41 protein-coding genes and 2 pseudogenes (1 of these 43 cut by a window edge) are annotated in these 57,671 nt (G+C 69.0%); 29 read left to right on the top strand and 14 right to left on the bottom strand.

Going from position 1 to position 57,671, the window contains the following annotated elements:
* Positions 1 to 15: 15 nt before the first annotated feature.
* Positions 16 to 1,884 (top strand): Xaa-Pro dipeptidyl-peptidase, encoded by a 1,869-nt coding sequence (locus tag H074_RS38540; protein WP_007035527.1) that lies wholly within the window; start codon positions 16 to 18, stop codon positions 1,882 to 1,884.
* Positions 1,885 to 1,942: 58 nt separating this feature from the next.
* On the opposite strand, the gene H074_RS38535 is transcribed toward H074_RS38540, so the two are convergent.
* On the bottom strand, positions 1,943 to 2,776 hold the full coding sequence (locus tag H074_RS38535) for a class I SAM-dependent methyltransferase (RefSeq protein WP_007035526.1): 834 nt from the start codon (positions 2,774 to 2,776) through the stop codon (positions 1,943 to 1,945).
* A 69-nt stretch (positions 2,777 to 2,845) separates the two neighbouring features.
* On the opposite strand from H074_RS38535, the gene H074_RS38530 reads away from it, so the two are divergent.
* The gene (locus H074_RS38530; RefSeq protein WP_007035525.1) at positions 2,846 to 3,475 is read left to right on the top strand and encodes a TetR/AcrR family transcriptional regulator; all 630 of its coding nucleotides are present in this window, start codon (positions 2,846 to 2,848) and stop codon (positions 3,473 to 3,475) included.
* Positions 3,476 to 3,972: 497 nt separating this feature from the next.
* On the opposite strand, the gene H074_RS38525 is transcribed toward H074_RS38530, so the two are convergent.
* From H074_RS38525 to H074_RS38515, 3 genes are read right to left on the bottom strand one after another with little or no spacing between them, the layout of a single operon-like run.
* On the bottom strand, positions 3,973 to 5,169 hold the full coding sequence (locus tag H074_RS38525) for a cation:proton antiporter (protein WP_007035524.1): 1,197 nt from the start codon (positions 5,167 to 5,169) through the stop codon (positions 3,973 to 3,975).
* Positions 5,170 to 5,175: 6 nt separating this feature from the next.
* Positions 5,176 to 5,658 carry a cation:proton antiporter regulatory subunit gene (locus H074_RS38520; protein ID WP_007035523.1) on the bottom strand — a complete coding sequence of 161 codons (483 nt, stop codon included), beginning with the start codon at positions 5,656 to 5,658 and terminating at the stop codon, positions 5,176 to 5,178.
* A 15-nt stretch (positions 5,659 to 5,673) separates the two neighbouring features.
* Positions 5,674 to 6,066: a DUF4267 domain-containing protein gene (locus H074_RS38515; RefSeq protein WP_007035522.1), complete on the bottom strand. Its 393-nt coding sequence runs from the start codon at positions 6,064 to 6,066 to the stop codon at positions 5,674 to 5,676.
* A 91-nt stretch (positions 6,067 to 6,157) separates the two neighbouring features.
* On the opposite strand from H074_RS38515, the gene H074_RS38510 reads away from it, so the two are divergent.
* The 10 genes from H074_RS38510 to H074_RS38465 all read left to right on the top strand — a co-directional run bounded on the left by H074_RS38510 (position 6,158) and on the right by H074_RS38465 (position 22,249).
* Complete coding sequence (locus tag H074_RS38510) at positions 6,158 to 6,736, top strand: TetR/AcrR family transcriptional regulator (RefSeq protein WP_007035521.1); 579 nt, start codon at positions 6,158 to 6,160, stop codon at positions 6,734 to 6,736.
* A gap of 92 nt (positions 6,737 to 6,828) precedes the next feature.
* Complete coding sequence (cmk, locus tag H074_RS38505; RefSeq protein ID WP_039924579.1) at positions 6,829 to 7,533, top strand: (d)CMP kinase; 705 nt, start codon at positions 6,829 to 6,831, stop codon at positions 7,531 to 7,533.
* Positions 7,530 to 8,198, top strand: coding sequence for a lysophospholipid acyltransferase family protein (locus H074_RS38500; RefSeq protein ID WP_007035519.1), 669 nt, complete (start codon positions 7,530 to 7,532; stop codon positions 8,196 to 8,198). Before cmk ends, H074_RS38500 begins: the two co-directional genes overlap by 4 nt.
* A gap of 4 nt (positions 8,199 to 8,202) precedes the next feature.
* Positions 8,203 to 9,672 (top strand): ribosome biogenesis GTPase Der, encoded by a 1,470-nt coding sequence (der, locus tag H074_RS38495; RefSeq protein WP_007035518.1) that lies wholly within the window; start codon positions 8,203 to 8,205, stop codon positions 9,670 to 9,672.
* 262 nt (positions 9,673 to 9,934) lie between these two features.
* Positions 9,935 to 13,876, top strand: a complete 3,942-nt coding sequence (locus tag H074_RS38490) for a Pls/PosA family non-ribosomal peptide synthetase (protein WP_007035517.1) — start codon at positions 9,935 to 9,937, stop codon at positions 13,874 to 13,876.
* Between the two features lie 165 nt (positions 13,877 to 14,041).
* Entirely contained in the window at positions 14,042 to 15,376 is a 1,335-nt protein-coding gene (locus H074_RS38485; protein ID WP_007035516.1) for a M1 family metallopeptidase, read from the top strand.
* 161 nt (positions 15,377 to 15,537) lie between these two features.
* Positions 15,538 to 16,494, top strand: coding sequence for a hypothetical protein (locus H074_RS38480; RefSeq protein ID WP_007035515.1), 957 nt, complete (start codon positions 15,538 to 15,540; stop codon positions 16,492 to 16,494).
* Between the two features lie 151 nt (positions 16,495 to 16,645).
* A complete protein-coding gene (locus H074_RS38475; protein WP_007035514.1) occupies positions 16,646 to 18,937 on the top strand; it encodes a glycosyl hydrolase family 95 catalytic domain-containing protein in 2,292 nt (763 codons plus the stop codon).
* Between the two features lie 3 nt (positions 18,938 to 18,940).
* The gene (locus H074_RS38470; RefSeq protein WP_007035513.1) at positions 18,941 to 21,232 is read left to right on the top strand and encodes a glycosyl hydrolase family 95 catalytic domain-containing protein; all 2,292 of its coding nucleotides are present in this window, start codon (positions 18,941 to 18,943) and stop codon (positions 21,230 to 21,232) included.
* 60 nt (positions 21,233 to 21,292) lie between these two features.
* The gene (locus tag H074_RS38465) at positions 21,293 to 22,249 is read left to right on the top strand and encodes a peptidylprolyl isomerase (protein WP_007035512.1); all 957 of its coding nucleotides are present in this window, start codon (positions 21,293 to 21,295) and stop codon (positions 22,247 to 22,249) included.
* A 12-nt stretch (positions 22,250 to 22,261) separates the two neighbouring features.
* On the opposite strand, the gene H074_RS38460 is transcribed toward H074_RS38465, so the two are convergent.
* The 4 genes from H074_RS38460 to H074_RS38445 form a co-directional block, all read right to left on the bottom strand.
* Entirely contained in the window at positions 22,262 to 23,173 is a 912-nt protein-coding gene (locus H074_RS38460; RefSeq protein ID WP_235096998.1) for an aminoglycoside phosphotransferase family protein, read from the bottom strand.
* A 318-nt stretch (positions 23,174 to 23,491) separates the two neighbouring features.
* Positions 23,492 to 23,791 carry a hypothetical protein gene (locus H074_RS38455; protein ID WP_007035510.1) on the bottom strand — a complete coding sequence of 100 codons (300 nt, stop codon included), beginning with the start codon at positions 23,789 to 23,791 and terminating at the stop codon, positions 23,492 to 23,494.
* A 12-nt stretch (positions 23,792 to 23,803) separates the two neighbouring features.
* Positions 23,804 to 24,628: an NAD-dependent epimerase/dehydratase family protein gene (locus tag H074_RS38450; protein ID WP_007035509.1), complete on the bottom strand. Its 825-nt coding sequence runs from the start codon at positions 24,626 to 24,628 to the stop codon at positions 23,804 to 23,806.
* A 36-nt stretch (positions 24,629 to 24,664) separates the two neighbouring features.
* Positions 24,665 to 25,480: an IclR family transcriptional regulator gene (locus H074_RS38445; protein WP_007035508.1), complete on the bottom strand. Its 816-nt coding sequence runs from the start codon at positions 25,478 to 25,480 to the stop codon at positions 24,665 to 24,667.
* 154 nt (positions 25,481 to 25,634) lie between these two features.
* Between H074_RS38445 and H074_RS38440 the strand changes: the two genes are divergently transcribed.
* The 7 genes from H074_RS38440 (at position 25,635) to H074_RS38410 (ending at position 35,394) form a co-directional block, all read left to right on the top strand.
* Entirely contained in the window at positions 25,635 to 27,146 is a 1,512-nt protein-coding gene (locus H074_RS38440) for a sodium:solute symporter family protein (protein ID WP_007035507.1), read from the top strand.
* A gap of 46 nt (positions 27,147 to 27,192) precedes the next feature.
* On the top strand, positions 27,193 to 28,137 hold the full coding sequence (locus tag H074_RS38435) for a 5-dehydro-4-deoxyglucarate dehydratase (protein ID WP_007035506.1): 945 nt from the start codon (positions 27,193 to 27,195) through the stop codon (positions 28,135 to 28,137).
* 2 nt (positions 28,138 to 28,139) lie between these two features.
* Complete coding sequence (locus H074_RS38430) at positions 28,140 to 29,396, top strand: glucarate dehydratase family protein (RefSeq protein ID WP_007035505.1); 1,257 nt, start codon at positions 28,140 to 28,142, stop codon at positions 29,394 to 29,396.
* Positions 29,397 to 29,400: 4 nt separating this feature from the next.
* Positions 29,401 to 30,546, top strand: coding sequence for a hypothetical protein (locus H074_RS38425; RefSeq protein ID WP_007035504.1), 1,146 nt, complete (start codon positions 29,401 to 29,403; stop codon positions 30,544 to 30,546).
* A gap of 15 nt (positions 30,547 to 30,561) precedes the next feature.
* Entirely contained in the window at positions 30,562 to 32,019 is a 1,458-nt protein-coding gene (locus H074_RS38420) for an aldehyde dehydrogenase (NADP(+)) (protein WP_007035503.1), read from the top strand.
* A 75-nt stretch (positions 32,020 to 32,094) separates the two neighbouring features.
* Positions 32,095 to 34,446: a polysaccharide lyase 8 family protein gene (locus H074_RS38415; protein WP_007035502.1), complete on the top strand. Its 2,352-nt coding sequence runs from the start codon at positions 32,095 to 32,097 to the stop codon at positions 34,444 to 34,446.
* 138 nt (positions 34,447 to 34,584) lie between these two features.
* Entirely contained in the window at positions 34,585 to 35,394 is an 810-nt protein-coding gene (locus H074_RS38410; protein WP_007035501.1) for an alpha/beta fold hydrolase, read from the top strand.
* Here the strand turns inward: H074_RS38410 and H074_RS38405 are convergent.
* Positions 35,387 to 36,325 (bottom strand): LysR family transcriptional regulator, encoded by a 939-nt coding sequence (locus H074_RS38405; protein WP_007035500.1) that lies wholly within the window; start codon positions 36,323 to 36,325, stop codon positions 35,387 to 35,389. The two genes, H074_RS38410 and H074_RS38405, sit on opposite strands and share 8 nt — an antisense overlap.
* A 44-nt stretch (positions 36,326 to 36,369) precedes the next feature.
* Here H074_RS38405 and H074_RS39900 point away from each other — a divergent pair.
* Positions 36,370 to 37,443 (top strand): annotated as a pseudogene (locus tag H074_RS39900) (MFS transporter); the annotation flags it as partial.
* A gap of 20 nt (positions 37,444 to 37,463) precedes the next feature.
* Here the strand turns inward: H074_RS39900 and H074_RS38395 are convergent.
* Entirely contained in the window at positions 37,464 to 40,283 is a 2,820-nt protein-coding gene (locus tag H074_RS38395; RefSeq protein WP_007035498.1) for an AfsR/SARP family transcriptional regulator, read from the bottom strand.
* 124 nt (positions 40,284 to 40,407) lie between these two features.
* Between H074_RS38395 and H074_RS38390 the strand changes: the two genes are divergently transcribed.
* Positions 40,408 to 40,896, top strand: coding sequence for a hypothetical protein (locus tag H074_RS38390; RefSeq protein WP_007035497.1), 489 nt, complete (start codon positions 40,408 to 40,410; stop codon positions 40,894 to 40,896).
* Between the two features lie 58 nt (positions 40,897 to 40,954).
* On the opposite strand, the gene H074_RS38385 is transcribed toward H074_RS38390, so the two are convergent.
* On the bottom strand, positions 40,955 to 41,767 hold the full coding sequence (locus H074_RS38385; protein ID WP_007035496.1) for an SAM-dependent methyltransferase: 813 nt from the start codon (positions 41,765 to 41,767) through the stop codon (positions 40,955 to 40,957).
* Between the two features lie 171 nt (positions 41,768 to 41,938).
* On the opposite strand from H074_RS38385, the gene H074_RS38380 reads away from it, so the two are divergent.
* From H074_RS38380 to H074_RS38360, 5 genes are all read left to right on the top strand, one after another.
* Positions 41,939 to 43,282: a cytochrome P450 gene (locus H074_RS38380; RefSeq protein ID WP_039924576.1), complete on the top strand. Its 1,344-nt coding sequence runs from the start codon at positions 41,939 to 41,941 to the stop codon at positions 43,280 to 43,282.
* Positions 43,283 to 43,358: 76 nt separating this feature from the next.
* Complete coding sequence (locus H074_RS38375) at positions 43,359 to 44,408, top strand: alpha/beta hydrolase (protein WP_007035494.1); 1,050 nt, start codon at positions 43,359 to 43,361, stop codon at positions 44,406 to 44,408.
* Positions 44,409 to 44,511: 103 nt separating this feature from the next.
* Complete coding sequence (locus tag H074_RS38370) at positions 44,512 to 46,626, top strand: EAL domain-containing protein (RefSeq protein WP_007035493.1); 2,115 nt, start codon at positions 44,512 to 44,514, stop codon at positions 46,624 to 46,626.
* Positions 46,627 to 46,851: 225 nt separating this feature from the next.
* A complete protein-coding gene (locus H074_RS38365; protein WP_007035492.1) occupies positions 46,852 to 48,435 on the top strand; it encodes a substrate-binding and VWA domain-containing protein in 1,584 nt (527 codons plus the stop codon).
* Positions 48,436 to 48,443: 8 nt separating this feature from the next.
* Positions 48,444 to 50,189, top strand: a complete 1,746-nt coding sequence (locus tag H074_RS38360) for a glycosyltransferase family protein (RefSeq protein ID WP_007035491.1) — start codon at positions 48,444 to 48,446, stop codon at positions 50,187 to 50,189.
* Here the strand turns inward: H074_RS38360 and H074_RS41950 are convergent.
* On the bottom strand, positions 50,183 to 50,533 hold the full coding sequence (locus H074_RS41950; RefSeq protein WP_007035490.1) for a hypothetical protein: 351 nt from the start codon (positions 50,531 to 50,533) through the stop codon (positions 50,183 to 50,185). The two genes, H074_RS38360 and H074_RS41950, sit on opposite strands and share 7 nt — an antisense overlap.
* A gap of 71 nt (positions 50,534 to 50,604) precedes the next feature.
* Positions 50,605 to 50,832 (bottom strand): annotated as a pseudogene (locus H074_RS41945) (class I SAM-dependent methyltransferase); the annotation flags it as partial.
* A gap of 163 nt (positions 50,833 to 50,995) precedes the next feature.
* On the opposite strand from H074_RS41945, the gene H074_RS38350 reads away from it, so the two are divergent.
* A complete protein-coding gene (locus H074_RS38350; RefSeq protein ID WP_007035488.1) occupies positions 50,996 to 54,937 on the top strand; it encodes an alpha-(1->3)-arabinofuranosyltransferase in 3,942 nt (1,313 codons plus the stop codon).
* 149 nt (positions 54,938 to 55,086) lie between these two features.
* The gene (locus H074_RS38345; RefSeq protein WP_007035487.1) at positions 55,087 to 55,992 is read left to right on the top strand and encodes a hypothetical protein; all 906 of its coding nucleotides are present in this window, start codon (positions 55,087 to 55,089) and stop codon (positions 55,990 to 55,992) included.
* Positions 55,993 to 56,000: 8 nt separating this feature from the next.
* Here the strand turns inward: H074_RS38345 and H074_RS38340 are convergent, their stop codons facing one another.
* A complete protein-coding gene (locus tag H074_RS38340; protein ID WP_007035486.1) occupies positions 56,001 to 57,197 on the bottom strand; it encodes a lipopolysaccharide biosynthesis protein in 1,197 nt (398 codons plus the stop codon).
* A 69-nt stretch (positions 57,198 to 57,266) separates the two neighbouring features.
* Here H074_RS38340 and H074_RS38335 point away from each other — a divergent pair, with 69 nt between their 5' ends.
* Positions 57,267 to 57,671, top strand: partial view of an MmpA family trehalose lipid delivery protein gene (locus H074_RS38335; protein WP_007035485.1) — the start only. 1,287 nt of this gene lie beyond the right edge of the window; the window shows 405 of its 1,692 coding nt (coding positions 1–405); its start codon is at positions 57,267 to 57,269; the stop codon falls past the right edge of the window.

Raw genomic sequence — 57,671 nt, 5'->3', positions numbered from 1 at the left:
ACCGTGAAAACAGTTGTGCTGGCAGGGATCTTGGCGGTCGCCGCGGCCGTGGTCGCGGCACCGCAGTCCGCGGCGAAACCGCGGGGCAGCGAACCGGTCTACGACTTCGCCCAGGCCGTCCGCGAGACGGCTTGGGTGGATATCGGGCTCGACGGGGACGGCGACGGCCGCTCGGACCGGGTCGCCGCCGACATCATCCGGCCGAAGGAACCGGCGGCCGAGGGCAAGAAGGTCCCGGTCATCATGGACGCGAGCCCGTACTACTCGTGCTGCGGACGCGGCAACGAGAGCGAGCTCAAAACCTACGACCCGTCCGGCAGGCCGGTCGGGTTCCCGCTCTACTACGACAACTTCTTCGTCCCCCGCGGGTACGCCGTGGTCCTGGTGGATCTGGCCGGTACCAACAAATCCCGCGGTTGCACCGACATCGGCGGGCCTTCGGACATCAATTCGGCACGCAAGGTCGTCGACTGGCTCAACGGCCGGGCGAACGGCTACACGACGGCGACCGGCCCGGCCAGGACGAACGCGACGTGGTCCACGGGCGCGGTCGGCATGATCGGGAAGTCCTACGACGGCACGGTGGCCAACGGCGTCGCCGCGACCGGTGTCGACGGGCTCAAGACCATCGTGCCGATCGGCGCGATCAGCTCCTGGTACGACTACTACCGCTCCGACGGCGCGAGCCTGCGCCAGGGCAGCCCGGCGGGACTCGCGCAGACCGTTTCGCAGCGCAACGGCGGGCAGAACTGCGGTGCGGCGAACCAGAAGCTCACCTCGGGCGCGACCTCGAACGGCGACTACAATTCGTTCTGGCTCGACCGGGATTACGTGCAGAGCGCCTCGAAGGTGAAGGCCAGCGTGCTCGCTTCGCACGGCCTTGGCGACCTCAACGTCAAGACGATCAACTTCGGGCAGTGGTGGGAAGCACTCAACGTCGAGCGCAAGATCTGGCTGACGCAGGCCGGTCACGTCGACCCGTTCGACTACCGGCGGTCGGCGTGGGTCGACACCCTGCACAAGTGGTTCGACCACTACCTGCTCGGCGTCGACAACGGCATCGAGAAGACCCCGGGCGCGAGTGTGGAACGCGAGCCCGACGTCTGGGTGGACCAGGCGGCGTGGCCCGCGGGCAGCGCCGTCACCCTGCGTCCCGCGTCCGGCGGCACGCCGGGCGTCGGCACGCTCGGCACGACCGCGGGGACGGGGACGGCGTCGTTCACGGATTCATCCGGCCAGTCCTCGAACAGCTGGGCGGCGAGGCCGACGGAGACCGCGAGCGGACGCGTGCTGTTCAGCACCGGCGCGCTTGCGAAGGATCTCCACGTGTCCGGAACGGCGAAGGTGACTGTGACCGCGACGCCGTCGACGTCCACGGCGCGGCTCTCGGCGATCCTGGTGGACTACGGCCCGGCGACGATCCGGAACTACACCGGGCCGAAGGAAGGCATCAAGAACGAGATGACCCAGTCGTGCTGGGGAGCGAGCGCGACGGGCAACGACGCCTGCTACCTGAACACGAGCACCGACGCGGTCTCGGTGGGGCTGAACATCATCAGCCGCGGGTGGGCGGATCTGGCGAATCACCGTTCGCTGAGCCAGGAATCGCCGCTTGCTCCGGGGCAGCCGTACACGATGACGTTCCGGTTGGCGAGTACGGATCACGTTGTGCCGCAAGGACATCAGCTCGCGCTGATCATCGGCGGGACGGACGGCTCGTTCATCTCGGGTCCGTCGCAGTATCCGAAGATCACGGTGGATCTGGGCAAGACTTCACTGGCGCTGCCTGTCGTGGGCTCGGGACCGTCCGCCGTTCCGGCGGCGCTTCCGGCGGCTCCGGCGCAGATCGCGCCTGCCACGGTTTCGGGGCTGGAGCGCGGCTAGGCAAGTGCGATGAAGGGTCTCTCATCGCGAAATTCGCGATGAGAGACCCTTCATCTCGTCAACGTCCGGCGGTCACGACCCACACCCCGCCGGGGATCCGCACCCCGTGCGGAGTCTCGAATTCGCCGAGTGCGTCCTGGACCCGGTCGCGGAGGCCGGCGACGGAGACCGCGTCGACGCTCCGCAGGTTGTGCTGGATCGGGGCCATCGAGAAGAGGAACTCCGTCGCGTCGTGGGCGTCCACCCCGAAGCCCATGTCCGCGTCCACCGGGTTGATCTCGATGTCGCGGAAGCCCGCCGCCGTGAGCACCTCGGTGATCCGTTCGGGAGCCAGCAGCGAACCCATCCCGCGTGCGGCGGGGGAGGGCTCGCGAAGGTAGGGCGCGAGTGCCGCCGTCGCCCGGGCGTAGGCGCTGTCGGTGTCGCCTGACCGAGGCCCCACGAAGGCCAGCCGCCCGGCCGGCGCCATCGCTTCGCGAAGGTGCTCGAACGCCGCGACCAGGTCGGCGAAGAACATCACGCCACCCCGGCTGATGACGACGTCGAAGCCGGGACCGTCGAACGGGTGCACCTGCGCGTCTCCCTGCTCGAACGCGATGTTGGTGATTCCTTCGGCCGCCGCGTCCAGGCGAGCCCTTTCCAGCTGTGGTGCCGAAAGGTCGATGCCCAGCGCGTGCCCGCTTCCGGCCTTCTTCGCGGCCAGCCGGGTGGTGAGTCCGGCGCCGCAGCCCACATCCAGGACGGCGTGACCGTCACCGATGTCCGCCGCGTCGAAAAGCGGCGCGTCGAAGGCTTCCATCATTCCGTTGTACCGATCAGGGCGAGCCGCCCAAAGCCTGCCCTCCCAGCCGTTCCACGCTTCGGCCTGTTGCTGATTGACGATCGCCGTCATCCCGGCACCCCATCCGCGTCGTTACTAGAGTTGGACTCTAGTGGTTGACTCTAGAGATAGACTCCAGTCATGAGTGGTGTCAAGGGCGCCCGATCCGAACGGGCGGCGGAAACCCGGCGGCGGATCATCACGGCCGCCACAGAGCTCTTTCTCGCCGACGGCTACGGCGCGACCACGCTTCAGCAGGTCGCGGTCCGGGCGGGGGTGGCGGTCCAGACCATCTACTTCACCTTCCGCAACAAGCCGACGCTGCTGAAGGAACTGGTCGACGTCGCGATCGCCGGCGACGACGGTCCACTGGCGACGATGGAGCGGCCGTGGTTCGCGCGGGTGGTGGACGCGCCGGACGCGCGCGGGTCGCTGAACGCGCTCGTCACCGGCAGCCGGGCCGTGCTCGAACGGGTCGCCGCCGTCACCGACATGGTCCGCACCGCGACAGCGGCCCACCCCGAGCTACGCGAACTGTGGCCGGATCGCGAGGATCCGCGCCACGCCGTGCACGCGGCGGCGGCGAAGGCCCTGATGGAAAAACCGGGCGCCGTCACCGGTCTTGCCGTCGACAGGGCGGCGGACGTCCTCTACGCCCTGCTCAGCCCGGAGATGTTCCTGATCCTCACCCGCGACCGCGCTTGGCCGCCGGAGGTGTGGGAGCGCTGGGCGGAAGACACTCTGGCCGCTCAATTGCTCGAGCGGGCCTAGTGTCCTGAGTCGTTAGTTCGCGTCGTAAGTTCTTCTGGTCTCGGGGTGTCTGAAGGGGACTTTCACCGCATGCGACGCGGGTAAAGCGCCCTTCATCGCGTGAGACGAGGGGGACTTGCCGACGGGAACCGACCGTGCCATGAATGTCCACAAGGGACACGCTTCGGCGGCTGAATGTCCGGTTGATGTCCATGTGTTCGATTTGCTGAGGGGGTCGTGAGTGATAAAGAGGGTTAGAACGCTCTTTATCACTCACGACGCCCTCGCGAAACCAGGCAAAGTAGTCAAATCAGGCGCAACTATCTCGGGGATCGTCCCTTAAGGACAGTCAAGGACCCCACCTTCACCTCGCGACCCGGCCCAGGCGCAAACGGCCGGATGCCGATACGGACTTACGACGCGAACTTCTGACTCAGGACACTAGACGAATGCCCTGAACGGTCCGTTCCTTGCGAAATTTGCAAGGAAAGGACCTTTCATGGCGCGTGTGGGCGGGGTCAGCCGGTCTGCGAGGCCGGGCTCTTCGAGCCGAAAGGCTTCCGCTGCAAAGCCCGCGCCACCGGCTCCACGATTCGCGCGGCCGTCGGGCCGAGGATCGCCATCAGGAGCACGTACGCCGTCGCGAGCGCCGCGAGTTCGCCGGTCACCGCGCCCGCCGCCACCGCCAGCCCGGCGATGACGATCGAGAACTCGCCTCGGGCGACCAGCGCGGCCCCGGCTCTCGCGCGGCCCATCTTCCCGATGCCTTGCCTCCGCGCGGCCCACCAGCCGGTGCCGACCTTCGTGAGCGTGGTCGCGACTGCCAGGACGACCGCCCAGCCGAGCACGGGCGGGATCGAAGCCGGGTTCGTGTTGAGACCGAACACGACGAAGAACACCGCGGCGAAGAGGTCTCGCAGCGGTTCGAGCATGTGCGTCGCGTTCTCCGCCGTCGAACCCGAGATCGCGATGCCGAGCAGGAACGCGCCGACCGCGGCCGAAACCTGCATCGCCGAAGCGACACCGGCGACCAGCAGTGCCGCGCCGAGGACCTTGAGGAGGAACACTTCGCGGTCCGGGCTGTCCACCGCCGCGGAGACGTACCGGCCGAACTTCAGCGCGATCACCAGGACCACGGTGATGACCATCAGGGAGATCCCGACGGCCTTCAGCCCGCCGAGGAAGCTCACCCCGCCGAGCACCGCGGTGAGGATCGGCAGGTACAGCGCCATCACCAGGTCCTCGAACACCAGGATCGACAGCACCACCGGGGTTTCCCGGTTACCGAGCCGGCCGAGGTCGCCGAGCACCTTCGCGATGATCCCGGACGACGAGATGTAGGTGACGCCCGCCATGACGATCGCGCCGATCGGCCCCCAGCCGAGGATGAGCGCGACGATCGCACCCGGTGCGGCGTTGAGCACGATGTCCACGACGCCCGCCGTCCACGAGCGTTTCAGCCCGGTGAACAGTTCGGCCGCCGAATACTCCAGGCCCAGCAGGAGCAGCAGCAGGACGACACCGATCTCGCTGGCGAGGTGGGTGAAGTCACCGATGTCGCCGAGCGGGATCAGCCCGCCCTGCCCGAAGCACAGGCCGCCGATCAGGTACAGCGGGATCGGGGACATCCCGATCTTCCCGGCGAGACGCCCCAGCGCGCCCAGCCCGAAGAAGACCGCCCCGAGTTCGATCAAGGACAGTGCGGTGTGATCCATCCGCGATCAGCCGTACTTCAGGATCTTGACGGCGGCCTCGAGACCTTCGGAGGTGCCGACCGCGACGAGCACGTCGCCCGCGGTGAGGTTGAAGTCCGGATTGGGGGAGGGGTGGACCTGACCGGCCCGCATCACGGCGACGATCGAGACGCTCGTGCGCGTCCGCATGGCGGTGTCGCCCAGCGTCCGCCCGTCGAACGGCGACGACGCCTTGATCGGGAGCTGCTTGGTGTTGATACCGGGCAGATCCCGGTGCTCTTCGGTGAGCTGGGCGACGAGCTGGGGCGCGCCGAGGAGGTTCGCCAGCGCGCCCGCTTCGTCGGTGGTGAGCGGAAGTGAGGCCAGGCAGGCATCGGGATCGTCCGTTTTGGACACGATCAGTTCGACGTGTCCATCGCGGTGGGTCACCACGCCCACGCGGCGGCCGTTGCGGGTGGCGAAGTCCTTGCGGACGCCTATTCCGGGGAGCGGGGTCACTTCGACGTTCACGACGTCAACAGTAACTCACTGTCCGTTTTGCGCCGGGCGGATCAGGAACAACGCCGAGATCACGACCATCACGGCGCACGTCGCGCCGTGGATGCCGAGCGCGGCGCCCACGGACCCGTTGTGGGTCAACACGATCAGCATGTCGCCGAACGGTATGAACGCCAGCGCGAGCATCGCCCAGCCCAGCGCGCGGACGTTCCGGAACAGGAGCAGCGCGAGCACCACGAGCGCCGTGCCGATGTCGCGGACACCCTTGACCGCGAGGATCGGGTCACCCTCGGACGGCATCACCGGCAGCCCGAAGCCGCCCGTCTGAGTCTCCGGGAAGAACACGTAACCGCTACCGAAGTAGAGGACGAAGAGCACGAGGGCGGCGGACAGGACGTAAGCGATCTTGATTCTGGTCATGGTCTCCGACTCCAAGAGCTAGCAGTGCTAGGAACGTCGAGGACATTAGCGCTAGCACTGCTAGCTTGTCTAGCGGTGCTAGCATATTCGTATGGCCACGAACCCCCGGCGCGAGCGGGACCGCTCGCAACGCGAACAGCTGATCGTCACCACCGCTCGCGAGATCGCCGAAGAAGAAGGCTGGGACGCGGTCACCACCCGGCGGCTGGCGGCGAAGATCGAGTACAGCCAGCCGGTGCTCTACAGCCATTTCTCCGGCAAGGGGGCGATCATGGCGGCCGCCGCACTGGAGGGATGCGCCGAAATGGCCGTGCACCTGCGGAAAGGAGCCGGGACGGCGGAAGACTCGCGTGGCGCCTTGCGGCGGCTGGCCGAGAACTACTTCGACTTCGCCGACCGTCACCCCGCGCTCTACGACGCGATCTTCACCCTCGCCAGCGAACTGACCTTCGCCAGTCCGGACAGCCCTGCCCCGTTGCGGGACGCGTTCGGCGCTCTGCTCGAATGCGCCGGCCCCGCGGCGGGTGAGCACGACCCCGCCCTCTACACCGAGACGTTCTGGGCCGCCCTGCACGGCCTCGTCACCCTCGAACGCAGTCGCCGGTTGCCCGCGGACGCGCGCGCGGAACGCATCGGCATGCTCGTCGACCGGTTCGCCGTGGGCGGCTGAGGCGTGTCGTTCGCCACCAGGCAGAATGGTCGTCGATCAGATGAGCGACGAATGAGCTGAGGAGAGTTTCGGTGGCGGGAGCCCTGCGTGGTGTGGTCGCGATGGACGGCCCGTCCGGAACCGGGAAGTCCACGGTTTCGCGGAAGCTCGCGACGAAGCTCGGCGCCGGCTACCTCGACACGGGCGCGATGTACCGCATGGTGACCCTCGCCGTCCTGCGTGCCGGGGTCGACCCGGCCGACGCGGACGCGGTCTCCGACGTCGCCCGGAAGGCCGAACTCGGCATCGGGACCAGTCCTGACGAAGCGACCGTGACCCTGGCGGGCGAGGACGTCTCGGCCGAGATCCGAGCGGCTGACGTCACCACCGCGGTGTCGCCGGTTTCGGCCGTCCCCGCGGTCCGCGAACTGCTTGTCGCCCGGCAGCGCGAGATCATCGCCGAGGTGCTCGATCGCGTCGGCGGCATCGTGGTCGAAGGCCGCGACATCGGCACCGTCGTCTCGCCGGACGCCCCGCTCAAGATCTTCCTCACCGCCTCGGCCGAGGTCCGTGCCGCGCGCCGCAGCGCGCAGGACTCCGCCGCCGGCCGCGAGTCCACTGTGGACGTCGCGAAGGCGGCCGTGGAACGGCGCGACCGCCTGGACTCCACGCGGGCGGCTTCGCCCCTGCGCGCGGCCGAGGACGCCGTCGAGGTGGACACTTCGGCGCTCAACATCGACCAGGTGATCGTCGCGCTGGCGGAACTGGCCCTGCACCGTGGGCTTCTCGAGGGTTGCCCGGCCGAGGTGACGAGGTGACCGCGCAGGGCCTTCCCGAGGGTGCGAGCGGCCCGATCCACACGTTCGGCCGGGGGATCTCGAAGTTCATCGTCCGGCCGGGCTTCCGGGTACGGGTGCACGGCGCCGAGCGGGTCCCGGCGTCCGGTCCGGTGGTGTTCATCGCCAACCACAGCTCGATGGTGGAACCGCAGCTGCTCTTCGGAATGTTGCCGAGGCGCACGGCGTTCCTGGTCAAGGAGGAACTTTTCCGGGGATTCGTCGGCTGGTTCTTCCCGAAGCTGGGCCAGATCCCGGTGAAACGGGGTGCGGTGGACCGCAAACCGCTGATGACGGCGGTCAAGGTGCTCGAGGACGGCGGTGCCGTGGGGATCTTCCCCGAAGGCACGCGCGGCCTCGGTGACGCCGAAAACTTCGAGCGCGGCGCGGCCTTCCTGGTCCGCGCCGGGAACGCGACCGTGGTTCCGGTCGCCACTCGGGGGACGTACAAACCCGCCGGCGCCAAGAGGCGTTGGCGGCCACGCGTCGACATCATGGTCGGCGAACCTTTCACTCCCGCCATCGGGAAGGGAAGGACAGGGCTGGAGGAGGGAACCGAGCGGCTTCGCATCGCGCTCGCGGACCTCGTGAAGGCACTGGACGAATGGCGCTTGGAGCACGGGCTCCGAGACACGCGACAGGATTGAGAAGATGACAGAGCTTGACGGAGTCGGCGAGGTCGACGGCTCCTGGTCCGACGAGTCCGAATTCACCGCGCTGGACGCGCAGATCGCCGCGGGCGAGGCCGAGGAGGAGGCGCAGCTCGCGCAGCCGGTCCTCGCCGTCGTCGGCAGGCCGAACGTGGGCAAGTCGACCCTGGTCAACCGTATTCTCGGCCGCCGCGAGGCGGTCGTGCAGGACGTCCCCGGCGTGACCAGGGACCGCGTCGCCTACGACGCCTTCTGGGCGGGCCGCCGGTTCACGCTGGTGGACACGGGCGGCTGGGAGCCGGACGCGACCGGGCTGCAGGCCTCCGTCGCCGCGCAGGCCGAGATGGCGATGGCCACCGCCGACGCGGTGCTGCTGGTCATCGACGCCAGTGTCGGCGCGACGGCCACCGACGAGGCCGTCTCCAAGGTGCTGCGCCGCTCGAAGAAGCCGGTACTGCTCGCCGCCAACAAGGTCGACGACGACCGGCTGCTCGCCGACACCGCGTCGCTGTGGTCGCTCGGCCTCGGCGAGCCGCACCCGGTCAGCGCGCTGCACGGCCGCAGCTCGGGCGATCTGCTCGACTCCATCGTCAAGGCGCTGCCGTCGATGCCGCGTGACGGCGACCGCGCCACCACCGGCCCCCGCCGCGTCGCGCTGGTCGGCAAGCCGAATGTGGGCAAGTCGAGCCTGCTGAACAAGCTGTCCGGCGAGGAGCGGTCCGTCGTGGACTCGGTCGCCGGTACCACCGTCGACCCGGTCGACTCACTGGTCGAGCTGGACGGCGAGACGTGGCGGTTCGTCGACACGGCGGGTCTGCGCAAGCGCGTCAACTCGGCCAATGGCGCGGAGTACTACGCGTCGCTGCGGACCAAGACCGCGATCGACGCGGCCGAGGTCGCGATCGTGCTGCTGGACGCCGCCGAACCGCTTTCGGAGCAGGACCTGCGGGTGCTGACCATGGTCGTCGAAGCGGGCCGCGCCTGCGTGCTCGCCTTCAACAAGTGGGACCTCGTCGACGAGGACCGCCGCCACGCCATGGTCCGCGAACTGGACCGCGGCCTGGTACGGGTGCCGTGGGCGGACAAGGTCAACATCTCGGCGCTCACCGGCCGGTCGGTGCGCAAGCTCGCGCCCGCGCTGCGGACCGCGCTGAAGTCCTGGGACCAGCGCGTTCCCACCGGTCAGCTGAACGGCTGGCTCGCCGACCTCATCGCCGCGACCCCGCCGCCGGTACGCGGCGGCAAGCAGCCGAAGGTGCTGTTCGCGACCCAGGCGGGCATCCGGCCGCCGACGCTCGTCCTTTTCACCACCGGATTCCTCGAAGCGGGCTATCGGCGGTTCATCGAACGCAAGTTCCGTGAGCGATTCGGCTTCGAAGGCAGCCCCGTGCGGGTGAATGTCCGGGTACGGGAAAAGAAGCAAAAGCCCAAGGCCGGTGGTAAAGCGGCAGGGAAACCGAAGACCCGCTGATTTTCCCACGATGTAGGTGAATATTTCACTGGATGGGCACGCCGATGACCTCGGGTTTCGGCGTGCTCACCGGTGAGGTTCGACACTCTGCCGAGACCCTCCCGAGATATGCCGTTCACCTGCGGTAAAGTGAACGGTCTGTTAGCGGGCGCCTCATTCGGAGAGCGAGCCCGAATGACGCACTTCGCGAAAGGTGTGTGATGGGCTTGAGCGCCCAGGGGTTTGTTCTGCCCAGCTCCGTCCTGCCCGTGGTGACCGCCCGATGACCCTGACCGCCGATTCCCGTCCGATCGCCTGCGTCGCCGACGTCACCGTCGCCCCGTCCCCGGCTCCCGTCGCCGACCGCGCCCTGTTCTGGTCCGGTCTCGGAGCCGGTGAGCGCACCCTGATCGACATCCTCGCCGAGACCGCCGCCCGTCACCCCAACGCGGGCGCGATCGACGACGGCGAGACCACGCTGTCCTACCGCAAGCTCGTCGAGGAGATCGACGCCTACGGCCGCAAGCTGACCGCCAACGGCGTCGGCGTCGGCGACCGGGTCGGCGTCCGGATCTCCTCCGGCACCGCGGAGCTCTACGTCGCGATCCTCGCCATCCTGTCCGTCGGCGCCGCCTATGTGCCGGTCGACGCGGACGACCCGGACGAGCGAGCCGAACTGGTCTTCGGCGAGGCCGACATCGCCGCCGTCGTCACCGACGGCGGCGCGATCACCGTGCTCGGCTCGCCCGGCGGGGTCGAAGGCAGCCCCGCGCCGACCGACGACGCCTGGATCATCTTCACCTCCGGTTCGACCGGAAAGCCGAAGGGTGTGGCGGTCTCGCACGCCTCGGCCGCCGCCTTCGTGGACGCCGAAGCGCAGCTGTTCCTCACCGAGGAGCCGATCGGCCCCGGCGACCGCGTGCTCGCCGGCCTGTCCGTCGCGTTCGACGCGTCCTGCGAAGAGATGTGGCTCGCCTGGCGACACGGCGCCTGCCTGGTCCCGGCGCCGCGTTCGCTCGTGCGCACCGGTGTCGACCTCGGCCCGTGGCTGGTCGCGCAGGGCATCACCGTCGTTTCGACCGTGCCGACGCTGGCCGCGCTGTGGCCCGCCGACGCGCTCGAAGACGTCCGCCTGCTGATCTTCGGTGGCGAGGCCTGCCCGCCGGAACTGGCCGAACGCGTCGCCGTCGAAGGCCGCGAAGTCTGGAACACCTACGGCCCGACCGAGGCCACCGTCGTCGCCTGCGCCGCGCAGATGACCGGCGAAGGACCGGTCCGCATCGGGCTGCCGCTGATGGGCTGGCAGCTCGCCGTCGTCAACGAAGCGGGCGAACCGGTCGCGATGGGGGAGACCGGCGAGCTGGTCATCGGCGGCGTCGGCCTGGCCCGGTACCTGGACCCGGAGAAGGACGCCGAGAAGTTCGCGCCGCTGCCCTCTCTGGGCTGGCGCCGCGCGTACCGCAGCGGTGACATGGTCCGCGCGGAGGCCGAGGGCCTGCTGTTCCTCGGCCGTCTCGACGAGCAGGTGAAACTCGGCGGCCGCCGGATCGAGCTCGGCGAGGTCGACGCCGCCCTCCAGGCGCTGCCCGGCGTGCAGGGCGCCGCCGCCGCGATCCGCCGCACCAAGGCGGGCAACCAGGTGCTCGTCGGGTACGTCGTGCCCGCCGAAGGGGTCAAGTCCGAGGCACGCTCTTCCGCCGAGGGCTCATCAGCGCAGTTCGACCACGACGAGGCCGCGACCCGGCTGCGTGAGCAGCTGCCCGCCGCGCTCGTCCCGCTGCTGGCCCTGATCGACGATCTGCCGACGCGCACCTCCGGCAAGGTCGACCGCGACGCGCTGCCCTGGCCGCTGTCCACTGTGGACGCCGCCGAATCCGGGCTGTCGCCGACGGAGAGCTGGCTCGCCGAAGGCTGGGCGGAGATCCTGGGCGTCTCGGTCGACAACCCGAAGGCCGACTTCTTCACCAACGGCGGCGGCAGCCTGACCGCCGCCCAGCTGATCGCGCGGATCCGCACTCGCCACCCGCAGGTGTCGGTGAGCGACATCTACGCCAACCCGAAGCTCGGCGCGCTCGCGTCGATGCTGGACGCGCTGAGCGGCGAGAAGACCGAACGCCGTGACATCGCGCCGACCCCGCGCAGGGCCGGGATCATCCAGTCGCTGCTGATGGTCCCGCTGATGGGCCTGGTCGGCCTGCGCTGGACGACGATCGCCGCGACGCTGTCGAACGTGCTGTCGCTGGCCGGTTTCGCCTGGGCGCCGACGCTGCACTGGGCGTGGATCGCCGCCGCGTGGATCGTGCTGTTCAGCCCGGCGGGCCGGATCGCGATCTCGGCGACCGGTTCGCGGCTGCTGCTGCGCGGCGTCCGTCCCGGCAGCTACCCGCGCGGCGGGAGTGTCCACTTGCGACTGTGGACGGCCGAGAAGCTGGCCGAGTTCAGCGGCGCGGACAGTGTCGCGGGCGCTTCCTGGATGACGACGTACGCCAAGGCTCTCGGCGCGCGGATCGCCAAGGACGTCGACCTGCATTCGCCGCCGCCGGTCACCGGCATGCTGAAACTCGGCCGCGGTGCCGCCGTCGAACCCGAGGTCGACCTGTCCGGGCACTGGGTGGACGGCGATCTCGTGCACATCGGCAAGATCCGGATCGGCGCCGACGCGCGGATCGGTGCGCGCAGCACGCTGTTCCCCGGTGCGCGGATCGGCAAGGGCGCGGAGATCGCGGCCGGGTCGACCGTTCGCGGCAGCGTGCCCGCCGGGCAGCGCTGGGCCGGTGCGCCCGCCGCGCGTGCCACCAAGGACTCGCTCAAGTGGCCGTCGAGCCGTCCGCCGCGTTCACGGTTCTGGGCTTCGGTCTACGGCGCGACCTCGGTGGCGCTGGGGCTTCTGCCCGCCATCGCCGCCCTGCCCGCCGTCGCGGTGCTGGGTTACGCGATCGCCGGTACGACCTCGCTGGGCGCCGCGCTCGGTCAGGCGCTGCTGTACACGCCGCTCGCGACCATCGCGTACTTCCTGACGTACGCCCTGCTCGTACTCGTCGGCGTCCGTTCGCTGAGCATCGGCATGGTCGAGGGCTACCACCCCGTGCACGGCCGCGTCGCGTGGCAGGTCTGGGCGACCGAGCGGCTGATGGGCATGGCGCGTGAAGGGCTGTTCCCCTTGTACGCCAGCCTGTTCACCCCGGTCTGGCTCCGCATGCTGGGGGCGAAGGTCGGCCGCAACGTCGAGGCGTCCACCGTCCTCGCGCTGCCGAAGATGACCCAGGTGGACAGTGGCGCGTTCCTGGCCGACGACACCATGGTCGCCACCTACGAACTCGGCCACGGCTGGCTGCACGTCGCTCCGGCGCGGATCGGCAAGCAGGCGTTCCTCGGCAACTCGGGGATGGCCGCGCCGGGACGTTCGGTGCCGAAACGCGGTCTGGTCGGGGTGCTGTCGTCGGCCCCGCTCAAGGCGAAGAAGGGCTCGTCGTACCTCGGGATGCCGCCGCTGCCGGTCCGCCGGTCGGTCGGGGAGGCCGACACGAGCCGCACCTTCACGCCGCCGCTGCGGCTGAAGGCGGCCCGCGCGCTCGTCGAACTCTGCCGCATCGTGCCGGTGATGTGCGGTGTCGCGCTGACCGTGCTGGTGGCCGCCGGGATCTTCGCGCTGGCGTCGTCCTTCGGCTTCCTGGTCGCGGCGCTGCTCGGCGGGCCCCTGCTGCTCGCCGCCGGTGCCCTCGCCGCGCTGACCGCCACCGCGATGAAGTGGCTGCTGGTCGGCCGGTTCCGCGCGGTCGACCACCCGCTGTGGAGCTCGTTCGTCTGGCGCAACGAACTCGCCGACACCTTCGTCGAGGCGCTCGCCGTCCCGTGGCTGATCGGTTCGCTCGGTGGCACGCCGCTGCTGCCGGCGTGGCTGCGGACCATGGGCGTCAAGATCGGGCGCGGCGTGTGGCTGGAGACGTACTGGCTGCCCGAGTCGGACCTGGTGAGCCTCGGCGACGGCGCGACGATCAACCGCGGCTGCGTCGTGCAGACGCACCTGTTCCACGACCGGATCATGACGATGTCGCCGGTGACCCTGGACGAGGGAGCGACGCTCGGGCCGCACGGTATCGTGCTGCCTGGCGCGAGCATCGGCGCGCGGACGACCGTCGGACCGGGATCGCTGGTGACCCGGGGCGACGCGGTTCCCGCCGACTCGCGCTGGCTGGGCAATCCCATCTCGGCCTGGACGAAGTAGAGACTGTTGGCGGAGCTGAGACGTGTTCGGAATGGTGACCGTAGGGGTGAACCCCCGGCCGAATACCTCGTCCACTCGCCGTGACGGCCATCCGCCCAGCAGCGCCCTGTCGACGTCGGTCGCGGGTTCACAGACAGACACAATGGGAAGCGGGGTCTTTCGCGGGTGATTTCGAAGGCCTCCGCGCAGCCCTCGCCCGGCGCGGACACCTCCGGCGACTCCTATCTGCCCCATCACGGTAACGGCGGTTACCGGGTCCGGCACTACGATCTGGAGCTGGACTACAAGATCGGTCCCAACCGGCTGTCGGCCTCCGCGGCCATCACCGCGGAGGCGACGCAGGCGCTGTCGCGGTTCACGCTCGACTTCGGCGAGTTCCGGATCAACCGGGTGCTGGTCAACGGGAAACCGGCCAAGTACACACGGCGTGCGCACAAGCTGCAGGTGAAGCCGGCGAAGTCCCTGGCTCTCGGTAGCGAGTTCCTGGTGGAGGTCCACTACGTCGGCAATCCGCGGCCGCTTCCCGGGCTGTGGGGCGACATCGGCTGGGACGAACTGACCGACGGCTCGCTCGTCGCGAGCCAGCCGGTCGGGGCGCCGTCGTGGTTCCCGTGCAACGACCACCCGGCGGACAAGGCGACCTACCGCGTCACGCTGACGACGTCTTCGCCGTATCTCGTGGCCGTCACCGGCAACCTCGTCTCCCGGTATACCCGCGCGAGCACGACCCAATGGGTCTTCGAACGGCCCGAGCCGACACCGACGTACCTGATGAGTGTCCAAATCGGACGGTATGACGACATCGTGCTGGTCTCCGGCGGTGTTCCGCAACGGGCCGCCGTGCCGCCGCGCCTGCGCAGGGCCTTCGCGCGCGATTTCGGGCGGCAGGTCCAGATCATGGACTCGCTGCAGCGGATGTTCGGGCCGTACCCCTTCGGCGAGTACGTGGTCGTCGTCACCGACGACGACCTCGACGACCCGATCGAAGCGCAGGGCATGTCGATCTTCGGTGCCAACCACGTCGACGGACGGCGCACCCACGAGCGGCTCGTCGTGCACGAACTGGCGCATCAGTGGTTCGGCAACAGCCTGACCGTCGCCGACTGGCGGCACATCTGGCTGAACGAAGGCTTCGCGACGTACGCGGAATGGCTCTGGTCCGAGGAATCCGGCGGGCAGAGCGCGCACGCGTGGGCCAAGACCTGGCACGCGCGGATGAAGCTGAAGCCCGCTGATCTGCGTCTCGCCGACCCCGGGGTGTCGCGGATGTTCGACGAACGGGTGTACAAACGCGGCGGCCTCCTGTTGCACGCCTTGCGTTCCGAGCTGGGTGACGCGGTGTTCTTCCCACTGGTGAAGGCTTGGGCGATGGAGAACCGGCACGGTTTGGTCACCACCGCTGGTTTTGTCGCGCTGGCTGAACGCTTCGCTGGTCGCTCGCTCACCGCTTTCTTCGATGCTTGGCTGGACGCTCCGGCGCTGCCTCCGCTCCCCGCTTAGGGGTTTGCTGCCCCGAGCGCCACGCTTGAGACGATCAACGTCTCAAGCGTGGCGCTCGGGGCATGCGCGAGTTGTCCACAGTGGGGCTGGTGTGGCGAGTTGTCCACAGGCGGCGCGAGAGGGGCTGGCGGCAGCGCCGCTCGGAGGCTGACGATCTCCGTGTGCGAATCGGAGAATGGGCCCGCGATCACGAGGCTCTTCATGAACTCAGTCGCGGCGGCGTGATCACCGTCGCGCGGCTGGAAGAGTTCGGCGTGCCGAGGAGGACTTGCTACCGGCGGTGCCGGCCCGGGCAGCCTTGGCAGCGTTTGCTGCCCGGAGTGTTGTTGCTCGACTCGGGTCGGCCGACGCGCCGCCAGCTGGTCGACGGCGCACTCCTCTACGGCGGGCCGGACGCGATCGTCACCGGTGCCGATGTCTGCCGCTACCACGGGCTGAGGGTGCCGCGAACGGCTTCGGACTTGGTCCATCTGCTCGTGCCGGAACCCTGCAAAATCGCCAGTACGGGCTATGTGCTGATCGAACGGACCAGGCGGATGCCTCCGCCAGTCCTGGACAGTGGTGTGCCGATGGCGCCACTCGTCAGGGCTGTCCTCGATGAGTGCCGCCGATTCTCCAGCCGTGATCCGGTTCGCGCCCTGTTGACCGACTCGGTCCAAAAAGGTGGCTTGAGTCCGGCCGCGCTCGCGGGTGAACTCGAAGACGGCAGCGGTCGCGGCTCCGCCGTCCCTCGCGAGGTGTTGCGCGATGTACTGAGGGGCGCGAGATCCGTGGCCGAGATCGACGCGATGGCGGTCTGGAGAAGGACGAGCTTGCCCGAGCCTCGCTGGAATCACACCCTCCATGACCCCTCAGGGAGCTACATCGGGAAACCGGACGCGTACTTCGCGGAGGTTGAGCTCGCCTGGGAGATCGACTCCTACGATTTCCACTTCGCGAAGGAGCAGTACGCGAACACGCTCGACCGGAACGCCAGGTACGCCGCTGCCGGGATCGCCGTCGTCCAGACCCTTCCCGGCCGGTTGCGATCCGAACCGCGCCTGGTCGCCGCCGAGGTCACCGCCGCATACCTCGCTGCGGCGGCGCGGTTGGAGGCACGTCGCGAGCGCCACGCTTGAGACGTTCAGTGTCCCGAGCGTGGCGCTCGAGGCATGCCGCCTGACGGGTAGAGATCCGATGTATGGGTGGTGTCGTGGGGGTGGTGTCTGGAAATATGCGGGTATCTGGGCTTGATCTACGGTAAACGTAGTATGAATCTGGAGGCGACCCATGGGCGGGCTGTCCAGGCGATCGATGCTGAAGGCTGCCGCGGGGACCGCCGCGCTAGGTGGCCTGTGGGCGCAAGGGGTCGCTCCGGCGCAGGCCTCCGGTGACGTCCACCGGAGGGCGGTCGACGACGCCCGCATGGTCTGGAAGCGCATGCCCAAGGGTTGGCAGGAGGGGCCGTTCCTCGCCAACGGCTTTCTCGGCGTCCAGTTCTACGCGGGGGCGCAGCCGAACGTCCTCAAGGTGATGCTCAGCCATTCCCAGGTCCAGGACCAGCGCGGGCAGTGGGAAGCGGGCATCGGGTACTCGCGGCTCCCGATCGGCTACCTCACCCTCGCCTTCGAGGGCGCGATCACGGCGGTGGACTGGCGCCTCGACCTGTACAACGCCGAACTCGGCGGCACGATCACCACCACGCGGGGTTCGGTGCGGTTCTCCGCGCTGGTCCACAACGACCAGGACCTCCTCCTCGTCTCGCTCACCGGGGAGGCGTCCGCGGATTGGGGGTTCACGCCGCTCAAGTCGGCGACCACCCGGACGATCCGCAAGCCGCCCGAGTACACGGCCAATCCCGATCCGAAACTGGCGGGCGCGGGCGGGGTCCGGTACTGCGAGCAGCCGCTCTACGCGGGCGGCGGGTACACGACGGCGTGGCGTGAGCGGACCATCGGCACACGACGGCTTCTGGCGGCGACGGTCGCGTACGGGTTCCCCGAGCCGACGCACACCGCGGAGGCGATCACCAGGGTCGATCGAGCGTCGGCGGCGAACCCGGACGTGCTCGTCGCCGGCCATCGGCGCTGGTGGAACGCCTTCTACCGGCGCAGTTTCGTGTCCGTTCCGGACAAACGGATCCAGCGGTTCTACTGGATCCAGCTGTACAAGACCGCCTGTGCCACCCGCAGAGGCGGCCCGGTCGTCGCCGAATGGGGGCCGTGGTTCCCGGAGGTCGGCAACAGCTGGACGGCGGTGTGGTGGAACCTCAACGTCCAGGTCACGTACCCGATCGTCAACGGCAGCAACCATCCCGAACTCGACGCCGTCACCGCGACCTTCCGCCGCGACCACGCCAACCTCGAACTCTCGGTGCCTCCCGCGTACCGGGACGGCGACACGTACGCGCTTTCACATCCGGGGGACTGGCGGCTGCGACCCGGCGGCACCCGCGCGGTCGGGATCCCCGGACCCGCCACCAAGAACGACCAGACCGGCAACCTGATCTGGGGCCTGCACAACGTCTGGCTCGCGTACCGGCACAGCATGGACGTCCGCGTCCTGCGCGACGTCCTGTATCCGACGCTGGCCAAGGCGCTCAACTACTACCGGCACTTCCTCGCCGCCGGCCCGGACGGTGCCCTGCACCTGCCGATGACCAGGTCACCCGAGTACGCCGACGCAGCCGACTGCACCTACGACCTGTCGTTGATCCGCTGGGCCGCGCGCACCCTCGTCGAATCGGCGGCCAAGCTGCGGATCGACGATCCTCGGGTGCCGGCGTGGCGGGAGATCGGCGAGAAACTGGTGCCGTACCACCAGGATCCCGCCCAGGGCGTACTGATCGGTGATGGTGTCCCCTTGGCCGAATCACATCGGCACTTCTCGCATCTGCTCTGGCTCTATCCGTTGCGGGAGAAGCTCTGGGATCGTCCCGGCGACCGGGACATCATGCGCCGAACCTTCGCGCATTGGTCCAGTGCCCAGGAGAAATGGCACGGCTACAGCTTCGCGGCGGCGTCGTCGATGAGTTCCGTGATGGAGGCGCCCGAGGAAGCCCTGCGCTACCTGAAAGTATTCCTCGACGGAACCGTCGTGGCAGACACGCAGCTGACGCCGAACACGATGTACCGCGAAGGCGCGAACCTCGCGATCGAGAGCCCCATCACCGCCGCGCAGTCCATTGTGGACATGATCTTGCAAGGTGATCACGGTGTTCTCAAGGTCTTCCCGTCGGTCTCGTCGACGTGGCAGGACGCGTCCTTCGATGACCTGCGCGCGGAGGGCGCCTTCCTCGTGGGCGCTTCCCGCCGGAACGGTGCGACCGAATGGATCCGCGTCCACAGCGAAGCGGGGGAGCCGCTCACACTGCGACACGGGATTCCCGGTGACATCGAGGTCCGTGACGCGCGTGGACGGCGGCTTCCCTGGCGGCAAGCGGGTCCCGGCACGATCTCGATCCCGCTCGGCCGCGGCGGGACGGCCGTCGTCGCGCGACGCGGCGCGCGTCCGGCACTGGAGCCATGGGACGTCCCCGGTGACCGTGAAACTCCGGCGTGGGGACTCGACCAGGAGGGCTGAAGGATGGACATCACTCGCAGGACGGTGCTGGGAGGGGCGTTGGCGGGCGTGGCGGCGGCCGGATTCGCGCCGTCCGCGTCGGCGGTGGAGAACGACTTCGCGCTCGACGGCCTCGACTGGCCCGGCTTCCTCGGCACGGCCGACCTGATCTGGCGCCGCATGCCGAAGACTTGGTACGAAGGCCCCTTCCTGGGCAACGGATTCCTCGGCTCGGGCATCTACGCCGAGCCCGGCCGGAACGCCGTCCGGTTCAACGTCCAGCACAGCGAGGTGCAGGATCATCGGCCCGAGTTCGGGTCCCTGTTCGGGCTCGCGCGGTTGCCGATCGGGCATTTCACCCTCGAACCGGTCGGCGCCATCACCGGGATCGACTGGCGGATGGACCTCTGGAACGCCGAACTCCGGGGCACGATCACCACGGCCGCGGGCAGCCTCTCGCTGCGGGCGATCGTCCACACCGGACAGCCGCTGCTGGCCGTCGAGGTCGAGCCGACCGAGGGGGAGCGCGGCTTCGAGTGGATCTTCCATCCGGCGGAGGCGGTGAGCCCGAGAACGGATCCGAAGTTCGGGAAGCCGCCGCCCGCCGGGTACGTCGCCAACCCGCCCGCGAGCCTGGAAAGCAGCGGTGACAGCAGGCTTTCCGTGCAGAGCCTGCTGGCGGGCGGCGAGCACGTCACGGCGTGGCGCGAGGTCACCCGGGGATCGAAGCGGACGCTGTACACCTCCGTGGCATGGTCGTATCCGAAGAGAACGGCCGCGCGAGAAGCGCTGAAGGCGGTCCGCCGGGCCGAGCCGTTCTCCGCGTTGACCGCCGAACATCGTCGCTGGTGGCACGACTACTACCGGCACGGTTTCCTGTCCATTCCGGACACCCGGCTGCAGAGCTTCTACTGGATCCAGCTGTACAAGATCGCTTCCGCGGCGCGCCGGGAAGCGCCGGTGATGGCGACCTGCGGACCGTGGCTGGAACCGACCCCGTGGCCCGCGACGTGGTGGAACCTCAACGTCCAGCTCGAGTACTGGATCGTCCACGGGTCCAACCACCTCGAACTGGACGCTGTCAGTCATGCTCTCGGCAAGTACCGGGCGAACCTGACGAGCCAGGTCGCCGAGCCGTACCAGCACGATTCGGCGGGCATCCCGCGCACGACCGACATGAACCTGCTCAACGGCGCGTTCGGGACGAACTCCGGGTTCCCGGTCGGCGTCCCCGGCAAGGAGACGCCGACGCCGGAGGTCGGCAATCTCACCTGGGCGCTGCACAACGTCTGGCTGTCCTATCGGCACACGATGGATCGGCGCCTTCTGCGCGACACCCTGTTCCCTCTGCTGCGCAAGGCGATCAACTACTACCTCCACTTCCTGACGCCCGGGCCGGACGGGAAGCTGCACCTTCCGGCGACGTTCTCCCCGGAGTACGGCGTCAACGCGCCCGACTGCAACTACGACCTCTCGCTGCTCCGCTGGGGCTGCAAGACTCTGCTGGAGTCGGCGGCGGAACTGCGCGTCGACGACCCGCTCGCGCGGCGGTGGCGGGAGGTACTGGCCACGCTGGTCCCGTATCCGGCCGACGCCAACGGTTACATGATCGGCGCGGGCGTGCCGTTCGCGAAATCGCATCGGCACTACTCGCATCTGCTGCAGATCTACCCGCTGTACGAGATCACCTGGGAGCGCCCGGAGCACCGCCGGATCATCGAGACCTCGCTCGATCACTGGGTGGGCTTCGAGGGCGCGTTGCAGGGCTATACGTTCACCGGCGCCGCTTCGATTTCGGCGCAGATGCTGCGCGGCGAGAAGGCGGAGTTCTATCTCGGAGAACTGCAGCGGCGCTACATCCAGCCGAACACGATGTACAAGGAATCCGGTCCGGTGATCGAGACGCCGCTCTCGGCCGCGCAGTCGCTGCACGACATGCTCGTGCAGAGCTGGGGCGGGGTCATCCGGCTGTTCCCGGCCGTGCCCGCCGAATGGGCGGATGCCGCGCTGCGCGACTTCCGCACGGAGGGCGCCTTCCTGCTCAGCGCCTCCCGGCAGGGCGGGAAGACGCGCTGGGTCAAGGTCACCAGCGAGGCGGGGGCGCCGTGCGTGCTGCGGACGGACCTGGAGGGGGAGCTGACCGTCCGCGACCGGTGGGGCAGGCCGAAGCGCTGGCGGCGGCTGCCGAACGGAGACGTCCGGATCGACCTGCGGCGTGGGGAAGAGGCTGTCGTGCACCGCGCGGGCGACCGGCCCGACCTCGAGGTCCGGCCCGTCCCGGCGAACGGGGACGGCACGCCGTGGGGGATGCCGTGACGTCGTGAGTGGTGATACGCGAGAGTGTTCCTGTACTTCCTCCGGATGACAGGAGCACCGATGTCCCAGCCGCCGCAGCCGGGCGAGCCCGAAGGTCAGCCGCCCGCTCCGCAGGGGCAGTATCAGCAGCCCTATCCGCAGCAGCCGTACCAGCAACAAGGCTGGTACGGCGCGCCACAGCAGCCGCCACCGTCGAACAAGACGGCACTCTGGATCGGGCTCGGTGTGCTGGGACTCGTCGTGGTGGTCGCCGTCGTGGCGATCCTCGGCTTCGTGGCGCCGGGGTTCTTCCTGTCGGACTCGAAGGGCAAGAGCGCGGTCGCGTCGCCTTCGTCCTCCTCGGCGCCGATGTCCAGTTCCGACGACACGGCGACGCAGAGCCCGGTGAACATCCCGACGGGCCGGCTTCCGACGCCGAAGCGCAGCACGCCGTTGGCGGATCCGACGAACTGCGCCTACCCGGCGGACACCTCGAAGGAAGCGGCGAAGAAGGTGGATCCGCCGGCGGCGGGACCGACTCCGGCGTCCGGCACGTCGGAGGTGACGGTCAAGACGACCGCGGGCGACATCGGGCTGACGCTGGACCGCGCGCTCGCGCCGTGCACCGTGGCGAACTTTCTCTCGCTGGCGCAGCAGGGCTACTTCGACGGCACGTCGTGTCACCGGCTCGGCGTCACGGGACTGCAGATGCTCCAGTGCGGCGACCCGCAGGGCACCGGCATGGGCGGACCGGGCTACACGATCCCGGACGAGATCTTCCCCGAACTCAGGTACGGCCGCGGGATCCTCGCCATGGCGAAGACCCAGAACCCGGACTCGGGCGGCAGCCAGTTCTTCATGGTCTTCGGTGAGGCGGAACTGCCGCCGGAGTACACGGTGTTCGGGAGCATCTCGGACGCGGGCCTGCAGACACTGGACAAGGTCGCGCGCGGTGGGGTGGACGACTCGAACGGTCCCGGTGACGGGACGGGGCCGCCGCGGATCGAGGTGAAGTTCCAGTCGATCGCGGTGGGCTGAGCCGAACGCTGTTCAGCCGGCGAGGGCATGGGTGATCTGGCGAGTGGTCTGCGCGGCGACGAGGGGGTTGTGCGCGGCGTAGGTGACGTAGGCGTTCAGGCCGGTGGCGAGTGCCCAGCCGCGACCGCGAGTCCAGGTGGCGTCGTCGACATCGAGCGCGGCGCGGAAGGTCGCACGCGTCTCGGCCGACATGAGGGTGAAGGCGATCATCAGGTCGCGGGCCGGATCGCCCATGGCGAACTCACCGAAGTCGATGACCGCACTGAGGCGGCCGCCGGTCATCAGCAGGTTGCCGGTGTGGAAATCGCCGTGGAACCAGACCGGCGGGCCGTCCCGATCCGGAGCGGCGAGGGCCGAGTCCCAGAGCTCGGCCATCGCCGCCGCGTCGAACGTGTCACCGACTTTCGCGATGGCGGAGCGCGTCGCCGCGTCCCGTGCGGCCAGCGGCCTGCCGACGAGCTCGTCGGCCGCTGCGGCGTCGAACCGATGGAGTGCGCTCAGGAACTCGGCCAGCACACCGGCGGCCTCGTGAGAGCCGGACAAGGCGTCGACGGTCGCCACTTCGCCGTCCAGCCAGCGCGATACCGCCCATGGCCACGGATAGTCGAAGTCCGGTTCGCCCACCTCGACCACCACGGGCACGGCCAGCGGCAGGTGCGGAGCAAGCTTGGGCAACCACTCGGCTTCCTTGCTCGCCTGTTCGATCGCCCCGTCGTGGCGAGGCAGCCGAACGGACAGCTCCTCACCCAGCCGGTAGATCACGTGGTCCGAGCCTGCCGGGGAGTGTGGACGCAGCGGCAACCCGGCCCACCGCGGGAACTGCGTATCGATCAGACGCCTCGCCAAGGCGGCATCGATCACCGGAGTTGTTTCGACGGTCAAGTGGAACTCCTGCGGCAGCAGCGATCCCGATGAGATGGCCACGGACCGGCTGCCCACGGCTGTCGGCAGCGTGGCACGGCCTCATCAGTTCGATCAACCGGTATTCCACCTTGTATCTCCCCCGAGGGGAGGTGCGAGGGTGTGCGGCATGGACGACGACCCCCGGTACTCGATCGGCGAGCTGGCCCGGCGGACCGGACTGACGGTCAGGCTGAGGACGACCTCCGCGGTGACCGACGGGTCGCGCGGGCGGTGGCCTGCTGTCCGTCCCCGGCGACGACTTGGGGTGTGTGGAAATAGGGACACTCAACGTCTCTGTCTCCACACACCCCTCACCCAACGTCACCGCGACAGCTTGTGTTACCGATCAAAGAAACCGGTTCGCCAGATCTCTCGCGCGATCGTGACGAAACGGTCGGCGGTGCCCGCGATGTCAGCGTCGAACCAACGGACGAACTCTTCGTGGACGATCCGTTGAAGGTCGAGCTCCGATACGGCTTCGGGGAGACGCAGGGCGATCGATTCGGCTTCGGGCTGGTATTCGTCGGTGTCGTCCCCGAAGCCGATGCCGATCGGGTCGTGGCGGAACAGAAGATCCTCAAGGCTCGCCACCAACTCCCGCCGATCCGCGACGAGTCGTTGCCGAACGTCCTTCCTCACCGGACGATGATCTCAGAGCGGGTTGTGCGCCCCCAGCGGTGCGGTGCAGAACGGCCCGCCGACGTACTCCGCCGCCACCCCGGTCGGCGCGGGTTTGTCCGCGAGCTGGTCGGCGTAGGTCTCGGCGTTGTCGAGCGACTTGTAGCCCAGTTCCTCGGCTTCGGCGAGCGAGTAGATCCGGCGCGTGTTGTCCGAGACGCCCCAGATCAGCCGGTAGCCGGGGGAGGGGTAGCTCAGGCAGGCCTCGAACAGGCGGGCGCCGTCGTCGGGGGAGAGCCAGGTCGTCAGGCCGCGCGGGCCGAGGACGAGCGGGCTTTCGAAGCAGGAGCCGATCCGGATGACGATCACGTCCATGCCGAAGCGCGAGTGGTACAGGCTGCCGAGTGCTTCGATGGCCGCCTTGCTGACGCCGTAGTAGGTGTCGGGCCGGGGCGTGGAGTCGGCGGGGAGGCCGTTCTCGCCTGCCTCGTCGTTGCGGCGGAAGCCTACGGAGTGGTTGCTGGAAGCCAGGATCACGCGCGGCACTCCGGCGGCACGCGCGGCTTCGAGGACGGTGTGGGTGCCGTTGATGTTGACGTCGAGGGTGGCTTCCCACGAGTTCTCGCGGCTGTGCCCGCCGAGGTGGATCACCGCGTCGACGCCGGTGCAAGCCTCCGCCATCGCCTCCGGGTCGGTCACCGAAGCGGTGATCAGTTCGACGTCCTCGCCTCCCGCGGCTTCGGGCTGCGCGGCCAGGTCGAGCAGCCGCAGTACCCGGCCGGAACGGCGAAGCCGCGACCGCATCAGGGTGCCGACGATGCCCGCCGAGCCGGTGATCAGGACGCGCTGGTCTGCCATGTGAACCCCTTGTCAGTGAACAGAAGTACGGGATGGTCAGCGGATGCCGGCGCGGCGCAGTTGCTGGCCGAGTTCCGCGGTGATTTCGGCGAGAAGCTCGCCGACGCGCCGGGCGTCGGCATCGGTGACTTCGGTGATCGGCATGGAGCAACTGATCGCGTCCGTGCCGGGGATGCGGTACGGGATCACGGCCGCGACGCACCGGACGCCGAGGCTGCCTTCCTCGATTTCCGCCGCATAGCCGCGTTCGCGGGTCTTCGCGCATTCGGCGTGCAGCGCCTCGACGGTGGTGATGGTGTTCGGGGTGAGCGCCGACAGCTCTCCGGTCAGGAGCCCGTCGATCTCGTCGTGCGTCAGTTCGGCCAGTAAAGCCTTCCCCAGCGCGGTCGCGTGGGTGGGCAGCGTGCGGCCGACACGGGACACGAGATGCGTCGAATGCCGTGATTCGCGTGTCTCCAGGTAGACGACGTCGGTGCCCTCGCGGCGCGCGAAATGCGCGGTGAAGCCGGTCTTCTCCCGGATCCGCTCCAGTGCCTCGGTCGCGTACGGGACGACCGGGTCGCGGTCCAGATAGGCGGTGCCACAGATCAGCGCGCGGACGCCGAGGCGGTAGCGGGCGGTGTTGGTGTCCACCTCCAGCCAGCCGGCTTCGAGCAGGGTGCGGAGCAGCCCGTGGAGGCTCGACCTGGGGAAACCGGTCCGCGCGTGAAGGTCCGACAGTGAAAGCCACACATCGTTCGCGGCGAAGGTCTCGATGAGGTCGATCGCCCGCCTGGCCGATTTGACCCCGGCGGGTTCGGGCGCGGCGAACGCGCCGTTCGCCACGGTGACAGCGGCTTCCTGCTGTGGCATCCGCGCTCCTCCATCCGGCCGTTGACTTGTGACTCCGGCCATATTAGCGTCCCGAACAGCGTTCTTATGGATGAACATAATCACTATAACAGACTCCGTTCATGGATGTGAACAGGTCGGGCTGGGCCTTCGTGAACGCGGAAAGGAGTCAGCGGTGCATTTACTGGACTGGATCATGGTGTCCGCGTACTTCGTCCTGATGGTGGTGATCGGCTTGTGGTCGCACAGCCGCGTCAGCACGGTCAGCGACTTCTTCACGGCCGGCGGCAAAATGCCGTGGTGGCTGGCCGGTATCTCCCACCACATGTCCGGCTACAGCGCCGTGCTCTTCGTCGCGTACGCGGGCGTCGCGTACACGGACGGCATCACCGTCTACTTCTGGGGCATGGCCAGTATCGGGATCGGCGTCGGCATCGGCAGCTGGTTGTTCGCCTCGCGGTGGAACCGGCTGCGCTCGAAGCTCGGTGTCGCCTCGCCTCTCGAGTACCTGGCGAAGCGCTTCAACGTGCCCACCCAGCAGGCGCTGGCCTGGAGCGGCAGCCTCCTGAAGATCTTCGACATCGCGGCCAAGTGGTTCGCGGTCGCGACGATCCTCAACGTCTTCGCGGGCGTGCCCTACACCTGGGGCATCATCATCACCGGTTCGATCACGCTGATCTACTGCACCGTCGGCGGTCTCTGGGCCGACGCGCTCACCGACTTCGGCCAGTTCGTCATCCAGGCCATCGCGGCGATCGTGATGCTGTGGGTCGTGCTGGACAAGCTCGGCGGCGTCTCCGGCCTGTGGACCGTCTGGGGTGACCTCCCGCCGGCCCACCTCAACCCGACCACGTCGAAGTTCACCACCGTGGTGTTGCTCGTCTACGTGCTGGTGAAGACGCTGGAGTACAACGGCGGTATGTGGAACCTGGCGCAGCGCTACATGGCCGCGCCGAACACCTACGAAGCCCGTCGCGGCGCGCGGCTCTCCTCGATCCTGTACCTGGTGTGGCCGCTGGTGATGATGTTCCCGATGTTCGCGGCCCCGCTGCTGATCCCGAACATCTCGAACCCCAACAACGCCTACGCGATCATGACCACGACGTTCCTCCCGCCGGGTCTGGTCGGGCTGGTGCTGGCCGGGATCTTCTCGCACACCATGGCGATGGTCTCCTCCGACGCCAACGCGATCTCGGCGGTGATCACCCGCGACATGATGCCGGTGCTGTGGAAGAAGGCCAGGAACTTCACCGAATCGCAGGGGCTGCTCGCCGCGCGGGTTTCGACGGTGATCTTCGTCGTGCTGACCATGGCGGTGGCCACGCAGGCCGAGAAACTCGGCGGTGTCCTCGGTATCGTGGTGCTCTGGGTCGCGGCCCTGATGGGCCCGATCTCGGTGCCGCTGCTGCTCGGCATGCTCCCGGCGTTCCGCCGCTCCGGCTCCCGCGCGGCGCTGATCTCGTGGGCGGGCGGTCTCATCGCCTACGCGATCGCTTACTACGGCTACAACGCCACCCTCGCGGTCACCGTGTCCACCCCGATCCTGGTCTCGCTGGCGCTGTTCATCGGGCTCGGCTACCTCATGCCCGAGCGCAAGGCCTCCACCGACGAGATCATCGACACGATCGACCGCGACGACGACGTCACACCCCGCAAGTCGCAGGACGGCACCACCGTGCCCGCCTGACCGGGCCCGTACCCGGGACCATCCACAAAGAACGAAAGAGAAATCCATGGCACAGCCCAAGATCGAACTCGACGGCCTACTGGCGTTCCCCTTGACCCCCTTCACCGAGGGGCTGGAACTCAACCTCGACGCGTTCGCGGAAACCGTCGAGAGCCACGTGGCCGCCGGAGCCGGTGCGCTGTTCGTCGCCTGCGGTACGGGCGAATTCAGCTCGCTGTCCCCGGACGAGCACGCAGCGATCCTGCGTAAGGCTCGTGAGGTCGTCGCCGGGCGGGTGCCCGTCTGGGTCGGGGCCGGCGGCGGTGCGGCGTCGGCCCGTGCCGGGATCGCGGCGGCGGAGGCGGGCGGCGCGGACGGCGTCCTCCTCCTGCCGCCCTACCTGGTCACCGGCCCGCCTTCCGGTCTGGTCGACCACGTCCGGTACGCCGTCGGCGATTCGTCGATCCCGGTGATCGTCTACCACCGTTCCACCGGTGTGTTCACCCCGGACTCGGCCGTGGACCTGCTCGACATCCCGTCGGTGGTCGGCATCAAGGACGGCTTCGGCGACGTCGAGCTCATGAGCCGGATCATCACCACGATCCGCTCGACCGGCACCGACCGGGCCAGGGATTTCCTGTTCTTCAACGGTCTTCCCACAGCGGAGGTCTCCGCGCGCGCCTACTCCGCGGTCGGCGTGGCGCGGTATTCCTCGGCCGTGCACTGTTTCGCCCCCGAGATCGCGGCCCGCTTCCACCGCGCGCTCGCGGAGAACGACGACGCCGTCATGGAGGCGCTGCTCGCCGGGTTCTACCTTCCGCTGGTGGCGCTGCGGGACGAGGGACAGGGCTTCGCCGTGTCGCTGGTCAAGGCCGCCGCGCGGCTGCGCGGCGACAAGGTCGGCTCGGTCCGGCCGCCGCTGGTCGAGCCCACCGCGGACCAGATCGCCCGCCTGGAGAAGATCATCGACGACGGGTTCGCCGTCCTCAAGACCGTCGAGGCCGGTGCCTGAAGATGAAGGTTCTCGACGTCGTCCTGACCCCGGTCGCCTTCGCCGACCCGCCGCTGCTCAACGCGATGGGCGTGCACGAGCCCTTCGCGCTACGCGGTGTCGTCCAGCTGATCTGCGAGGACGGTGTGGTCGGCCTCGGCGAGTCCTACGGTGACCTCGCGTTCCTTGAGCAGGTCAGGAAGGTGCTCCCGGAACTCAAGGGGCACGACGTGTTCGACCTGCCCGGCCTCCGCCGGAAGATCGCCACCACACTCGGCGAGGTCGTCTTCGCCGACGCTCACGGGCTCACCGGCGGCTTCTCCGTCAGCAAGACCGTCGCCAGCGTGTACTCGCTGTTCGAGGTGGCCGCGCTCGACGCGCAGGGCCACTACCTCGGCAGGCCGGTGGTGGACCTGCTCGGCGGCAAGGCGCGCGACGCCGTCGACTTCTCCGCCTACCTGTTCTACAAGTTCGGCGCCCACCTCGGCGCCGAGGAGGACTCGTGGGGTGAGGTGACCACGCCGGAGGCGCTCGTCGGCGAGGCACGCCGCATGGTGGAGGAGTACGGCTTCGGCTCCATCAAACTCAAGGGCGGCGCCTTCGACCCCGACCAGGAGATGGACGGGATCCGCGCGCTCGCGGAGGCGTTCCCCGACCACCCGCTCCGGATCGACCCGAACGCGGCGTGGACCGTCGAGACGGGGATCCGGGTCGCCGAAGAACTCGACGGCGTCCTGGAGTACCTCGAAGACCCGACGCCGGGCATCGAGGGCATGGCGCGGGTCGCCGAGAAGGCGAACATGCCGCTGGCCACGAACATGTGCGTCGTGCGCTTCGCGGACATCGAGCCCGCGTTCCGGCAGCGAGCGGTCGGCGTAATACTTTCGGACCATCATTACTGGGGTGGTCTGCGGGACACCCAGGCCCTCTCCACCACGGCGGAATGCTTCGACGTGGGGCTTTCCATGCATTCGAACAGTCATCTCGGGATCAGTCTGGCCGCTATGGTGCACGTGGCCGCGGCGACGCCGCACCTGACCTACGCCTGCGACACCCACTGGCCGTGGAAGACGGCCGACGTCATCGCCCCGGGTGCGCTGGAGTTCGTCGACGGTGCGGTCGCGGTGCCCGGCAAGCCGGGGCTCGGGGTCGAACTCGACCCCGACGCGCTGGCGCGGGCCCATGAAGACTATGTCCGAAGTGGACAGACCAAACGGGATGACGTGACCTATATGCGGAAGTTCGTCGGAAGCTTCGAACCGAACACGGCACGGTGGTGACGAGGTGAAGGTCACCGGATACGCCTACCCCTGGGACGTCGTCGACGACCCCGGGTTCGTCGAGCGCGTACGGGAACTCGGCGTCGACGAGGTCGCCGTCGCGGTGTCGTATCACAGCGCCCGCGCGGCGACGCCCTGGTCGCCCGAGCGCACCTCGGTCGTCGCGCGCCACGCGGCGCTGTACCGGCCGGTGCGTGAGGAGGCCTGGGGTGAGCTGAGGCCCGCCGAACCGGACTGGGTCGAAAGCCGCGACAGCGCGGGTGACGCCGTCCGGGCGTTGAACGAGGCGGGTATCCCGGCCGCGGCGTGGCTCGTGCTGACCCATAATTCCCAGCTGGGCACGGAGTTCCCCGATTTCACCGTGCGCAACTGTTTCGGCGAGCGGTATCCGTGGGCGCTGTGCCCCGGCCAGCCCGCCGTCCGCGAGTACGCGGCGAACGTGACCGCGGAAAGCCTCGCCGGGCTCGACTTCGCCACGGTCATCCTCGAGGCGTGTGGTCCGCTCGGCGCCGTGCACCAGCACCAGCACGAGAAGACCGACGGCGTCTGGTCGCCCGCGGTGGCCCGGCTGCTTTCGATCTGTTGCTGCGACGCCTGTCTCGACGCCTGGGCGGCGGCCGGGCAGGATCCGGCGAAGGCACTGGGCAAGCTGCGTGCCGAGGTCCGTCGGCTGATCGACAGCGGCGACCTCCGCACAGGAGAGGACAAGATCCTGCCCACCCTGCGGCAGGTCCTGCTCGACACCCGCCAGCAGGCGACCGACGCCCTCCGGCGTGAGGTGCTCGCGAAGATCCCGTCCGGGCCCAGGATCGTGCTGCACGGCGCGATGGACCCCTGGGTCACCGGCGCGCTGCCGGGACTGACACCGTCCGCCCCGGACGACGTCGACGCGGTGGTGCTGCAGAACTGGGCACCCGGTCACCCCAGTGTGGGCGCCGTCGCGGCGGCACGGGCGAAACTGCCGGAGAAGGTCGCCGTCGGCAGCTACATCACCGCGGTGGCGGCGACCCCGGTGCCCGACATCGAGGCCTACACCACCGAACTCGGCAAGGCAGGCGCCACCGAACTGCACCTGTACCACCTCGGCCTCGCCGGCCCGGGGCGCTGGGCGGATCTCATCGCCGCCGTCAGCGCCGCGCAAGAACTCTAGGAGAAGCAGAAAATCATGAGCCAGGCAACGGATCCCGCCACGCTCGAACAGATCCTCGCGGCCGCCGCCGATGCGGCAGGCACGGCGGCGGCCGCGACCCCAGCCCAGCGCGCCGGATGGCTGAACGCGGCCGCGGACGCCCTCGACGCGGCCGCCGACGAGCTGATCGCGCTGGCCAACCGGGAGACGCATCTCCCGGCCTCGCCGCGCCTGCAGGGAGAGCTGAAGCGCACGACGTTCCAGCTGCGCCTGTTCGGCGAGGTGCTGGCCGACGGCGAGTTCCTCGGCGCCACCGTCGACCACGCGGACGCCGCGTGGCCGATGGGGCCGCGGCCGGACATCCGGCGGCTGCTCACCCCGATCGGACCGGTGCTGGTGTTCGCCGCCAGCAACTTCCCGTTCGCGTTCAGCGTCGCGGGCGGTGACACCGCGTCGGCGCTGGCCGCGGGCTGCCCGGTCGTGCTCAAGGCGCACTCGGGGCACCCGGAGCTGTCCGCCCGCACCGGCGAGGTCCTGCGTGAGGCGCTGGTCAAGGCCGGTGCCCCGGAAGGGATCTTCGCGGTCATCCACGGCCAGCAGAACGGCGTCGCGGCGTTGAAGGACCCGCGGATCCAGGCGGCGTCGTTCACCGGTTCGGTGCCGGGCGGGCGCGCGCTGTTCGACATCGCGACCTCGCGGCCGTCGCCGATCCCGTTCTACGGAGAACTCGGCAGCGTCAACCCGGTCGTGGTCACGCAAGCCGCGATCGACGCTCGCGGTGAGGCGGTCGCCAAGGGCTACGCGGGTTCGTTCACGCTCGGCGCGGGGCAGTTCTGCACCAAGCCGGGGCTGCTGTTCCTTCCCGAGGGCCACGGCCTCGAAGACACGCTGCGCGAGGCCGTCTCGGCGATCCCGGCGCAGCCGATGCTCAACGAGCGCATCGCGGCGGGCTTCGCCGGCGGACTGGCGAAGCTGAGCGAGGTCGCCGGTGTCGAGGTGCTCTCGGAGTCCGGTGGCACGGAAGGGATCTCACACGGCGCGACCCTGCTCGCCACCACCGCCAAGGCATTCCTGGCCGACGCCGACACCGTCCGCGAGGAATGCTTCGGCCCGGCGTCGCTGATCGTCACCTACGCCGACCAGGCCGAGCTGATCAGCCTGCTCGGCGTGATGGAACCAGGGCTCACCGCGACCATCCAGGGTGAGGAGTCCGATGTGGACTGGATCCGCCCGGTCCTCCCGTCGCTGACCCGGGTCGCCGGCCGCCTGCTGTGGAACGACTGGCCGACCGGCGTCACGGTCACCTGGGCACAGGAACACGGTGGTCCCTACCCGGCGACCACCGCGCCGACCAGTACCTCGGTCGGCACCGCCGCGATCGAGCGGTTCCTGCGGCCGATCGCCTGGCAGGGCTTCCCCGACGCGCTGCTGCCGGAACCGCTGCAGGAGAACAACCCGTGGGACCTGCCCCGCAGGATCGACGGGAAACGCTAGAAAACCTCGTGAGTGGTAAGGACGGTTCTAACCGTCCTTACCACTCACGAGCCCTAGACCTTGGGAGGCCCCGTCATGCCCCACTTCGCTGACGTCACCAGACGAACCGCCCTGCGCTCGGGCACGGCGGCGGCCGCTTCGGTGGCGCTCACGTCCGCTCTCGCGAGTCCTTCGTCAGCGCGGCCCGCGCCTCCGGGTCCGTCGGGTACGTCCTCCATCGTCACCGGCTATCGCGAGCTGCAGACCGGCATCAACCGGCCGTCAGCGGAACGCACGGCCGCGCTGGCGAATCTCGACAGGGTCGCGAAGGCCTACCACGACAGCATGACGGTCGGCGACGGTCCATTGTGGAAGGACCTTCCACTCGGCCCCGGCAGCGAGTTCACGACGTCGATGTACGCCCGGCTCCGCGCGATCGCGGTCAACTGGGGTACCCCGGGCGGTGCGCTGGCGGGCGATCCCGCCGTGCTCGGCCGGATCAAGGCGGCGCTGGAACTGCTGTACACCAGCGATCAGTACAGCGAGAAGACCACCGAGATCGGCAACTGGTACACCTACGAGATCGGCATCCCGCTCTACCTGCTGCACATCCTCGCGACGGTCGCGGACGAGCTCACCCAGGACGAACTCGCCAAGTACCTGAGGCCGGTGCTGAAATTCTCCGGCAACCCGAACCTGCGCACCAACAACCCGAGCGTCGTCGAAACCGGCGCCAACCGCGCGGACAAGTCGACGATCTCCATCGTCTCCGGCGCGATGCTCGGGGACGTCGAACGGATCAGACGCGGCGTCGGGGCGTTCACCGACGCCGAAGGCGGGGGAGCGGCGAGCGTCATCGCCAAACTCCACCGCGCGGCGGGCGACGGCTTCCACACCGACGGTTCCTTCCTCCAGCACGATTCGGTGCCGTATCCCGGCCATTACGGCATCATCCTGCTCACCGCCGTCGCGTCCGCCATCCACGTCACCAAGGGCACGGAGTTCGAACTGCCCGCCGAGGTGCGCGACGCGGCGTACGGGCTGGTCTCGGACACGTTCGCGCCGTTCGTCTACGCGGGCGCGCTGATGGAGTCCGTCCGCGGCCGGTTCCTTTCCCGGCAAGGGGAATCCGCGCACGACATCGGGCACCAGCTCACCGGCGCGGTGGTCCTGCTGGCGCGATCGGCGAGCGGGAAGCGCAAGGATGAACTCGGCGGCCTGGCCGCGAAGTGGATCACCGAGGACACTTTCGCGCCGTACCTCAAGATCCCTGACCCCGAGCGGTTCGCGCCGGGACCGGACCTCGTCGGCATCCCCGGCATCGAGTTCGCGCAAGAGTTGCTGGCGACCGAGATCCGGCCGACGCCGACGGTCGCGACGCATCGCGTGTTCGGCCAGCAGGACCGGATGGTGCACATCACCGAAGGCTGGTCGGCCTCGCTCGGCATCGCCTCGACACGGATCGCGCGGTACGAGTCGGTCAACTCGATGAACCTGCACGGCTGGTACACCGGCGACGGTTCGCTGTACCTGTTCCTGCCCAAGGCCAAAGGGCACTTCACCGACGCCTACTGGCCGACGGTCGACCCGCTGCTGCTGCCGGGCACGACCACCAAGACCGGCCCGGCCCCGAAACTGGAGCAGGTGCCGCTGACCAGCAAGGATCACTGCGGTGGAGTCCGCTGGGACGCGCGGCACGGCGCGCACGCCCTCGACTTCATTTCGCAGGACGGCACGCTGACCGCGAAGAAGTCGTGGTTCTTCACGCCGTCGGGTGTGGTGTGCCTCGGTGCCGGGATCACCGACTCCTCCGGCGAGCGGATCCGGACCACGATCGAGAACCGCAACCTCGGTGAGAACGGATCCGGTGTCCTGCTGGCCGATGGTCATCTGGTCGGCGGCTCGGAGTCCCTGCGGCGCAAGCGATGGTTGCACCTCGAGAGGGTCGGTGGCTACGTCCTGCTCGACGACGCCGAGGTGACCGCGCTGCGCGAGGACCGGACGGGGACCTGGCGCGACGTCGACAAGGGCGCCAACACCAAGGGCACCACGGTGCCCTACACCCGGCGCTATCAGAAGCTGGTGATCGAGCACGGGATCAAGCCCTCCAACGCGCGCTACGCCTACGTGGTCCTTCCCACCGCGTCGGTGCTGGAGACGATCGCCTCGGCCTGGGCGTGGCGTGTGCGGTCCAACACCGCGACCGTGCAGGCCGTCCGGCTGTGGGACGCGACCCTGCTGGCGAACTTCTTCGAGGCCGGCTCCGTCGACGAGGTGTCGGTGTCCGGTCCTGCGTCGGTGGCGCTCGGCCGGACGGGGAACGGTTGGCAGCTGGCCGTTTCGGATCCGACGCAGCGGCAGGATGCCCTGCGCGTGACCGTGCGGCGGAAGACCGTCGAGGTGCCGGTGAAGGACACGTTCGGTGCCACACAGATCGTCCGCATTTAGGTGACTGATTGCGGGTCCGGGGCGTCCCGGACGACGTGGTGTCCGAGCACCGGGAATTCTTCGGAAATCTTCGTAAGTGATGTCGAGCGGTGATCGTCGGCTCCGACCCAGGGACGAAGCTAAAGTTGCAGCGACCCTATGGAGGACCTGATGACCACCTCGTTCGAGACCGTGACCTCGGCCGACGGCACCCCGATCGCCTTCGACCGGGCCGGGGAGGGCGCGCCGGTCATCCTGGTCGGTGGCGCGTTCAACGACCGGACGACCCTGGCCGGCCTGGCCGCGACGCTGGCCCCGGACTTCACCGCGATCGCCTACGACCGGCGCGGGCGGGGTGACAGCGGTGCGGGCGCGGTCTATTCGGTGGAGCGCGAGGTCGAGGATCTCGCCGCGTTGGTCGAGCACGTGGGCGGTTCGGCCGCGGTGTTCGGGCATTCGTCGGGTGCGGTGCTGGGGCTGGAGGCGGCCGCCAGAGGCGTCGCCATGACCAGCCTCGCCGTGTACGAGCCGCCGTACGTCGTCGACGACAGCCGTACCAGGCCCGCGGCCGACCTCTTCGACCGCGTCCGGGCCTTGATCGCCGACGGCGACCGCGACGGCGCGGCGGAGCTCTTCCTGGTCGAGGGGACGGCCACACCGGCCGAGGTCGTCAAGGGGATGCGGGACGACCCGTTCTGGGCGTGGTTCACCGGACTCGCCCACACACTGCCCTACGACCTCGCGCTCTGCGGTCCCGGCAACGTGTTGCCCACGGACAGGCTGGCCAAGATCTCGGTACCCACGCTGGTCATGGACGGCGGGGAGAGCGAAGCCTGGATGCGGGCGGGCACCCGCGCGGTCGCGGACACGGTCCCCGGCGCCCGGTACGCCACCGTCGAGGGGCAGGACCACGGCGTCCTCCACCAGCCGGACACCTTGCGCGGTCTGCTCACCGATTTCCTCAAGTGACGATCTTCAGCGGTTCGGCCGGGCTCGCCTGTTCGAGCAGCCCGGCCAGCGCGGTCAACGGTGGGCTGACGTGGCCGGTCCGCCAGACGAGCCCGAGCTGGCTGGTGGCCTCCAGGCCGCGGACCGGGACGTAGCGCAGATCGGTGCGGGTGTGCTGCTCCGTCAGCGGGCGGCACACCAGCATCGCGTGCATTCCGGACGCCGCCAACGCCATTCCCTGCTGGACGGTCGTGATGCCCGCGGTCGAGGGAATCGGCGTGCCCGACGGAGTGGCCGGCGGGGTGCGCGCGGCTTTCCAGTAGCCGGGTCCGTCACCGGCCCGGTGGAGCAGGTCGAGCTTCGCGAGTTCTTCCAGGTCGATCGACTCCCGCTCCGCGATCGGGTGACCGGCTCCGACCATCACGTACTGGTCTTGCGGCGGGAACCGGAAGCCGACCGTGAGCTCGGGTTCGTGGACCGGGAGCTCCGCGATGACAGCGTCGACCTCGCCCTCGAGCACGGCGGTGAACGGTGAGCCGAGCGGGACGTCGTGGGTGTGCACGGCCACGCCGTGCTGATCGTGCAGCGCGCGGAAGGTCGAGGTGACCTCTTCGTAGACCATGCCGGTGAACCCGACCCGCAGTTCTTCGAGGGCGCCGCGCATCGCCCGCTCACGCGCGCGCTCGAAGGTGCGGAGCAGGGCGCGATAGGCGGGGCGGACTTCTTTGACGAACTGTGCGCCGACGCGGGTGAGGCCGACCTTGCGGCTGGTGCGCTCGACCAGCCGCGCGCCGACCCGCGTCTCCAGGGCGGCGATGAGCTGGCTCACGCGCGATTGCGAGTAACCGAGCCGCTCGGCCGTGTGCCCGAAATGCAGTTCCTCCGCCAGCGTGACCAGGCATTCGATCTGCTGCAGATGCGCCTGATGCATGGTGGGAAGCGCGTCGCCCATACTCGGACGATAGCACCGCATCGATTAGCCAGGCTCATCGATCGATGAGGAAGGCGCCGTTGTTCCGGGTGCCGCGCGGTGATGGGCTGGACGGCATGAGTTCTTCTGTGTCCTACCCGGATCCGGTCCGTCAGGAGCGGACTTCCCTGCCGCGATGGGTCGCCGTCGGCGTGCTCACGCTGAGCACGTTCCTGGTGGTGACCTCCGAGATGCTGCCGGTCGGGATGCTCACCCCGATGGCGGACGGCCTGGGCCTCTCCCCAGGGGCGACCGGCCTCAGCCTGACCGTCACCGGCCTGGTTTCGGCGGTCACCGCTCCAGTGGTCCCGCGGCTGCTCGGGAACCTCGATCGGCGCCGGGTGCTGGCCGCGGCCGTGGTGGTGCTGGCCGCCGGCAACGGGCTGACCACGATCGCCGTCGATTTCGGGCTCCTCATGGTCTCGCGGGTCGTTCTCGGTATCGGCATGGGCGCCGTCTGGGGGATGGCCTCGGCTGTGGCCATCCGGCTGGTCGCGCCTCGTGACAGCGCCCTCGCGGTTTCGTTCGTCGTCAGTGGTGTCGCCGCCGCCTCGGTGCTCGGGGTGCCGTTGGGCACGTTCGTGGGAAACGCTTTCGGCTGGCGGGCCGCCTTCTGCGCGCTCACCGTGATCGCGTTGCTCCTCGTCCCCGCTTTGCTGCTGACGCTGCCCACGCTGCGCCGTCCCGTCGTCGTCGCGGAGACCGGCGCCGGACAGCGCCGCTCGTTGTTCCGTCCCGCCGTGGTCACGGGGCTCGCCGTGGTGGTGCTGCTGGTCACCGCGCACTTCGCCGCGTACACCTACGTGCGTCCCGCTCTCGAAGAACTGCCCCGGATGCCGGCGGACGCGATCGCGCTGCTGTTGCTCCTCTACGGCGTTTTCGGACTGATCGGCAACTTCGTGGCCGGGGCCGGTGCCGGGCGCAGGCCACGCCTGACCGTGCTGCTGCTGGCGGCCGGTATCGCCGTCGCGCTCGGGGTTCTGGCGCTCTTCGGTGCCTCGGCGCTCGCCGCCGGGATCGCGATCGCCCTGTGGGGGATGGCCTACGGCGGACTGTCGGTCGGAGCGCAACTGTGGATGACCGCCATCGCACCTGATCGCGTCGAGCACGTCACCGGTCTCTACGTCGGCGTGTTCACCGGTTCGATCGCCCTGGGCGCATTCGCCGGCGGCTTGGTCGTCGAAGGGGCGGGTGTCCTGCCGTTGCTGTGGAGTACGGCGGCGCTCGCCGTGGTCTCCCTGCTGGTGGGGTCCGCGGGCAGGCCCATCGCGGCGTAGTGGTCCCGCGCGGCGCCGGCCTGTCCCAGCCCGGCCAGCGCGCGGGCTTCCTGCAGCCGGTAGCCGATCCGCCTCGCCGTTTCGAGCGCGAGCCGATGCTGCCGGTGGCTCGCCGTCGTCTCGCCGAGCGCGAGGCAGGCGGTGCCCAGGCTGTTGGCCGCCATGGCCAGCAACAGCGGATGGTTGAGCCGGGTGAGGATCGCGCACGCGCGTTCGGCCTGCTCGCGCGCGTCGCCCGGCCGGTGGGCGAGCAGCAGGGCGTCGGAGAGGTCGATCCGGCTCCACGCCTCGCCGAACAGGTAGCCGAGGTCCCGCGACGCGGTGATCGAACGCTCGATGGCCTCGAAGGCCTCGTCGAAGCGGCCGAGCCGGGCGAGGACCAGGCCGAGCTGGGCCGAACTCAGGATCGTGCCGCGGGCGTCCTCGCGCAGCGCCACCGCCCGCCGGGCCGACTCCAGCGCGTCGTCCAGCCTGCCGAGCACCTCCTGCGTGTTGCTGAGGTTGGTCCAGAGCGTGGCGGCGGCGTCGAGGTCGGTGGTCTCGTCCGCGACGGCCAGGCCGTCACGATAGAACCGGATCGCCTCGGGGTAGCGGCCGAGCATGCTGTGCAGCGCGCCCGCTCTGGACAGCGCGATCGCCTCGGCCGCGCGATCGCCGGACGCACGGACGACGTCCAGCCGTTCCAGGGCGCGGTCCATCCCCTCGGTGAGCCGCCCGTTCTCCCAGAACGCCAGGGTGAGGCTCGCCAGGCTCAGCTGGATCGCGTGCGGATCGCCGATCCGCCGGGCGGCGGCGATCCCGGTCCGCGCCACGGCGAGCAGCTCGTCGAGGTGCCCGCTCTCCCGGAGGTGTTCCGTGGTGTCCGCGGCGATCCGCCAGGCGTACTCGTCGAGACCGGCGTCGAGGGCGTGGCGGGTCACCGCGACCAGGTTCGCCCGTTCCGTCCGGTACCAGTCAGGGCCGCCGCCGTCGCGGTAGTGATCGAGCAGCCGGTTCACGGCCGGAGCCGATTCCTCGTCGCGTGCGGCGTTACGGGCGTGCTCGGCGATCAGGTCATGGAACGCATAGCGGCCCAGCGAGGGCTGCCTGAGCAGGTGGGCGTCGAGCAGGTCCTCCAGCAGGCGTTCGGCCTCGCTTTCGCCGGTACCGGCCAGCGCGGCCGCCGCGGGCACACCGATGTCGGTACCGGGATTTCGCCCCAGCAAACGGAACATGCGCTGTTGCGCGGCGTCGAGTTCCCGATAGGACAGTGCGAAGGCCGCGGCGACGTCGCGTCCGGCGACCTTCAGCTCGGCGAGCCTGTCGTGTTCGGAGCCCAGCCGCTCGGCCAAGGTCTCCACGGTCCACTGTGGACGATTCTGCAGCCGGGCGGCGGCGATCCGGATCGCCAACGGCAGATTCCCGCACAACGCGGCCACGCCCGAGTCCGGTCGCCCGGACGCCGCCGCGAACAGGGCGCCCGCCTGTTCGTCCGGCAGGACTTCGAGACTGATCGACGCGGCACCGTCGACGGCGGCCAGGCGGCGCCTCCCGGTGACCACGAGGGCGACCGTGGCCGAACCCGGCAACAGCGGCCGTAGCTGTTCGGCGCTCGCGGCGTTGTCGAGGACCACGAGCAGCGACCGGCCCGCCGTTCTGGCCCGCCACAGTTCGGCCCGCCGGTCCACGCCGCCGGGGAGCCGGGAAGCCGGGACGTCCAGCTGCCCGAGCAGGGCTTCGAGTGCGGCCTCCGGCGGGAGTGGTTCACGGGCGGGGGAATGGCCGTGCAGATCCACGAACAGTTGCCCGTCGGGGAAGTCGGCGGCGAGCCGGTGCGCGGCGTGGACGGCGAGCGAGGTCTTGCCGACACCGGCCATACCGTCGACGGTCACCGGGCGGCCGAGGTGGACGGCGTCGAGCAGGCGGCCGATCTCGGCCTCCCTGCCGGTGAAATCCGGTACGTCGTAAGGGAGGAAGCAGCGGGTCTTGCCGTATTCCGGCTCGTCGCGGAGGATTCGCTCGTAGAGTTCGCGCAGCTTCGGTCCGGGATCGATTCCGAGTTCCTCCACCAGCCGCGTGCGCGCCTGCCGGTAGACGTTCAGCGCGTCGGCCTGCCTGCCCTGCTGATGCAGCGCGCGCATGAGCAGCCCGGCGAACGGCTCCCGGAGCGGGTGTTCGGCGACCAGCGCCGTCAGCTCCGCGACAGAGTCTTCACCGGCGGAGATCTCTTCGTCGAGGCAACGCTCCACAACGGACAGACGGCGCTCGTCGAGTTCTTCGGCCTCGCCGCGCAGCGCCATACTGTCCACACCGGACAGAGCCGGTCCGTGCCAGCACCTGAGTGCTTCGCGGAACTCGCCACGCGAGACGTGCTCCTCGAACGAGCGCAGGTCGAAGGTGTGCGGGCGCAGGACGAAGCCGGGTCCTTCGGCGGTCAGGACGTCTTCCGCGGCGCCCTCTGCGACGAGAGTGCGCTTCAGGGCGGTGGTGAGATTGCGGATCTGGCGGACGGCCGTGGCGGGCGGATCCTCGTCCCAAACGACGTCCACCAGCCGTGAGACCGAGACGACGCGATCGGCGCCGAGCAGGAGCGCGGCCAGGATGCGCTCTTGCCGCGAGCCCGCCAGCTTCAGCGGCCGCGCGCCACTCCGGCACTGCACCGGCCCCAGTATCCGGAACTCCATCGCACCCCCTCCCGCGAGGTTAACCGGCCCCGCGTCCGCGCCGGTGCGGAAGTGATGCAGCTGTGATGCGCCGTCCGGCGAATCTGCTGGTGGAAGAAGTACAGGATGTGATGAGGAGAACCCCATGCGCAAGCGTTATCACGCGGCCTTGGCCGGACTGGTCGTGGCGGCGGCGGGGATCGGCGTACCGGCCGCGGCGGCGGCCAGTGATCAGCAGGCCGAGAACGAACGGCAAGCCTGTCAGCGCGCGTTCGACCGCGCCGTCTGGGAGGACATGGACAGCTACAACAAACGCGACGAGGCCCGCTACCGGGCGATCATCCACCAGAACATGGTGACCGTCGGGCGCAAAGGACAGCTGTTCATCGGCTACGAGGCCAACGTGGAGCCGGTGGTCGACGTGCAGTTCAAGCTTCCGTACGAGTACAGCATGCCGTGGACGGTGACCCACACCGTCGTCGAGGACTGCAAGATGGGCTTCGCGATCCTCGACGCCTACTACAAGGCGCCGTCGCAGAACATCGACCGGCACTACACGATCAGCCTGACGCTGGTGCGCGAGCACGGCAAGTGGCAGGTCATCAAGGACACCGTGACCGACGTGCTGCCCTGAGTGACTCGTGAGTGGTAAGGACGGTTCTAACCGTCCTTACCACTCACGAGGCGTGCCCCTACGGCTTCCGGCCCACCCCGGCATACGGGAGTGAGTTGATCTCGGGGTCTTCGGACATGTCACCGGCGCCCTGGGGATTCCACATCGCACAGCCGACGACGCCGGGTTCGATGACGTCGAATCCCTCGAAGAACGAAAGCACCTGGTCGTGGGTCCGGGGGATGGGGTCGTTCTGGGTGCTCTTGTACGCCTCGATGGCCTCGTCGAGGCCGCTCGAGTTCGCGTCGGCGGCGACGTGCGAGATGGCGAGGAAGCTGCCGGGGGCGATCCGCTCCCGGTAGCGGGCCAGTACCGCGTGCGGCTCCCACGAGTCCGGCACGAAATGCAGCAGCAACAACATGAACAGGCCGACCGGCTGGTCGAGGTCCAGCAGTTCCCTCGTTTCGGGCGCGTCGAGGATGTCGTCGACGTCGCGGAGGTCGGCCTGGATCGCCGCGCATCGGTCGTTGCCGCGCAACAGCAGTTTCGCGTGTGCCATGGCGACCGATTCGCGGTCGACGTAGACCACCCGGCAGGACGGGTCGATCCGCTGGACGATCTCGTGGAGGTTGCCGACGGTCGGGATACCGGAGCCGATGTCGAGGAACTGCCGCACACCCGCTTCCACCATGTGCTGCGCGGCACGCCGCAGGAAGGCCCGGTTGAGCCGGGCCGCGTCGCGGATGCCCGGCATGATCTTCAGGATCTGTTCGCCCAGTTCACGGTCGGCCTGGAAGTTGTGATCGCCGTTGAGCCAGTAGTCGTAGACCCGGGCGGGATTCGGCACGGTCGTGTCGACCTCGGGGGGCACCCAGCTCAGGTTCGAAGTCACCGTCGTCGCCGCCGTTCGATTGGGATCCGATGGGGCACAGGAGTCTAGCGGGCTCACGGGGCCGGGCTGCCATCGTCCGATCGTGTGGATGTGCGGCGGCGGAACCCCGTCCGCGGCCTCGTGGTCCTAAAGTTGCCGGGTTCAGCGTCCAGGCACCGGGAGACGAGCACGATGGCACCACCTCCGGACGTCGCTGTCGCACCAGGCCGGTGGCCGGTGCTGGGGCATACCGTGCCGATGCTCCGTGATCCGCTGAAACTGTTGTCCTCACTGCGATCGCACGGCGACGTCGTGCGACTCGACTTCGGCCCGATGCCGGTCTACCTGGTCACCACGCCGGAACTGGCCTGGCGGCTGCTCGCGGTCGACGCGGGGAAGTTCGACAAAGGCATCGTGTTCGACAAGATGCGGCCGTTGTTCGGCGACGGGCTCGCGACCTCCAACGGCGCCTTCAACCAGCGGCAACGCCGGATGATGCTGCCCGCCTTCCAGCGAAGCCGTATCGCGCTCTATGCCGAGACGACGATGACGAAGCTCGCTGCTGACCTCGCCGACTCGTGGAAACCGGGCGAGGTGGTCGAATTCGACCGGCGCATGCAGGATCTCGCGCTGACCATCTCCGGGCGCACGCTGTTCTCCACCGAACTCGGTGACGACGCGCTCACCGAGATCCAGCGGTCGATCCCGATCATGTTGAAGTACGTCATGGTCCGGGCCTTCTCGCCGAAGTTCGTGGAACGCCTGCCGATCCCGGCGAACCGTGAGTTCGACGCGGCGGCCGCGCGGCTGCGGCGGGTCATCGGCGACGCCGTCGTCGAGGCGCGCGGGAAGGGCGGCGATCAGGGCGATCTGCTGTCGATGTTGTTGCTGGCCAAGGACGACGAGACCGGCGAGAAGATGACCGACCGTCAGGTGGAGGACGAGGTCATCACGATCCTCACCACCGGCGCCGAGACCACGGCCGTCGCGCTCGCGTGGTTCTTCCACGAGATCGGGGCGCGGCCGGACATCGAGCGCCGCTTCCACGCCGAGGTCGACGAGGTGCTGGCCGGCGGGCCCGCGCGGTTCGAACACCTGCCGCGCCTGGTGTACACGCAGCGGATCATCAACGAGGTCGTCCGCCGGACCCCGCCGGTGATCCTGATGCGGCGGGCGCGGGAGGACGTCGAACTAGGCGGTGTGCGCATCCCCGCCGGTACCGAGGTCGCGGTCAGCCAGCACACGCTGCATCGCGATCCGCGCTGGTTCCCCGATCCCGAACGGTTCGATCCGGATCGCTGGGAGCCCGAGCGCGCCGCCGAGGTGCCGAAGGGCGCGTTCATCCCGTTCGGCGCCGGCGCCCGGCTGTGCCCCGGCCATCAGTTCGCTCCCACGGAGATCGCGTTGGTGGCGGCGACGATCAGCGCTCGGTGGCGGCTGGAACCGGTACCGGGGGTGAAGGTCTTTCCCAAGATCAAAGCGACGATGCAGCCGAACCGGTTGCCGATGATCGCGCGGCCGAGGACAACGGGCTGACGGTGAGCGTTCGATCACCAGGTGTAGGGTTCATGCTCTTTCCGAGCGTCCCGATTCCGGAGAGGGTTCTGTGAGAATGCCGCTCAAACTGGCGACGGCGGTGGCCGCCTGCTGCGTGCTCCTCGGTGGTTTCCTGGTCGCGGCCCCGGCCGAAGCCGTCGACATCCGCTGTTCCGATCTGGATCTGCCGGTCACCGGCCCGCTCGGCGAACCCGCCACGGTGCACGGCCGGTTCTGCCTGCCCGACGGCCCGGCGCCCAAGGCGGTTCAGCTGCTGGTGCACGGCGGCACCTACAACAGCGCCTACTGGGACCTGCCCTACGACCCGGATCGCTATTCGTACCAGCGGGACATGGCCAAGCACGGCTATGCGACCTTCGCCGCGGACCAGCTCGGTTCGGGCGGGAGCAGCAAACCGCTCAGTCTTCCGCTCCTGCTGCCGGCGCTGGCGCGATCGATGCACGAGGTGATCGGTCATCTGCGCGCGGGCCGGGTCGGTGGTACGCCGTTCGAGAAGGTCGTGATCGTCGGGCATTCGGTCGGTTCGGGCATCGTGGCGGCCGAGGCCTCGACGTACCAGGACGTGGACGGCGTGATCCTCACCGGTATCACGCATCTGCCGTCGGTCCCCGCGCTGACCTTCGGGGTGCTTTTCGGCCTGCAGCCCGCGTTCACCGACGGTCAACTCGGTTCGCTCGGCAGCGATCCGCTTTATTTCACGACGAAACCGGGAGCGCGTGCCGGACTGTTCTACGCGACGGAAAATGCCGACCCGCGGGTGATCGAAGCCGACGAGGCGACCAAGGATCAGGTTTCGGTCCCGGGAATGGGAACGGTCGCCGTGTTCGGCATCGTACTGCCCGCGACGAAAGCGATCCGGGTACCGGTTCTCCAGGCGGTGGGGGAGAAGGACATCCTGTTCTGCGGCCTTTTCGCGCTTCGGGACTGTTCGAGCGGCGAGACGCTACGTCCGGCGGAAGCGCCGTTCTACCGGCCCGAGGCCGAGCTTTCCACGTATGTTCTGCCCGGTGCCGGACATTCGCTGGCGCTGCACCGCAACGCGTCCCAGTATCGGGACGCCACCCGCGTTTGGCTGAGGGACAAGGTCGGTGTTGCAGCACCGTAAGATGATCACCCGACTGGGTGACCGTTTAACCGTGAGTACGGCTACAGAATCGTGGAGGATGTCTCCACCACGGAAGACGACAACGACCCCAGGATCGGCGGACGTGACTGTCCCACTTCCGTCCGGCGATGAGTTCTCCGTATCGCCGGACGCCACGAAGAGAACTTCATTCTCCGCATCGCCGAAGCGGAAGAGCGCCGCGCCGACCCGCGCCACGTTGGCCCGCAAGTGGGCCTACCTGGTCACGAGCACGGCGTATCTTCCGTATACCCACGCCCAGGTCGAAGAGCATTTCGCCGCCCTGCTCGACGAGGTCTTCGCGGCGGTGCTGAGTGAGGACGCCGAGCCCGCGCAGGCCACCGAAGCCGGCGCGCGGCTCGTCGCGCTCAGGTGCGTCGGGCCGGAGAGCCTGCGTCGCACGATGGACGTACTCGGTAAGGGGCTCTTGCACGAACCGGAGTTGCGGAGCGTGAAGTCGCTCCCCGAACGGGTGTTGCAGGTGATCGGCGCGCTCGCTTCCGGCTACGGCGAGGCGTTGCGCGAGAGCATCCAGACACAGCAGGAGGATCTGAGCCGCACACTGGTCACGCTCGAACGCGAGACCCGGCGTGAACTGGTGCTGACGCAGGCGCGCTTCGATCAGCTGTTCACCGGTTCGGCGACCGGGGTGGCCGTCACCAGGGTCGACGGTCGCGTCCAGCGGGTGAACCCGGCGTTCGCCGAAATGCTGAACCGGCCCGTCGCGGACCTGATCGGGCTCAATCTCTACGAGCTCGTGCACCCGGACGACGCCGACGGCCTGCGCGAGGGGTACCGGAAGCTGCTCGATGGCACGAGCCAGCGGCTCGCGCTGTCGCGAAGACTCGTGACCGAGGACGAGGAACCGACGTGGGCCGGGTTCACCGGCGCCGTCATCCGCGACCCGGCAGGCGAAGCCCGGCAGTTGATCACCCTGGTCGACGGGGACACCGACATCTCGTTGCTCCAGCGGCAGCTGAACCGTCAGTCCCTGCACGATCCGCTGACCGGCCTGCCGAACCGGCAGTGCTTCGGCACCCGCCTGGAACGGGCGCTGGGGCACGCCGACCCGTCCTTCGGTGTCACGGTCTACCACCTCGACCTCGACAACTTCTCCCTGATCGCGGGTGGGCTCGGCCAGAAACAGAGCGATGACCTGCTGAAGAACGTCGCCGGGAAGCTGCGGGCCGTCGTCGGCGGCGAGGACGCGCTCGTCGCCAGGATCGGCGGCGACGAATTCGGCATCCTCATCCAGAACACCGCGGGCAGCCCGGACGTCGCCACCGTCATCGGCATGATCAACCAGGAGCTGTCCGAACCGGTCTACCTCGAAGGCGGCAGAGGGGTCGCGGTTTCGGCCTGTGTCGGGGTCGTGCACCGGCCGCCGAAGGACATCGAGCCGAACGAACTGCTGCGCGTCTCCGGCATGACGCTGCGCCGGGCGCAGGCCAATGGCTACCGGCAGTGGGCGCTGTCCGACTCCGTCCTCGACACCAGGGAGCGGCACGAGTTCGGCCTGGCCGTCTCCATGGCGGGCGCCTGGGAGACCGGTGAGGTCGAGGTCAGGTTCCGGCCGCTGACGTGGCTGGCGGACAGCAGGCCGGCGGGCATCGAGGCGAGGCTCGTCTGGAACCATTCGCGCCACGGCCGGATCGGTCACGACACCTGCGTCCGCTTCGCCGACGAGACCGGCCTGATCGTGCCGCTCGGTGAATGGCTCATCCGCACCGCGTGCGAGGAGTCGGACGACAGGCTCCCGATGGTCGTGGGACTGACCCCGCATCAGGCAGCGGATCCCGATCTCGTCGGGTCGGTGCGGAACGTGCTGACCGCGACCGGTCTCGGGCCGTCACGGCTGCGGCTCGGCTTCCCCGCCGGCGCCGTCCACGCCGATCTCGGCGAGACCGTCGACAACCTGCACCTTCTCGCCGAGATCGGCGTGGACGCGGAACTGCAGGACTTCGGTGCGGCCGGTGATGTCGTCTGTCTGGCCGACGTGCCCGTGCGGACGGTCCGGATCGCGCCCCGGCTGGCGGAGCGGCGGACGGAACCACTGGCGGAACGTTCGCTGCGGAATCTCATCGAGACCGCGACCATGGCGGGCGCGACGGTGATCGCGGACGGGATCGACTCGACCGGAGACGCCGGATGGTGGCGGTCCGCCGGTGCCCATATCGGTGCCGGAAGGTATTTCGGTTAGGCCATTCGGCCGATCTCGCGTGCTTAGAGCCGTAACTCGCGTGCTCGGAGACGGAACTCACGAGTTCCGCCTCCGAGCACGCGAGATCGTCGTTCAAGCACGCGAGTCACGGGTTCGGTTAGGCCATTCGCCGCATCGAAAGGCGCTAAGTTACCCGAGGGTTGACGTTCGCGGGCGGATTGGGCAACATCCCAGGTCCTCACCCCGCACCTCGGAGGCATGCACATGCAGGTAGGCCCGGGGCGTGGCGGGCGTTTCAACGCGCCCGTCGTCGTCTTGAGCCTGTTGCTGGTGATCGCGCTCGGTGCCTGGTGGGGCGTGGACTATCTCCGGGCCCGGTTGGCGGGCAACGGTTGTGACGCGCTGACGCCGGTCCGGATCACCGCCGCGCCCGACGTGGCGCCGGTGCTCACACGGCTCGCGAAGACCGTGCCGCAGGAAGAATGTTTCAGTGTCACCGTGACCGCGAGCGAGTCGGCCACAACCGCCGACCTGCTCGGGACCACCGCCTCCGGCGGGCCCGACGTCTGGGTTCCCGAGTCGAGCACGATGCTGTCGCAGGCGAGGGACGCCGGCGCGTGGAACCTGCCTGAATCCGGTCAGTCGGTGGCGAATTCCCCGGTGGTGCTGGGACTTCCCGACGAAACCGCGCGGCGGTTCGGCTGGCCGGGGAAAGCTCCCTCCTGGCAAGAGATCCTCGGCGATTCCCCGGTCGGGATACCGGACCCGGCACGCGATCCACTCGGCATCGGCACACTGCTCGTCCTGCGGAAGCTGACCGAGAAGGAGCCCGATCCGGCCGCGGCCTTCACCGCCGCCATGCGCAAGCTGAACCCGGCACCCGGACAGTCCCCGGCCGCCTTTCCGGCGACCGAGCAGTCCGTACTCGCGCGGAATCTGGTGGCGGCCTACCCCGGTGTCCCGGTGCAAGGATTCGACTACCCGTATGTCGTGCTGCCCAAAGCGTCCGAAGCGTCGAGGAGCGCGGCGGAACGCTTTCTGCGCCTGCTGCTGGATCCGCTCGCCGGCACCATCTTCGCCGACGAGGGATTCCGCGCCCCCACCGGTCAGTTCGCGGTGCCGCGGGCGCGGGACAGCCGGACCGATCCGGCGCCACATCCGCCTGGCGCCCCGCCGGTGACGGACCTGTACGCCGCGCTGCAGGCCTGGGCGGGGACGAATCTGAGCGCCCGGGTCCAGGTGCTGCTCGACGTCTCCGGTTCGATGGCCGCCGCCGTGCCGGGGACCGGGAAGAGCCGGATGGAACTCACCCTGCAGGCCGCGACGCAGGGGCTCGGACTGTTCAAACCCACCACGGAACTGGGATTGTGGCTGTTCTCGACCAAATTGGACGGTGAGAAGGACCATCGTGTCCTGCTGCCGATGAGGACGATCGCCGAACAGATGGCCTCGGGCGGTGTCGAACGACTGCAAGCCGTGCGACCGAAGGCGGGCGGGGCGACCGGGCTCTATGATTCGATCCTCGCCGCGTACCAGAACGCCAGGCAGAACTGGAAACCCGGCCGGATCAACCTGGTCGTCGTCCTCACCGACGGGCGAAACGAGGACAGTGAGACGATCGGGCTGCCGCGGTTGCTGGAGGAACTCGGCGAACTCCAGGATCCGCGGAAACCGTTGCCCGTCATCGGGATCGGCATCGGTCCGGATATCGACGCGGCCGAACTGCGGCAGGTTTCCACGGCCACCGGCGGGGATTCGTTCACCACCCCCGACCCGAGGAAGATCTCGGACGTCTTCTACCAGGCGCTGAGCAAGATCATGTGCCAGCCGCCGACCTGCAAGAATTGAGGAGACCCGTGGTTCTCCGGGGGAAAAGACCTTCGCCGGTCACGCTCGCCGCGTTCGCCGCCGGCGTGATCCCGTTCGTCCTGCACGCGTGGGCCGCGCTGCGCGGCAGCCTCGCGCAAGACGACTTCGTCATCACCTATCACGCCGCGAAGTCGGGACCGTTCGACTTCGGCTACTTCTTCCAGGATTACCACGGTCATCTCGCGCCCGGCGGATTCCTGCTCGCCGACGTGCTGACCGCCTGGGCACCGCTGAACTTCGCCGTGCTGATGGCGCCGGTCCTGCTGATGCAAGCGGCGGCCTCCGTGCTGCTGTGGGCGGTGCTGGTGCGCTGTTTCGGGCGCCGGTGGGGGATTCTCGTCCCGTTCACCATGTTCACGACGTCGACCTTGCTGCTCGTCCCGACGTTGTGGTGGGCCTACGCCATCCAGATCGCGCCCGTGCTGCTGGCCACCACCGCCGCTCTGCACGCGCACGTGCGGTATCTCGCCGACGGCGGCCGCTGGGCGATCGCTACCGTGGCGTGGACGGTTTTCGGGCTCGCCTTCTATGAAAAGGCGGTGTTCATCCCGGTGCTGATCGCCGGGATCACCGTGCTGCTCGGGGTCTCCCTGCGCCGCCACCTCGTGCTGATGGGGGTTCTCGCTGTTGTCCTCGCGGGCTACGCCGTCGTTTTCCTGGCGTTGACCACGAGCCAGGTCGGGCAGGGCGGCGGTCCGGTCACCGTCGGCACGGTCGCGGACATGACGGGCCGGATGCTCGGCGACACCCTGATCCCCGGGATGGTGGGCGGGCCCTGGTCCGGACCTGGTCCTGGCGCGACGTTCGCCGCTTCCCCCGTGGTGGTGCGGATCGTGCTGCTGCTCGTGGCCGTCGCGGTGCTGGTCATCGGGATCCGCGTGGGCGGGCTCCGGGCCCGGAAGGCGTGGATCCTGCTGGGCCTGGTGTTCGTGGCGGACATCGGGCTTTCGGCGGCCACCCGGCTCACCGAGGTCGGCCCGGCGCTGGGCAGCGATCCCCGCTATGTGGCCGATCTGGCGCTCGTCGTCGCGCTGTGTCTCGCGTTCGCCTTCCTGGAACCCAAACCTCTCGACCGGCCTTCGGATCCCGTGCCGTCCTCGGCGAAACGGCCGCTCGCCCTGGTGTTGTGCGTCGCCTCGATCGCGAGTTCAGTCGTCGGCTTCTCCCGGCTGGCGCCCGGGCTGCGGTTCGAGCACTCCCGGGAGTTCCTCGCCAACGCGCGGGCCTCGATCGAACGGGAGCCCGATCTCGTCCTGTTCGACACGGCGGTACCGAACGACATCCTGCACGGCTGGTTCGGCGAGAACGCCCGCGCGTCACGGGTGGTGGGCCTGATCCCGGGCTTCCTGTTCGACCAGCCGACGAGCCGGATGTCCCTTTTGGACGATGCGGGCACCGCGAGGACGATCACCGGCGTGGAACCGGTTTCCCGCGGCCTGCCCGGTCCGGTGGCGGGCTGCGGGTACACCGTCGGCGAGCACCTGGTCCGGGTTCCGTTGGACACGCCCGTTCTCGGCCGCTACCTGCTGAGGATCGACTACTTCACCTCGGACGGCGGCGAAGGTTTCGTGGACCGCGACGGGAAACGCGTGCCGGTCTGGTTCCGGCCCGGCCTGCACACGATGTACCTGCCGATCGAGGGCTTGTTCGACAAGATCGGTTTTCAGTTGTCCGCCAAGGGTGCACCCGTCTGTCTCGCGAAGGTCGACGTCGGCAAGCCGCTCACTCAGTAGGGGTCGTACGGGCTGTCGTGGCCGAAGATCTTCGCCACGGGCGCCAAACGCAGCCGCAGCAGGATCTTGATCCCGACGTTACGCAAGAACCACGGCAACTGGGCGAGCACGCGCAGCCTGTCCTTCGCCGACGGCGGGGCGAGCCGGAATCGGGCCAGCGACGTCGCACGGTCGAGATAGGTGTAGCGCCGTCCGAAGAGGACTTTCGCGATCGTGCCCAGTGTGACACCGATCGAAGAAAAACAGTCGTGGACCAGGATTTCCGCGCCGTCATCCAGGTTCTCCGACCAGCGCAGATCGTCGGTGTAGGTCCAGTAGTCGTGTTTGCCGTCGACGTAGAGCAACTGGATCGGCGGTCCCAGCGCGGGCGGAGCTTCGTGCTGTACTCCGCCACGAGCTCCACCACGTCCTCGACGCCCGCCTTCCTCAAGTTCGCCTCGAACCGTTGGCGTGTCGGCGATCCGCCGAACAGGCGTCCGTCGACGAACGGGTCGACGGCGACCACCCGCGCGCCGGCCGTGCGGGCGGCGCGCGCGAGCACGATCGTCGAACGGCCTTGGTGACTGCCGATTTCGACGATGAGATCGCCCTTGTCGAGGCGGCAGGCGGCGTTCCACAAGGCCAGGCCTTGATCCCGCGTCATCCAGCCTTTGACCGGTTCGGCGAGAGACCACGCCAGGTCGAAACCGTCCCCCAGGGGGCTCTGCCGTTGAGTGATGGGCTTCGGCGTGATGTCGCACCTGCTCAGGTCGCGGGGACGAATGGGTAGGCGCATAGTAGCCACGTTTCCGCCTAGTATCTACCGGATGGTAACCACCGGCGCGCTCGTGAAGAGGCCGAGCACGTGGATCGTGCTGGCGCTCACCGTGCTGTCCTTTGTGCAGCGTCCCGGCAGGACGACGTTCGACACGAAACTCGACCTCGCCGTGGATCCGCCGGCCTTCCTCGGCAGGGCGCTGCACCTGTGGAATCCCCAGGCGACGGCGGGGGAGTTGCAGAACCAGGCGTACGGCTACCTGTTCCCGATGGGGCCGTTCTTCGCGCTGTGCCAGGCCGTCGGGATTCCGGTGTGGATCGCGCAGCGGTTGTGGTGCGCGATCCTGCTCTCGGTGGCCTTCGGCGGCGCCCTGCTGGTGGCTCGCGCGCTGAAGATCGGGAACGAACGGACTCGGCTGATCGGAGCAGTCGGTTACGCCCTCGCGCCGAGGATGGTCACCGAAATCGGTTCGCTGTCCTCGGAAATGCTGCCCGCCGTCCTGCTGCCGTGGGTGCTGCTGCCACTGATCCTCGCCGATCGCCTCGGCTCGCCACGCCGTGCCGCCGGGTTGTCGGCGCTCGCCGTGCTGTGCATGGGCGGTATCAACGGCGCGATGGTCGTGATGGCGCTCGTGCTGCCTGGGCTGTGGCTGCTGACCAGGAAATGGCGGAGCACGCACGTCGCTCTGGTCATCTGGTGGTTCGTCTTCGTCGTCGGGGTGGTGCTGTGGTGGTTCCTGCCCCTGGTGCTGCTCGGCCAGTACAGCCTGCCGTTCCTCGACTACATCGAATCCGCGACGAACACCACGGCGCCGATGTCGCTGTTCGAGGTGCTGCGCGGCACGAACCAGTGGGTCGCCTACGTCGTGCAGGGCACGCCGTGGTGGCCGTCCGGCTGGGCGCTGATCGACAATCCCGTGCTGATGGCGGCCACCGGGCTGGTGGCCGCGGTCGGGCTGTTCGGTCTCGCACGACGCGGCCTGCCCGAACGGCGTTTCCTGGTGCTCGGTGTCCTGACCGGGCTGACCCTGCTGACCGTCGGCTATGTCGGGACGCTCGACAGCCCGCTGGCGGAACCCGTGCGGCATCTGCTCGACGGTCCGCTCGCGCCGCTGCGGAACGTGCACAAGTTCGAACCGGTGCTGCGCCTGCCGTTGATGCTGGCGTTCGTCCACGGCATCACGACCGCCGCGCCGGCGGTGCGGCGGAATCTGCGGCCCGCCTTGGGCGCACTGCTGGTCTTGGTGATGGCCGCGCCGGTATGGCTGCTGACGCTGCGGCCGGGGCCGGGCTGGGACGAAGTGCCGGGATATTGGTACGACGCGATGGGATATGTGGCCAAAACCGATGCGACGGCGCGCACGCTGCTGTTGCCCGCGACCGGGTTCGGTGAATACGACTGGGGCCGTACGGTGGACGAACCCGCGCAGGCCATCGCCGACAGCCCGTGGGCCGTGCGAAATCAGGTCCCGTTGGGGTCGGAAGGCAACACCCGCCTGATGGACTCGGTCGACGCGGCCCTGGCCGACGGCAGAGGGGATCCCGGGCTCGCCGCACTGCTCGCGCGATCGGGTTACCGATTCCTGGTGCTGCGCGGCGACATCGACCGCGCCAAGGTCGGCGCGCCCGACTTCACGACGTTGCGCGCAGGGCTGGCGGGATCGCCGGGGATCGAGAAGTCGGCCCAGTTCGGGCCGCTGGAGATCTTCGAGGTGAAACGGCCGGTGCCGCTCGTCACCGCGACGTCCGCGAAGGACGTCCCGACGGTGAGCGGCGGTCCGGAGAACCTCCTGCCGCTGATGAATTCCGGACAGCTCGATCCCGGCACGCCGACGGTGCTGACCGGGGACGGCGGTTCGCCGACCGGGCCGAGGTTGGTCACCGACGGGCTGCGTCGCGCCGAACGCAACGTCGGCGGGGTGCGGGACAACCTGAGCCAGACGCTGACCGCCGGGGAATCGGCACGACAGCAACGAGCCGCGCTGGACGTCTTGCCGTTCCCGGGCGAACAGCACCAGACCGTGGCCGCGTACCGGGGGATCCGTTCGGTCAGCGCGTCGACGGCGGCGTCGTTCGCGGACGCGTTCGGCGGTTCGGATCCGAGCCATCAGCCGTTCGCCGCGCTGGACGGAGATCCGCGCACCGCTTGGCATTCCTCGAGCTTCACCGGTCCGATCGGGGAATGGCTCGAAGTCGAACTCGATACACCGAGGCTGGTGAACACGGTCGATCTCGCGATGGTCGACGACATCCGCGTCGGCTGGCCGCCGACCCGGATCCGGATCACCACGGACAACGGTTCCGTCGATCACCAGGTCGTCCGGGGCGAAGGGGCGCACACCTACCCGGCGCCGGCGGGGGTGACGCGCAAGGTGCGGATCACGTTGCTGTCGCTCGTGGTCGGCAGGCAGGACGGCAACGTCGGGATCTCGGAACTGAAGATCCCCGGCGCCGAACCGCAACGCGCGCTCGAAGTCCCCTCCGACCTGCCCGCCGGTGCGGCGCCGGGTTTCGCGTTCACGCGCGGGCAGCAGCCGAGGTACGCGTGCGTGCCCGACGGCGGGCACGTCCGCTGTGCTGCCAACGCGGCCCGCGAGGGTGAAGAACCGGACGGGATCCGACGGCTGTTCTCGACGGCGTCACAGAGCGCTTACGAGTTCGGTGGCACCGTGCTGCCCGCCGGCGGCGGCCGGGTTCCGATGGCCTTGCCCGGCGTGCAGGCGTCGGCGACGTCGCAACTGGGCGGGGATCCGTCCGCGAGCGCGTTCGCCGCGGTGGACGGGAATCCCGCGACCGCCTGGCAGCCCGATGTCACCGACCTGCGGCCGACGATGACCCTGGACTGGGCGAAACCACAGACGATCTCCGGAATCCGTGTCACCGCCGATCCGGGCGGGACGGCTCGGGCGCCTGTGCGGCTGGAACTGACGACGCCGACGTCGAGCCGCTCTGTCGAACTCGACGCCTCCGGCTCGGCGACGTTCCCGCCACTGGACACCTCGCAGCTGAAGATCGCATTCGCCGGCCTCGACGACGACCAGCGGACCCGGAACTCGCTGGGAATCGGGAGCCTGTCCCTGACCGGCGCCGAACTTCCCACTCCGGCGACGGAATTCGCGGCGCCCTGCGGATCGGGTCCGAACGTCCACCTGGACGGCTTCGACTACGACACGTCCGTGCGCGGCACGCTCGCCGACTTCGTCGCGCACCGGCCGCTGACGCTGTCCGCGTGCCCCGATTCGTCGGGCGGCGTCGACCTGGCGGCGGGCGGACACGAACTGCGGACCGACCGGTCCGAGTCCTTCGTGGTCCAAGACCTGTGGCTGAAGCCCACTGGACAGGCTTCGGGCCCCGCCGGGCACCGCGCCGTCACCGTGGACTCCTGGGACGCGACGTCCCGATCGGTCTCCGTCGCGGGCGGCGACGAGTCCATTTTGGCCGTTCCGGAGAACGCGAACGCGGGCTGGACCGCTTCGCTGAACGGGACCCCACTGGTGAAGACACGCGTCGACGGCTGGCAGCAGGCGTGGATCCTGCCCGCCGGCTCCGGCGGTGTCGTCCAGCTCGAGTTCACGCCGGACCGGAAGTACCGGTCCGGTCTGCTGATCGGCGCTGTCGCGATCCTGATGGTGCTGATCGGCGTGCTGTGGCCGGTCCGTCGGCGGCGTGTGTCTTCCGAGCCCGGCTCCGGGCGGGTGGTCCCGGTGGTGCTCATCGGACTGCTGGCCGTACTGGGCGGAATGCTGCCGATCGTGCTGCTGATCGCCGTCCTGCTGGCCCGCCAGTTCAGCGAACGCGCGCCGCGGTACCTCGCTTTCGGCGGCATGGTCGTGGGAACGCTCGTCGCGGTGGTGGGGCGGCTGCTGGGGCACGGTCAGGAGTGGGCCTATGGTCCGGTGACCCAGGCTTCGCTGCTGCTGGCCGCGGCGGCGATGGTGGCGATGTGTGTGCCTTGGTTCGCTGGACGTGAGCCAGAGGGTGACCCAGCGTGAGGGGTGTGTGGAAACAGGGACGTTGAGTGTCCCTTTTTCCACACACCCCGGCTTCACCGGACCGGTCACGACGTGAATCCGCGGCTTCTGTCGGTGCCCCGGCTCAAGCTGATCAGGTGCGAAGAGGAGAGTGGGCACAGCACCCATTGATGACGAGCGGTCCGGCCGTGGTCGGGGTCAAGCGGCTCGAAGAACTCGGCGTGCCCAGACGAACCATCTGGCGCCGGTGCGAGCCCTGCGGTGTCTGGCGGATGCTGCTGCCCGGGGTAGTGCTGCTCGGGAACGGCGAACCGACCGAAGAACACCGGATCGAGGCGAGCCTGCTTTTCGCTCGTGAAGGTTCGGTGCTCACCGGAGCGCTCGCGCTCAAGCGTTACGGCCTGAGGAGACTTCCGGATTCCGAGGACGTGCACGTCCTGGTACCCGCCGGACGAGCGATCACCAGTACCGGTTTCGTCCATGTCGAACGGACGCGACGCCTGCCCACGCCACTGATCAGAGCCGGTGTTCCCACCGCTCCAGTGCCGCGAGCGGTGATCGACGCGGCGCGCCGAACCCCCGATCCGGACCTCGTCGTGGCGATGATGGCCGAAGCGGTGCAGAAGCGTCATTGTCTGCCGCGAGCGCTCGCCGTCGAAATCGAAGAGCGGTCTCGATTCGACGGGAGACTGCTACGGGCGCTGGTGCCGATCCTGGGCGGCGCGCATTCGGTCGCCGAGGCCGACGCGTGGAACTTGTGGAGGCGTTCGGGGCTGCCGGAGTTCCAGTGGAACGCGAAGGTCTTCGACGCGGCAGGCCGGTTCGTCGCGAAGCCGGACGGTTGGTGCGACGAGGTCGGGTTCGCTTGGGAAATCGATTCCCGCGGCTATCACTCCAAGGGTGACCACTTCCGTGCGACCCTCGCGCGAAACGCGCGCTACACCGCGGCCGGGATCGTCGTTCTCCAGACGTTGCCGTCCCGTCTCCGATCCGAACCCGACAAGGTCCTGGACGAACTCAGAGCGGCGTTTCGCAGTGCACAGCGTCGTCCGCGACCCGACGTGCACATCGGATGAGTGCCGGGTCACCGGCGCGACCGGAACTCCAGCACAGCGCCGGAGAGTGCGAGAGCGCCCGCACAGCAAGCAGCGACAGTCACAACCTGAGCGGCCGAAGAGTGCAGCCAAGTCGTCACCAGCACCGTCTCCACGACGACGGTCGCCCACATCAGCACGGTCACCCGCCGGTCCCCGGCGGCGAGGCGGGAGAACAGCAGGATCTGCACCAGCGCGAGCATCGAGCCGGCGAGGGCGAACGGCCAGACCGGCATGGTGCTGGCGGCGTAGCCGGAGCCGCCGATGAACGACAGCAGGCGCGACCCGAAGCCAAGGGACACGAACAGGACGACGGCGTCGAGGGCGGCGCAGACGGCAAGGGCGACGGGCAGGATGCGGCGCCGGTCGTCGCCGTTCGCGAAGCGGGGGAGCACCAGGACACCGACGGCTTGGGGGAGCCAGTAGGCGATCTTCGTGACGATCGCGCCGAGCGCGTACTCGCCTGCCTCGCTCGCGGGAAGGGTGTGGCGCGCCAGCACCAGGTCGAGGTTCACCAGGAGGACCAGCGCCAGCATCGCCTGCGCCGCGTGCAGGACTTCGCCCGCGTGCCATCCCGCCTTGCGTGGTCTCGGCCGTCCACAGAGGAGCCAGCCGCAGATGATCACCAGGTACGAGCCGATCGCGGTCCCGGCCAGCGCGCCGGTGGCGTCACCGCCGATCAGGAGTCCGATCAGCGAGCCGCCGACCTTGCCCACGCCTTCGAGCGACATGAGCCCGGCCAATAGCGCGAACCGGCCGCCGCCCTGCAGCAGCCCGTGGAAGAGGCCGAGCAGGGTCAAGGGGCCGAGCGTGACGGCGAGCAGCAGCGCGGGCACCGCGGAATCCAGGTGCAGCACGAAGACCAGCACCGGCGCCAGGATCAGGCCGATGGTCGCCACGATGGCGCTCGTCGTGAGGCCGAGCGCCAGGAGCGTCCCGCTGTCCTGCGGCTTGCGAGCCACCCGCAGCGCGACCACGGTTTGCAGACCCATCGCGGGGACGACGCCGATCACCAGCACCGCCAGCAGTGAACTCAGCTCACCGAACGCGCTCGGCGCGAGCAGCCGGGCGGCGATGATGCTCAGCGCGTAGGCGCCGGCGTTGTTGACCGCCAGCGCGAGCGAAACGAGGATCGCCGCGACACGCTTGTCGGTTCCGGTCTGCTCGACCTCGACGTCTACGCTCAAAGGCGCTCCAAGATACCGGCGAGTAATCGGGCGACCATAACCGCGATCGAGGCGGAAAGGGAAGAGCAGTTGGAGGCACGGCGCGAACGTCTCGTCCTGGCCGCGGTGTCGGCCGGGCTGGCGTCGCTGGTGTTCCTGCCGCTGCTCGGACGCGGCTTCGTCCTGAGCTACGACATGGTGTTCGCCCAGCGTCAGTCGCTGATCCCGGACGCGTTCGGGCTCGGTTCCGCCCTGCCGCGATCGGTCCCCGCCGACGCCGTGATCGCGCTCGCGACAACGGTCTTTCCCGGCGATGTCGTCCAGAAAATCGTCCTGTTCCTTTCTGTCTTCGGAGCCGCATACGGCGCAGCGCGGCTGGTTCCGACGGAGCAACTCGGCACGCGGATCGTCGCCGCCACCGGGTACGCGTGGACGGCCTATTTCGCGGAGCGGTTGTTCATCGGGCATTGGCCGCTCCTGCTCACCTACGCGTGC

The organism is Amycolatopsis decaplanina DSM 44594 (genome assembly GCF_000342005.1).
Taxonomy (GTDB): domain Bacteria; phylum Actinomycetota; class Actinomycetes; order Mycobacteriales; family Pseudonocardiaceae; genus Amycolatopsis; species Amycolatopsis decaplanina.
This window is presented reverse-complemented; position numbering and strand designations above follow the sequence as displayed.

Coding starts and splice junctions, on each gene's coding strand:
- H074_RS38535 (WP_007035526.1), bottom strand. CDS start 2,776: ATGACGGCGATCGTCAATCAGCAACAGGCCGAAGCGTGGAACGGCTGG.
- H074_RS38530 (WP_007035525.1), top strand. CDS start 2,846: ATGAGTGGTGTCAAGGGCGCCCGATCCGAACGGGCGGCGGAAACCCGG.
- H074_RS38525 (WP_007035524.1), bottom strand. CDS start 5,169: ATGGATCACACCGCACTGTCCTTGATCGAACTCGGGGCGGTCTTCTTC.
- H074_RS38515 (WP_007035522.1), bottom strand. CDS start 6,066: ATGACCAGAATCAAGATCGCTTACGTCCTGTCCGCCGCCCTCGTGCTC.
- H074_RS38510 (WP_007035521.1), top strand. CDS start 6,158: ATGGCCACGAACCCCCGGCGCGAGCGGGACCGCTCGCAACGCGAACAG.
- der (WP_007035518.1), top strand. CDS start 8,203: ATGACAGAGCTTGACGGAGTCGGCGAGGTCGACGGCTCCTGGTCCGAC.
- H074_RS38490 (WP_007035517.1), top strand. CDS start 9,935: ATGACCCTGACCGCCGATTCCCGTCCGATCGCCTGCGTCGCCGACGTC.
- H074_RS38475 (WP_007035514.1), top strand. CDS start 16,646: ATGGGCGGGCTGTCCAGGCGATCGATGCTGAAGGCTGCCGCGGGGACC.
- H074_RS38470 (WP_007035513.1), top strand. CDS start 18,941: ATGGACATCACTCGCAGGACGGTGCTGGGAGGGGCGTTGGCGGGCGTG.
- H074_RS38465 (WP_007035512.1), top strand. CDS start 21,293: ATGTCCCAGCCGCCGCAGCCGGGCGAGCCCGAAGGTCAGCCGCCCGCT.
- H074_RS38450 (WP_007035509.1), bottom strand. CDS start 24,628: ATGGCAGACCAGCGCGTCCTGATCACCGGCTCGGCGGGCATCGTCGGC.
- H074_RS38445 (WP_007035508.1), bottom strand. CDS start 25,480: ATGCCACAGCAGGAAGCCGCTGTCACCGTGGCGAACGGCGCGTTCGCC.
- H074_RS38435 (WP_007035506.1), top strand. CDS start 27,193: ATGGCACAGCCCAAGATCGAACTCGACGGCCTACTGGCGTTCCCCTTG.
- H074_RS38430 (WP_007035505.1), top strand. CDS start 28,140: ATGAAGGTTCTCGACGTCGTCCTGACCCCGGTCGCCTTCGCCGACCCG.
- H074_RS38420 (WP_007035503.1), top strand. CDS start 30,562: ATGAGCCAGGCAACGGATCCCGCCACGCTCGAACAGATCCTCGCGGCC.
- H074_RS38415 (WP_007035502.1), top strand. CDS start 32,095: ATGCCCCACTTCGCTGACGTCACCAGACGAACCGCCCTGCGCTCGGGC.
- H074_RS38410 (WP_007035501.1), top strand. CDS start 34,585: ATGGAGGACCTGATGACCACCTCGTTCGAGACCGTGACCTCGGCCGAC.
- H074_RS38405 (WP_007035500.1), bottom strand. CDS start 36,325: ATGGGCGACGCGCTTCCCACCATGCATCAGGCGCATCTGCAGCAGATC.
- H074_RS38395 (WP_007035498.1), bottom strand. CDS start 40,283: ATGGAGTTCCGGATACTGGGGCCGGTGCAGTGCCGGAGTGGCGCGCGG.
- H074_RS38390 (WP_007035497.1), top strand. CDS start 40,408: ATGCGCAAGCGTTATCACGCGGCCTTGGCCGGACTGGTCGTGGCGGCG.
- H074_RS38380 (WP_039924576.1), top strand. CDS start 41,939: ATGGCACCACCTCCGGACGTCGCTGTCGCACCAGGCCGGTGGCCGGTG.
- H074_RS38375 (WP_007035494.1), top strand. CDS start 43,359: ATGCCGCTCAAACTGGCGACGGCGGTGGCCGCCTGCTGCGTGCTCCTC.
- H074_RS38365 (WP_007035492.1), top strand. CDS start 46,852: ATGCAGGTAGGCCCGGGGCGTGGCGGGCGTTTCAACGCGCCCGTCGTC.
- H074_RS38350 (WP_007035488.1), top strand. CDS start 50,996: ATGGTAACCACCGGCGCGCTCGTGAAGAGGCCGAGCACGTGGATCGTG.
- H074_RS38345 (WP_007035487.1), top strand. CDS start 55,087: ATGACGAGCGGTCCGGCCGTGGTCGGGGTCAAGCGGCTCGAAGAACTC.